This window comes from Nocardia suismassiliense (assembly GCF_900269665.1).
Lineage (GTDB): Bacteria > Actinomycetota > Actinomycetes > Mycobacteriales > Mycobacteriaceae > Nocardia > Nocardia suismassiliense.
Genome location: NZ_LT985361.1, coordinates 187,062 through 227,884 on the forward strand (window position 1 = coordinate 187,062; position 40,823 = coordinate 227,884).

The 40,823-nt window shown below is 68.0% G+C and carries 39 protein-coding genes; 18 read left to right on the forward strand and 21 right to left on the reverse strand.

The window, feature by feature from the left end:
* A partial coding sequence (locus DBO33_RS44390; RefSeq protein ID WP_199856504.1) for a TIGR04222 domain-containing membrane protein occupies positions 1-1,008 on the reverse strand: 1,008 nt, incomplete at its 3' end.
* A gap of 151 nt (positions 1,009-1,159) precedes the next feature.
* Here DBO33_RS44390 and DBO33_RS00885 point away from each other — a divergent pair.
* The gene (locus DBO33_RS00885; RefSeq protein WP_234390626.1) at positions 1,160-1,537 is read left to right on the forward strand and encodes a cupin domain-containing protein; all 378 of its coding nucleotides are present in this window, start codon (positions 1,160-1,162) and stop codon (positions 1,535-1,537) included.
* A 3-nt stretch (positions 1,538-1,540) separates the two neighbouring features.
* Here DBO33_RS00885 and DBO33_RS00890 read toward each other — a convergent pair whose 3' ends face one another.
* On the reverse strand, positions 1,541-1,948 hold the full coding sequence (locus tag DBO33_RS00890) for an SdpI family protein (RefSeq protein WP_107653345.1): 408 nt from the start codon (positions 1,946-1,948) through the stop codon (positions 1,541-1,543).
* 352 nt (positions 1,949-2,300) lie between these two features.
* On the opposite strand from DBO33_RS00890, the gene leuS reads away from it, so the two are divergent.
* Positions 2,301-5,147 carry a leucine--tRNA ligase gene (leuS, locus tag DBO33_RS00895; protein ID WP_107653346.1) on the forward strand — a complete coding sequence of 949 codons (2,847 nt, stop codon included), beginning with the start codon at positions 2,301-2,303 and terminating at the stop codon, positions 5,145-5,147.
* Positions 5,148-5,236: 89 nt separating this feature from the next.
* Here the strand turns inward: leuS and DBO33_RS00900 are convergent, their stop codons facing one another.
* A complete protein-coding gene (locus tag DBO33_RS00900; protein ID WP_107653347.1) occupies positions 5,237-5,938 on the reverse strand; it encodes an SDR family oxidoreductase in 702 nt (233 codons plus the stop codon).
* Between the two features lie 196 nt (positions 5,939-6,134).
* Between DBO33_RS00900 and ggh the strand changes: the two genes are divergently transcribed.
* Complete coding sequence (ggh, locus tag DBO33_RS00905) at positions 6,135-7,472, forward strand: glucosylglycerate hydrolase (RefSeq protein WP_107659842.1); 1,338 nt, start codon at positions 6,135-6,137, stop codon at positions 7,470-7,472.
* 113 nt (positions 7,473-7,585) lie between these two features.
* On the forward strand, positions 7,586-8,320 hold the full coding sequence (locus DBO33_RS00910; RefSeq protein ID WP_107653348.1) for a glycoside hydrolase family 25 protein: 735 nt from the start codon (positions 7,586-7,588) through the stop codon (positions 8,318-8,320).
* A gap of 72 nt (positions 8,321-8,392) precedes the next feature.
* On the opposite strand, the gene DBO33_RS00915 is transcribed toward DBO33_RS00910, so the two are convergent.
* The 3 genes from DBO33_RS00915 to DBO33_RS00925 all read right to left on the reverse strand — a co-directional run bounded on the left by DBO33_RS00915 (position 8,393) and on the right by DBO33_RS00925 (position 12,057).
* Complete coding sequence (locus DBO33_RS00915) at positions 8,393-10,459, reverse strand: PhoX family protein (protein ID WP_107653349.1); 2,067 nt, start codon at positions 10,457-10,459, stop codon at positions 8,393-8,395.
* A gap of 153 nt (positions 10,460-10,612) precedes the next feature.
* A complete protein-coding gene (locus tag DBO33_RS00920) occupies positions 10,613-11,413 on the reverse strand; it encodes a hypothetical protein (RefSeq protein WP_107653350.1) in 801 nt (266 codons plus the stop codon).
* A 113-nt stretch (positions 11,414-11,526) separates the two neighbouring features.
* Positions 11,527-12,057: a lipoprotein LpqH gene (locus tag DBO33_RS00925; protein ID WP_107653351.1), complete on the reverse strand. Its 531-nt coding sequence runs from the start codon at positions 12,055-12,057 to the stop codon at positions 11,527-11,529.
* A 145-nt stretch (positions 12,058-12,202) separates the two neighbouring features.
* On the opposite strand from DBO33_RS00925, the gene DBO33_RS00930 reads away from it, so the two are divergent.
* From DBO33_RS00930 to DBO33_RS00945, 4 genes are read left to right on the forward strand one after another with little or no spacing between them, the layout of a single operon-like run.
* Positions 12,203-13,558, forward strand: coding sequence for a hypothetical protein (locus DBO33_RS00930; protein WP_107653352.1), 1,356 nt, complete (start codon positions 12,203-12,205; stop codon positions 13,556-13,558).
* The gene (locus DBO33_RS00935; RefSeq protein WP_234390627.1) at positions 13,558-14,580 is read left to right on the forward strand and encodes a hypothetical protein; all 1,023 of its coding nucleotides are present in this window, start codon (positions 13,558-13,560) and stop codon (positions 14,578-14,580) included. Before DBO33_RS00930 ends, DBO33_RS00935 begins: the two co-directional genes overlap by 1 nt.
* A 1-nt stretch (position 14,581) precedes the next feature.
* Positions 14,582-16,102 (forward strand): tetratricopeptide repeat protein, encoded by a 1,521-nt coding sequence (locus tag DBO33_RS00940; RefSeq protein WP_107653353.1) that lies wholly within the window; start codon positions 14,582-14,584, stop codon positions 16,100-16,102.
* Positions 16,099-17,361, forward strand: a complete 1,263-nt coding sequence (locus DBO33_RS00945) for a CHAT domain-containing protein (protein WP_107653354.1) — start codon at positions 16,099-16,101, stop codon at positions 17,359-17,361. Before DBO33_RS00940 ends, DBO33_RS00945 begins: the two co-directional genes overlap by 4 nt.
* Positions 17,362-17,416: 55 nt before the next feature.
* On the opposite strand, the gene DBO33_RS00950 is transcribed toward DBO33_RS00945, so the two are convergent.
* The 7 genes from DBO33_RS00950 to DBO33_RS00980 form a co-directional block, all read right to left on the reverse strand.
* Entirely contained in the window at positions 17,417-17,704 is a 288-nt protein-coding gene (locus DBO33_RS00950) for a type II toxin-antitoxin system Phd/YefM family antitoxin (RefSeq protein WP_107653355.1), read from the reverse strand.
* A 40-nt stretch (positions 17,705-17,744) separates the two neighbouring features.
* A complete protein-coding gene (locus DBO33_RS00955; RefSeq protein ID WP_234390628.1) occupies positions 17,745-18,218 on the reverse strand; it encodes a nitroreductase family deazaflavin-dependent oxidoreductase in 474 nt (157 codons plus the stop codon).
* An 8-nt stretch (positions 18,219-18,226) separates the two neighbouring features.
* Positions 18,227-19,066: an alpha/beta fold hydrolase gene (locus DBO33_RS00960; protein ID WP_234390629.1), complete on the reverse strand. Its 840-nt coding sequence runs from the start codon at positions 19,064-19,066 to the stop codon at positions 18,227-18,229.
* Between the two features lie 203 nt (positions 19,067-19,269).
* Positions 19,270-19,566 carry a hypothetical protein gene (locus DBO33_RS00965; protein WP_107653357.1) on the reverse strand — a complete coding sequence of 99 codons (297 nt, stop codon included), beginning with the start codon at positions 19,564-19,566 and terminating at the stop codon, positions 19,270-19,272.
* Positions 19,567-19,656: 90 nt separating this feature from the next.
* Complete coding sequence (locus tag DBO33_RS00970) at positions 19,657-20,382, reverse strand: amino acid ABC transporter ATP-binding protein (protein ID WP_107653358.1); 726 nt, start codon at positions 20,380-20,382, stop codon at positions 19,657-19,659.
* Positions 20,383-22,179, reverse strand: coding sequence for an ABC transporter substrate-binding protein/permease (locus tag DBO33_RS00975; RefSeq protein ID WP_107653359.1), 1,797 nt, complete (start codon positions 22,177-22,179; stop codon positions 20,383-20,385).
* Between the two features lie 62 nt (positions 22,180-22,241).
* Complete coding sequence (locus DBO33_RS00980) at positions 22,242-23,036, reverse strand: LLM class F420-dependent oxidoreductase (protein WP_107653360.1); 795 nt, start codon at positions 23,034-23,036, stop codon at positions 22,242-22,244.
* A gap of 257 nt (positions 23,037-23,293) precedes the next feature.
* Between DBO33_RS00980 and DBO33_RS00985 the strand changes: the two genes are divergently transcribed.
* Positions 23,294-24,379 (forward strand): ABC transporter ATP-binding protein, encoded by a 1,086-nt coding sequence (locus tag DBO33_RS00985; protein WP_107653361.1) that lies wholly within the window; start codon positions 23,294-23,296, stop codon positions 24,377-24,379.
* 113 nt (positions 24,380-24,492) lie between these two features.
* Here DBO33_RS00985 and DBO33_RS00990 read toward each other — a convergent pair whose 3' ends face one another.
* Positions 24,493-25,290: an alpha/beta fold hydrolase gene (locus tag DBO33_RS00990; protein ID WP_107653362.1), complete on the reverse strand. Its 798-nt coding sequence runs from the start codon at positions 25,288-25,290 to the stop codon at positions 24,493-24,495.
* A gap of 250 nt (positions 25,291-25,540) precedes the next feature.
* Entirely contained in the window at positions 25,541-26,065 is a 525-nt protein-coding gene (locus DBO33_RS00995) for a winged helix-turn-helix transcriptional regulator (RefSeq protein ID WP_107653363.1), read from the reverse strand.
* Positions 26,066-26,164: 99 nt separating this feature from the next.
* On the opposite strand from DBO33_RS00995, the gene DBO33_RS01000 reads away from it, so the two are divergent.
* Positions 26,165-27,334, forward strand: a complete 1,170-nt coding sequence (locus tag DBO33_RS01000; protein ID WP_107653364.1) for a thiolase family protein — start codon at positions 26,165-26,167, stop codon at positions 27,332-27,334.
* Between the two features lie 62 nt (positions 27,335-27,396).
* Here DBO33_RS01000 and DBO33_RS01005 read toward each other — a convergent pair whose 3' ends face one another.
* A complete protein-coding gene (locus tag DBO33_RS01005; protein ID WP_159080091.1) occupies positions 27,397-27,735 on the reverse strand; it encodes a hypothetical protein in 339 nt (112 codons plus the stop codon).
* 299 nt (positions 27,736-28,034) lie between these two features.
* On the reverse strand, positions 28,035-28,415 hold the full coding sequence (locus tag DBO33_RS01010) for a hypothetical protein (RefSeq protein WP_107653366.1): 381 nt from the start codon (positions 28,413-28,415) through the stop codon (positions 28,035-28,037).
* A 141-nt stretch (positions 28,416-28,556) separates the two neighbouring features.
* Here DBO33_RS01010 and DBO33_RS01015 point away from each other — a divergent pair, with 141 nt between their 5' ends.
* On the forward strand, positions 28,557-29,543 hold the full coding sequence (locus DBO33_RS01015) for an o-succinylbenzoate synthase (RefSeq protein ID WP_107653367.1): 987 nt from the start codon (positions 28,557-28,559) through the stop codon (positions 29,541-29,543).
* A gap of 70 nt (positions 29,544-29,613) precedes the next feature.
* Here DBO33_RS01015 and DBO33_RS01020 read toward each other — a convergent pair whose 3' ends face one another.
* Positions 29,614-30,129: a TIGR04338 family metallohydrolase gene (locus DBO33_RS01020; RefSeq protein ID WP_107659845.1), complete on the reverse strand. Its 516-nt coding sequence runs from the start codon at positions 30,127-30,129 to the stop codon at positions 29,614-29,616.
* Positions 30,130-30,279: 150 nt separating this feature from the next.
* Positions 30,280-31,146 carry a DUF2786 domain-containing protein gene (locus tag DBO33_RS01025; RefSeq protein ID WP_234390631.1) on the reverse strand — a complete coding sequence of 289 codons (867 nt, stop codon included), beginning with the start codon at positions 31,144-31,146 and terminating at the stop codon, positions 30,280-30,282.
* 121 nt (positions 31,147-31,267) lie between these two features.
* On the opposite strand from DBO33_RS01025, the gene DBO33_RS01030 reads away from it, so the two are divergent.
* The 6 genes from DBO33_RS01030 (at position 31,268) to DBO33_RS01055 (ending at position 38,130) form a co-directional block, all read left to right on the forward strand.
* Positions 31,268-32,569: an ABC transporter substrate-binding protein gene (locus tag DBO33_RS01030; protein ID WP_107653369.1), complete on the forward strand. Its 1,302-nt coding sequence runs from the start codon at positions 31,268-31,270 to the stop codon at positions 32,567-32,569.
* 47 nt (positions 32,570-32,616) lie between these two features.
* On the forward strand, positions 32,617-33,639 hold the full coding sequence (locus tag DBO33_RS01035) for a carbohydrate ABC transporter permease (RefSeq protein WP_199856505.1): 1,023 nt from the start codon (positions 32,617-32,619) through the stop codon (positions 33,637-33,639).
* Entirely contained in the window at positions 33,639-34,517 is an 879-nt protein-coding gene (locus tag DBO33_RS01040; protein WP_107653370.1) for a carbohydrate ABC transporter permease, read from the forward strand. Before DBO33_RS01035 ends, DBO33_RS01040 begins: the two co-directional genes overlap by 1 nt.
* A 290-nt stretch (positions 34,518-34,807) precedes the next feature.
* On the forward strand, positions 34,808-37,048 hold the full coding sequence (locus tag DBO33_RS01045) for a transglycosylase domain-containing protein (RefSeq protein ID WP_234390632.1): 2,241 nt from the start codon (positions 34,808-34,810) through the stop codon (positions 37,046-37,048).
* A gap of 188 nt (positions 37,049-37,236) precedes the next feature.
* On the forward strand, positions 37,237-37,695 hold the full coding sequence (locus tag DBO33_RS01050; protein WP_107653371.1) for a GyrI-like domain-containing protein: 459 nt from the start codon (positions 37,237-37,239) through the stop codon (positions 37,693-37,695).
* A gap of 9 nt (positions 37,696-37,704) precedes the next feature.
* Positions 37,705-38,130 carry a GyrI-like domain-containing protein gene (locus DBO33_RS01055; RefSeq protein WP_107653372.1) on the forward strand — a complete coding sequence of 142 codons (426 nt, stop codon included), beginning with the start codon at positions 37,705-37,707 and terminating at the stop codon, positions 38,128-38,130.
* Between the two features lie 216 nt (positions 38,131-38,346).
* On the opposite strand, the gene DBO33_RS01060 is transcribed toward DBO33_RS01055, so the two are convergent.
* Both DBO33_RS01060 and DBO33_RS01065 read right to left on the reverse strand, forming a co-directional pair.
* Positions 38,347-39,444 (reverse strand): inositol-3-phosphate synthase, encoded by a 1,098-nt coding sequence (locus DBO33_RS01060; RefSeq protein WP_107653373.1) that lies wholly within the window; start codon positions 39,442-39,444, stop codon positions 38,347-38,349.
* Positions 39,437-39,994: a PadR family transcriptional regulator gene (locus DBO33_RS01065; protein WP_107653374.1), complete on the reverse strand. Its 558-nt coding sequence runs from the start codon at positions 39,992-39,994 to the stop codon at positions 39,437-39,439. Before DBO33_RS01065 ends, DBO33_RS01060 begins: the two co-directional genes overlap by 8 nt.
* A 170-nt stretch (positions 39,995-40,164) precedes the next feature.
* Here DBO33_RS01065 and DBO33_RS01070 point away from each other — a divergent pair, with 170 nt between their 5' ends.
* Positions 40,165-40,575: a DUF5318 domain-containing protein gene (locus DBO33_RS01070; RefSeq protein ID WP_159080092.1), complete on the forward strand. Its 411-nt coding sequence runs from the start codon at positions 40,165-40,167 to the stop codon at positions 40,573-40,575.
* Positions 40,576-40,823: the final 248 nt, after the last annotated feature.

Consider the following 40,823-nt stretch of genomic DNA (forward strand, 5'->3'; position numbering starts at 1 on the left):
CCCCCCCCCAGCCCCGCGCCCACCCCACAGCTCCCCGCCCCCCCCCCGCCCCCGCGCGCGCCGCCCGGCGGGGGCCCGCTCACCCGGGGGCGCCGCCCCGTCCGGTGGCCACCCGCCACAGCCGCCGCCACCACCCCCGCAGCCGCCACCTCCGCCACCGCCGTCACCACCACCGCTGCTACCACCATCGCCGCTGGACGAGCTCGGTGGCTCGACGGCGCTTGCGAGACCTGGGTCCAGCGACAGCAGTGCGGCGCCGCCGAAGATCGCCGCGGCGAGCGCGGCACTTTCGGCGCCATAGGTGGCGTAGGCCGGCGAATTGGACGGCCGCAGATGCGCGTTGCTGCTGGTCGCGTTCTTGCGGGCCAGCCTGCCGAGCGGTGTCAGCCGCGGTTTGGCCACCAAGAAGAAGTAGCAGAAAGCCTGCATGATCAGTGCGAGCACGAGGAACGCGACCGGGTTGTGGTTCAGCGTCCCTGCGACGAACCGCACCACGCCGACCGCTCCGACGATCAACACCGGCAGCCCGGCGTCGCGCAGGCTGCGCCGGAAGGCCGCGTCGGGAAAGTAGCCGCGCTTGATCATCGAGTCGCGCAGCGGACCGAGCGCCGCCGCCGAACCTGCGGTCAGCGCGGCGACCGTCGGCTTCGCCCCGGCGGCGATCCGTTCGTAGATCGACCGGGTGAACGGATCCAGTTGCCTGCGGTCCTCGGCGTTCAGCGGCCGCGCCGGCGCCGCGGCGGAGTCGATGAGGTCGTGGCTGCGCAGCCGGGCCAGCGCGGTCAGCACCGCCCGGCGGTCGTCGAACAGCATGGCGATCTCGGGCAGCGACAGCTCCGTGCCCGGTCGTTCGATACCGCGGGTGTCGACCGCGCCGCGGGTCACCCGCAGCCGCATCCACAACCCGAGCAGCACCGCGATGGCCACGCACGGCCAGTACAACGCCATGAAGTCCGGTCCGGAGATCCCCCAGGTATCGCCCGCGGCCATCAGGTCCAACACAGTCATCTCTACCCCGAAATCACGCCGGTACTGCAACGCCCCAAGTATGGGCCGCCGGTAACGATGCCGACAGTGTTGGACCCGAAACGTAACTCAGCCGATCTTTCACACCCGTCGCCACAGCCCTGTGGATGGCTGGGGATGATTCGATGGTGTGGTGACGCGACGCGAGTATCAGGTGAACGCCGCACCCGCACGGGGCACCGCGAGCCGCGTGTTGTTCCGCCGCACCCTCGGCGGGCGCGAGTTCGTGCTGCGCCAGACGATCATCGAGCCGGGCGGCAGCAGCGGCTGGCACTATCACGACGGCACCTTGTTCGTGCTGGTCACCAAGGGCGTGCTCGACCATCCCAGCGCGGATTGCGTGCCGGTGACCTATCGCCGCGGCCGAATTTTCCGCGAACCGAGCGGCCCTCGTTTTCCGCATGTCGCACGTAATCGAGGTTCGGTCGCCGTCCACCTCTGCGTGCTCTACCTCAACCCGGTCGGGAGTCCGCTGTCCCGCAGCGTGCCCGCACCGGACTGCGCCGAGTAGCGGTCAGGTCGCGGGCTGGCAGGCGTCGCGCAGCGAACACGCGCCGCAGGCACTGCCGCAGCCGCCGACTTCGGCGGGCGGGGCGATGGCGGCGGCGGTCGAGGCCGCGGCGTTGGCGCCCGCGCCGAGGGTGAACAGGGCGACGATGGCCGCACCCGCGCCGCCGAGCAGAGCGACGAGGCCGCTGGCGGCGAGCGCGACGAGACCACCGGCGAACAGCAGCGCCCCGGCCGCCAATGAGGTGGGGGCGGCGACCCGATTCGCGATGCGGAAGGTCTCGTCGTCGGACAGCGCGGCCTCGGTGTGCACCCCGACGAAGCGGTTGCGCGGCAGCTTGCCGATCAGCCCGAGTGCGCCGGTTGTGACGGCCACGAGGGCCAGCACGAACAAGACGAGAGCGACGACGAACACCCATGCAGGCTAGCGCATCGGTGCTATCGGCCCGCCGGGCGCTCCCCCGCAACCGACTAGCACTCGATAGTCCACCACCCCGGACGAGCGCTTTCCACACTGCGTCGCAGCAGGTTGCCGACGTAGCAACCAAACGCATTATTGGGTCCGCTCACATGGGAACGACAACTCGCGAGTAACGCGAAGGCGGTGCGGCGCAGTCGCATACCGACGGGCGGGTAACTTCGTTCCCGGCGCGGAAGCGGACGCGCCGAAGGAGTCCGCACAGCCCGATTTTCAGTACTGCGGTCCGCACGTTCTACCCTGATAGACGAAGTTTGTCGGGGATCGGCGATCACAAGAAGGCAGGACCGTGCAGGACACTCGTGCAACCGATAGCGATGTACCCGAGCATCGGTACAACGCCGAGCTTGCCGGCCGCATCGAACAGCGGTGGCAGCGGACTTGGGCGGAGCGTGGCACCTTCCACGCGCCGAACCCGGTCGGCCCACTCGCCGGTGACACCCCGGCCGACAAGCTGTTCATCCAGGACATGTTCCCGTACCCCTCGGGTGCGGGCCTGCACGTCGGGCATCCACTCGGCTACATCGCCACCGACGTCTTCGCGCGCTACCACCGGATGCACGGCCGCAATGTGCTGCACGCCCTCGGCTTCGACGCCTTTGGTCTGCCCGCGGAGCAGTACGCGGTGCAGACCGGCGCGCACCCGCGGGTGACCACCGAGTCGAACATCGCCAACATGCAGCGCCAGCTGGGCAGGCTCGGCCTGGGCCACGACAGCAGGCGCTCGTTCGCGACGACCGATCCGGAGTACTACCGCTGGACCCAGTGGATCTTCCTGCGCATCTACAACTCCTGGTACGACCAGGAGTTGAACCGGGCGCGCCCGATCGCGGAGCTGGCCGACCAGTTCGCCACTGGCGCACGGCCGGTCCCGGACGGGAAGTCCTGGGCCGAGCTGAGCACCGCCGAGCGCGGGGCGCTGCTGGACTCCTATCGCCTGGTGTACCTGACCGATTCGATGGTCAACTGGTGCCCCGGCCTGGGCACGGTGCTGTCCAACGAGGAGGTCACCGCCGACGGCCGCAGCGAGCGCGGCAACTTCCCGGTGTTCCGTAAGCGCCTGTGGCAGTGGATGATGCGGATCACCGCCTACGCCGACCGGCTGATCGACGACCTGGACCACCTGGACTGGTCGGATCAGGTGAAGACGATGCAGCGCAACTGGATCGGGCGGTCGCGCGGCGCGCAGGTGAAGTTCGACGTGGCGGGCGAACAGATCGAGGTCTTCACCACCCGCCCCGACACCCTCTTCGGCGCGACCTACGTCGTGCTGGCGCCGGAACACGAGCTGGTCGACAAGCTGACCGCGGCGGACTGGCCCGCGGGCACCGATCCGCGCTGGACCAACGGCAACGCCGCGAACCCCGCGGAAGCCGTTGCGGCCTACCGCAAGTCGATCATCGCCAAGTCGGATCTGGAACGGCAGGAGAACAAGGAGAAGACCGGCGTCTTCCTCGGCGTGCACGCCGTCAACCCGGCCAACGGCGCGGCCGTTCCGGTCTTCGTCGCCGACTACGTGCTGAGCGGCTACGGCACCGGCGCGATCATGGCCGTGCCCGGCCACGACCAGCGCGACTGGGAGTTCGCCACCGCGCTGGGCCTGCCGATCGTGCAGGTGATCACCGGCGGCGATATCACCGAGTCCGCCTACTCCGGCGACGGCGAGCTGGTGAACTCCGGCTATCTCGACGGCCTGTCCGTCGAAGACGCCAAGGCGACCATCATCGCCAGGCTGGAGACCGAGGGGCACGGCAACGGCACCATCCAGTACAAGCTGCGCGACTGGTTGTTCGCGCGGCAGCGCTACTGGGGCGAGCCGTTCCCGATCGTCTTCGACGAGGACGACCGGCCGCACGCGTTGCCGGAATCGATGCTGCCGGTACAGCTTCCGGAGCTGGACGATTTCGCGCCGGTCACCTTCGACCCGAACGACGCCGACTCCCAGCCGTCCCCGCCGCTGGCCAAGGCGACCGACTGGGTCCACGTCGAGCTGGACCTGGGCGACGGGCTCAAGAAGTACCGCCGCGACACCAACGTCATGCCGAACTGGGCGGGCAGCTCCTGGTATCAGCTGCGCTACGCCGACCCGACCAACTCGGAAGCGTTCTGCGCCAAGGAGAACGAGCAGTACTGGCTGGGCCCGCGCCCGGCCGAGCACGGCCCGGACGACCCCGGCGGCGTCGACCTGTACATCGGCGGCATGGAGCACGCGGTGCTGCATCTGCTGTATGCGCGGTTCTGGCAGAAGGTGCTGTTCGATCTGGGTGACGTCAGCGGCAGCGAGCCGTACCGGAAGCTGTTCAACCAGGGCTACATCCAGGCCTACGCCTACACCGACGAGCGCGGCGCGTACGTGCCCGCCGCCGAGATCGTCGAGCGGGACGGCAAGTTCTACTGGACCGATGCGACCGGCACCGAGATCGAGGTGTTCCAGGAGTACGGCAAGATCGGCAAGTCGCTGAAGAACGCGGTCTCGCCGGACGAGATGTACGACCTGTACGGCGCGGACACCTTCCGTTTCTACGAGATGTCGATGGGTCCGCTGGACAGCTCGCGGCCGTGGGCGACCAAGGATGTCGTCGGCGCGCACCGGTTCCTGCAGCGGGTGTGGCGGCTGGTGGTGGACGAGGAGACCGGCGGGGTGCGCGTCGCCGACACCGCACCGTCGGCGGAAACTCTGCGGCTGCTGCACAAGACGATCGCCGGGGTCGACGAGGACTATGCCGCGCTGCGCGACAACACCGCGGGCGCCAAGCTGATCGAGCTGACCAATCACCTCACCAAGACCTACCCCGAGGGCGCGCCGCGCACGGTGGTGGAGTCGCTGGTGCTGATGCTCGCGCCGCTGTCACCGCACATCGCCGAGGAACTGTGGGATCGCCTGGGCCACACCACATCCCTGGCGCACGGGCCGTTCCCGGTGGCCGATCCGGCGCTGCTCGTCGACGAGTCGGTCGAGTATCCGATTCAGGTGAACGGCAAGGTGCGCAGCCGGATTCAGGTGCCCGCGGACGCCGACAACGCCGCCATCGAAGCGGCCGCGCTGGCCGACGAGAAGATCGCCGCGCTGTTGAACGGTGCGGCGCCGCGCAAGTTGATCGTCGTCCCCGGCCGGCTGATCAACATCGTCGCGTAAGCAGCGGACGGGACCTCGTCATCCGGCGAGGTCCCGTCTACTGGCGAGGTTCCGTCCGTGGTTCCGCGCGGGCCGGGAGTGGCCGCCGCCTAGCTCGACGCGGGCCGCAGCACGATCTCCGTCGGGTGCCCGTCCCGCGAGGTCTCGACCGCATTGCGCACCGCACCCGCGACCGTCTCCGCTCGCAGGAACTGCTCCGGCCGGTACTCGCGGCCCTCGTGCGCGATGATCTCGCGCTGCATGTCGGTGTCGATGCGGCCGGGATGAATCGAGGTCACCCGCAGCGACGGCTCCTCCAGCCGCAGCGCGTCGGCGAAGGCGCGCAGCCCGAACTTGCTCGCGGCGTAGGAGGCCCAGCCCGCGTTCGCGCGCAGCCCGGCGCCCGAATTGATCAGCAGCACATGGCCGTCCGCGGCGCGCAGCGCGGGCAGCAGCACCCTGGTCAGCTCGACCACCGCGATCAGGTTGGCCTCCAACGTGTTTCGCCACTGCTCGACGGTGGAGTCGGCGATGGTGCCCAGATCTTGGATACCGGCGTTGTGCACGAGCACGTCCAGCCGCCGGATCGGCGCGGCCGCTGTCGCCACCGCCGCATAGTCGGTCAGCTCGACCGGCCAGCCGGTGGCGTCGGGTATCTCTTTCAGGATGTCGCGCAGCGCGTCGGCGGACCTGGCGCCGAGCAGCAGCTCGTGCGACGGCGCGAGCTCGCGGGCGATCGCGGCGCCGAGGCCACGGCTGGCGCCGGTGATCAGCGCGGTCGGCTTCGGAGAGCTGGTCACGGCATAGGTCATGCGCCCCACCGTAATAGCTCGGCAAAACGGAGCGATGCACGCATACAGCGACAGTCGAATCTCGAGCAGCGAATTACGGACGGGGCATTCGAGCGTGAGAACCGCCGAGCACGAGCCGCCCACCGACGGGTGGGACCAGGCCGAGTCGGACACCGCCGAACGGGCGTACTTACGGGTGGCACCGCAGAATAGGGGGATGGCACACCCGGGTTTCACCCCGACACAGCTCGCGGCCCGCGCCGCCTACCTGCTGCGCGGCAACGACCTGGGCACCATGACCAGTGCGGCGCCGCGGCTGTATCCGCACATGTGGAGCTGGGATGCCGCCTTCGTCGCGGTCGGGCTGGCGCCGCTGAGCGTGGAACGCGCGGTCATCGAGCTGGACACGCTGCTCTCGGCGCAGTGGAAGAACGGCATGATCCCGCACATCGTCTTCGCCAACGGCGTCGACGGCTACTTCCCCGGCCCGTCCCGGTGGGAGTGCCGCAAGCTGGCCGCGAACGCGCCCGACGGCCCGGACACCTCGGGCATCACCCAGCCACCCGTGCACGCCATCGCGGTGCAGCGCATCCTCGACCACTCCCGTAGACACGGCCGCAGCACCCGCGCGGTCGCCGAGGAGTTCCTGAACCGCCGCTGGCCGGACCTGGTGCGCTGGCACCGCTGGCTGGCGCACGCCCGCGACCCCAAGGACACCGGGCGCATCACGCTGTATCACGGCTGGGAATCCGGCATGGACAACTCGCCGCGCTGGGACCGGGCCTACGACAACGTGGTGCCCGGCGACCTGCCGCCGTACCACCGCGAGGACGTGCTGGTGGTCGCCGATCCGACGCAGCGGCCGAGCGACCGCGAATACGACCGCTACCTGTGGCTGGTCGAGCAGATGCGCCGGGCGGGTTACGACGATTACCAGCTGTCCTCGACGATGAGTTTCGCCGTCGAGGATGTGTTCGTCACCGGGATCTTCGCGCTGGCCTGCGAGGTGCTCGCCAATATCGGCGAGGAGTACAAGCAGCCGCACGCCGACGTGCGCGAGTTGTACGCGTGGGCCGACCGCTTCCGGGCCGGCGTGGTCGCGACCACCGATGCCCGCACCGGCGCGGCCAGGGACTTCGACGTGCGCTTGCAGCGCTGGATCGGCACCGAGACATTGTCGATGTTCGCGCCGCTGCTGTGCGGCGGGCTGCACCGCGACACCGAACGCGCCCTGCTGCGCACGTTCGAGGGGCCGCGCTTCTGCGGGCATCCGGATCTGCGCTACGCGCTGCCGCCGTCGACCTCGCCGGTGTCGCGCGACTTCCGCTCGCGCGAGTACTGGCGTGGTCCGGTGTGGCCGGTGATGAGCTGGCTGTTCTCCTGGGTGTTCGCCCGGCGCGGGTGGGCCGAGCGCTCGTTCATGCTGCGCGCAGAGGGTCTGCGCCAAGCCAGCGACGGCAGTTTTGCCGAGTACTACGAGCCGTTCACCGGCGAACCGCTCGGCAGCATGCAGCAGTCGTGGACGGCTGCTTCGGTGCTCGACTGGCTCGGTTGAGCCCGGAAACCAGGGGTTTGCGGGCGGTCAGCGCCGCATTCCGGTAAACGTTGCGCAACTGCCACTCTCGTAACACTGGTCACAAGTAGATCAAATAGCTATCGTCGAACGCCATGGACACCCCTCGTTGGAGCTCCACCATCCGTCGTCACGGCACGGCCCTGTCTCTCATCGCGCTATCCGGCATCCTCACGGCTACCTTGTCCGGGACCGCGGCGGCCGCGCCGACCGGTCCGGACGTCTCGTCGTGGCAGCACATCGACGGCAGGCTGATCGACTGGTTCGCGGTGAAGCGGGCCGGGCACGACTTCGCCATGGTCAAGGCCACCGAGGGCGTGAGCTACATCAACCCCTACTTCGTGCCGGACAGCCTGCTGATGCGGGCCGCGGGCGTCGCGCGCGGGACCTACCACTACGCCAGGCCGAACCTGCCGCCGGAACCGCAGGCCGCGCTCTACGCCACGGTGGTGCTGGGCCAGAACGGCGCACTGGACCTGCCGCCGGTCCTCGATCTGGAGACCACCGGCGGGCTGGCACCGGCCGCGCTGATCGACTGGACCCGCCGCTACCTGAACACGGTGCAGGCGCTGACCGGACGCACCCCGATCGTCTACACCTATCCGAACTTCTGGCGCACGGCGATGGCCGACACCACCGAGTTCACCCGGTACCCGCTGTGGATCGCCGACTACCGGGGCAACGAGGCACCCGAGGTGCCGGGCGGCTGGCCGACCTGGACGTTCTGGCAGACCACCGACAGCGGCGGCATCGACGGCATCACCGGCCGCACCGACTTGAACGTATACAGCGGCGCGCAAGGCGATTTCGCGCGCTTCGCCAATATGTAGCGACCGACGGAACCACGAAACCGCCACTCCTGCAGGTAGGTTCAGTGGCGGCTTCGTGGGAAGGGCCGGGCGTTACGCGCCGATCCGGCCGCCGTTCTTCTTCCAGACGACCGCGACCGAGGCGCGCGGCTGGGCGGTGCCGCCATCGGGCCAGTGCGACAACGGGGTCTCCGGCGTCGCGTCGTCGGCCTCACCGGGATGCTGCACGCACACCAGGACGCGCGACTCGGTGACCACCGGGCCACACGTCTCGGCGCCGCGCGGCACGGTCAGGAACTGTTTGGTCGCACCACGATTCGGGCCGTCGAGCACCACCGAGAACAGGCCGTCATTGGACTTGAGGGCATTGCCGTCGGTGGAGATCCACAGGTTGCCGTAGGGATCGAAGGCCAGGTTGTCCGGGCAGGAGATCGGGCTGACCTTGGACTTGTCGAAGCCGGCGAAGTAGGTGTCGGCGGCGTTCGGATCACCGCAGACCAGCAGCAGCGACCAGGTGAACTTGGTGCCGGTGTGGTCGTCGTCGATCTCGAGGATCTGGCCGTTCTTGTTCAGGTTGCGCGGGTTCGCCTCGTCCGGCCCCTGCTTGCCGTCCTTGCCGCGGTTGTCGTTGTTGGTCAGCGCCACATACACCTTGCCGGTGTACGGGTTGGCCTCGAAGTCTTCCGGGCGGTCCATCTTGGTGGCGCCGACCTTGTCCGCGGCCAGCCGGGTGAACACCGCGACCTCCTCCGCGCTCATGCCCTCGACCAGCGACTTGCCCTTGCCGTCCGCGCCGGTCTCCAGCAGCGGAAGCCATTGGCCGGTACCGGTGAAACCCTGGTCCGAGGGCTTGGCGCCGGTGCCGTCGATCTTGTCGGCGTGGTCGCCGGTCAGCTTCGCCACGTACAGCGTGCCCGCATCCAGGATGGTCAGGTTGTGCCGCATGCTCGACGCACCGCTGCCCGACTGCACCTTGCGCGTGGACACGAATTTGTACATGTAGTCGAACTTTTCGTCGTCGCCGGTGTAGGAGACGACGTCACCGCTCTCGGTGACGTAGATGCTGGCGCCCTCGTGCTTGAGCCTGCCCATCGCGGTGTGCTTGATCGGCGTCGAGGCAGGATCCCACGGGTCGATCTCGACGACATAACCGAATCGGTTGGCCTCGTTCGGTTCCTGCGCGACGTCGAAGCGCTTGTCGGTGCGCTCCCAGCCGTTGGGCGTCTTGCCCGCGGTGAAGCCGTACCGCTTGAGCCGGGCCGCGACGGTGGCTTCGGTGGCCTTGTCGCCGTTGGCGAAGTAGCCGTTGAAGTTCTCTTCACCGGAAAGCACGGTGCCCCAGGGCGTTACGCCGCCCGCGCAGTTGGCGATGGTGCCGAGCACCTTGGTGCCGGTGGGATCCGCGGCGGTCTTGACCAGGTCGCTGCCCGCGGCAGGCCCGGTGAGCTGGAACTCGGTGGTCGCGGTGATCCTGCGGTTGTACTTGCCGAAGGCCGGCACCAGCTTGCCCGTGCCCGGCTCGCCGCGCACCTCGACGACGCTCAGGCCGTGCGCCGCCTGGGTGATCGCGATCTGCTCGTCGGTCGGCGCTTCCTTGTCGTAGCCGCGGAACATGTGCGGGCCGGTGGTGTACTCGTGGTTGACCACGAGCAGGAAGGCGTTGGGCTGCCCCTCGATCGGGAGCAGCGCGGCGAAGTCGTTGTTGTAACCGAACTGCTTGGCCTGCGCGGCGGCCGACTGCTTGTCGAAGTCGAAGGCGGGCGCATCGGCGAAGATCGGGTCACCCCAGCGGATCACGACGGACTGGTCGTAGCCGTCCGGGATCACGATGGCGTCCTCTTTGTTCGGCGCGACCGCCGCGAACTCGGTACCGGTGCCGGGCGGACCACTCGGCGACGGAGAAGCGGAACCCGCCTTGTCGACATCATCTCCGCAAGCAGCGAGCACACTGCCCGCGCCAACCGCGAGCACGGCCGCCGCGCCGCCCTTGATCAGTCCGCGCCGATTCAGGGAACTGACGATATCGCCGAAGTACGCACCACCGGAGGTGTTGGGCACCTCGTGGAAACAGGCGTTCGCGCATTTGTATTCGCAGGTCACCGAAGCTCGTGCGGATTGCCCGTCGTGCTTCACGAAGAGGGCGAGGGGGATCAGGCTCACGGCCGAACCGTAAACGACCCGGACAATCCGGAAACGACGTAAAGGTGAACAGCTGACCAATTAGGGAACCCTCAGTTGTGCTGGCAACCACTCCGCACACACGAAGGCCGCGTCGTTCGAGAAGCTCGAAACAACGCGGCATTCGGTGCGGCGCTAGGCATTCACCGCAAGGGCGATGACGACCTCTTGCTCGTGCTCCGGCAGGTAGTGCACCCGCAGGATGCGTCCCACCTGCACCTGCCCGACAGTGCTCGGTGCGAGGAACTTTTCCACGCGGGTGCCGAAGGTCGATCCGTCCGGCCGGGTGACGACCAGCCCGAGCGCGATCTTCGAGTGCCCGTCCCGGATCTCGCCGGTGACCGACAGCGACTGCACCACCGCCTGGGTGGCGATGCCGCGCTCGGCGATGTCGAGCTTGTGCCGGGTGGTGATGCCCTTGCGGATCATCGACTCGTTCATCGCCTGCTGCGCCATGGATGCGTCGCCCGACATATCCACCTCGACCTTGTCGGTCCGGCCGGGCAGGTAGCGCACCGGCAGCACCACCCCCGGTTGCAGCAGCGCCAATTCCGTCAGCGGCACAATCATTTTCGCCGCGGCGGTGAAGGTCTTCCCGTCGATACCCTCGACGCTGAACTGGATGCGCACCTGCGGTTGGTCGTTGACGGTCACGCCGGTCTGCGCGAACGAGGTGATGGTGCCGAGCCCGACCAGGCCGTCGCGGAACTCGGCGCTGTTGCGACCGGTGAAGGCCGCCATGACGCCGTCGCCGGTGAAGGCGAAGACCATGGGGACGAGGGTGAGCGCGAGCATCGGCAGCACCAGCTGCCAGCCGAGCCAGCCCATCCCGGTCGGCTCGTAGGCCGACGAGCTGGTGTATGTAAGGCCGTGCAGGAGGTAGTAGCCGACGGCCAGGGCGGCGAGTGCGACGGTGATCCAGCGGATGTTTTTCATGATGTTCCTTGATGATTCGAGAAGTTCGGTGCCGATGTCGGCCCGCTCGAGCAGAACTCGAGCGGGCCGGGGACGGTTGCGGTCTGGGACCTGCGCGCTCACAAGCGCTGTGATCAGCCGCCGACGACGGTCGAGCAGGCGAAGGTGATGTCGAACTTCGACGTCTTCGGGCCGGCCAGCGGGTTGGCCAGGTCGGCGCTGACGCCTTCACCGGTCACCTTGTAGGTGTTGCCGTCCTTGGTGAGCTCGGCCGAGCCGCCCGGCATCCCGTTGCCGTAGCCGATCGCGTACGGCTGGCCCGCGTCGCCGCCCTTGCTGCCCGCGATACCCACCGCCTGCACGGTGTCGGTGCCGGTGATGGTGGCGCTGACCGAGAGGTTGCCGTAAGCGGCGTTGGCGGCGTCGGTCAGCGCGAGGGCCAGGGTGCCGCCCTGCTTGGCGCAGGTGGTGGTGAACGTCGCGTCGAACGCCTTGCCGTCGACCGAGGCGGCGGACTTGCCCGACGGCGCCGGCGCGGCCTGCGGGGCGGGGGCGGCCGAGGACTTGGCCGGGGCGCTGCTCGCGTTGTCGCTGCACCCGGTGACGAAGAGGGCGGCAGCGGCGGCGGAAGCGACGAGGGCTGCGGTGACAGACTTGGTGTTCATGGTTTCTCCTGAGTTCGTTCGGCCCTGGGTGTCTGGGCCGATACGAGAAAGGTAGGAACGGTTCGCGGCCTACCGATCCCAGGTTTTGCCGGGGTCGAATCGCATATAAGTCCGTTAACCTGGTCGAATGCGACGACCGCGCGCCATGGTGCTCGACGAGGTGTGGCGCAAGCTCGACGGCGTCGAACCGCTCAGCGGTCCGCACGGCGGGCCGTTGCGCCGCACGGTGAAACTGATCCTCGATCCGCTGGTGATCCGGCCGGTGCAGCATCCCGCGTGCGCCGGTCCCGTCGTGACGGCCGACGGCGCGGTGCTGCTCGCCGCCAGGGTGCACGCCGCGGCGGACGTGCTGCACGCGACGGCGGCCTGGTTCATGCTGCTCAAGCAGGTACGGCGGGCACTACGGATCACCGAGGGCAACCCGCAGGATGTGTACTTCCAGCGCTGTTTCGAGTTGGCGACGACCCGGGGCATGCCGGATACGGTGCGGGACCGGGCGGTAGCCGAAGCGACGCTGCGCGACGTGCACGAGTACGCGGCGGGCCGCACCACTCAGGCGTTGAAAGAGTATGTCGCCGAACGGGCTCCGGAGCTGGCCGGTCTGATCGAGGTCGCTTGGCGCCGACGGCCGGTGGCGGGTCCGGCGGGCGGTGACCACAGCGCGGCGTGCACCGCGTTGCTCGACGCCTGCGCCGCCGCGCGGCTCGGGCAGCAGCGGGACAACGGGCAGGCGGACTGGGATCGGCTGGTCGCCGGGCATGCGGGAACTCATGCCGGAATACGGCTGTGGCGCAACGAATCCGGCTACTCGGCAGCTGAATTGGGGCTGACCATGCATGTCGTGCCGCAGTCCCCCGCGGTCGGTGCGTCGGCCTCGACCTCGACCCTGGGGCTGCCGTTCGATCGCACTGTCTACGAACGAGTGTTCACGGCACTACAGGCTTCCAGCGAACGTGCTGAACTGCCGACTGTTCCGGAGTTGGTGGCCGCCGAGATCGCCCGGAGTTGTGCGCCATGGGCGCTGTTGGACGAGACGCTGCGGGTGGCCGCGACGGTCGGGGTCGCGCTGGCGAACGGGCTCGCGCCGATCGAACCCGCTGCTCGCGGCCGGCTTGCCGAGGCCGGCATCGCCCTTGTGGCAGTGCAGGATTCGACGGAGACCACGGCGCATCGGGTCATCAACAGCCGGTGGCAGCGTGAGGCTTACGTGTTACAGGCCCGACGACTGGTGGTGCGGGTCGGCACCGAGTCGCCGCCGACCGGTCCGCTCGCCGCGATCGCCACCGAATTGTGTACACCGTGGCGTCCGTACCTGCGGCGACTGTGGGTTCGCCTGCACGGGCGCGATGTGCGCGAGTTCGCGGTGTACGACCCGGACGAGCTGTGGGATCTGCTCGACGGCGTGGCGCGCTCGGTCATCCTCGATCATCGGACGCGGGTCAAGCAGGCGTTGAGCGCCATTGCGGCCGAATCGGATTCGACGGAATCGAGGGCGAGCTGATGACCGGCACGGTGCAGGTTCGGCAGGCGGCCGACGGGCTGTGGATCATCGGGCCCGAAGGAGCGCCGACCGTTCTCGACGCGGCGGCGGCCATCGACGTGCTGGTCCTGGAGGCGGCGGGCGGGCACCTCACCTGGAGTCTGCTTGCCGGTCAGTCGACTCCGGCAGCGGTGCTCGATGATGTGAAGCTCGCGCAAGAGTGGCTCTGGGCAGTCTTCGGTGAGCAGGTCGCGCTGGCGGTCGACGCGGGGGAAACCGGGGAACTGGTTGCCGCGCCGGGGATGCCGGAGCTGGTCAGCGATGCGTGGCGACTCGGGTACGCGCACTGGGCGGCACGGTGGTGGCCCGCATCGATCATCGACGGCATCGCCCCACTGGACGAGCGACTGCTGCGCGCGGAGATCGCGACGCTGTCGGAAGCGTGCGAGCTGATCGTGGACGGCGCGGACGAGTACATCGAAGTGGCTGACCAGCATGCCGACGAACTGGCTGATATACCCGGCCGGGCAGAGGATTACGCGCTCGCGGCAGGTCCGGCGACCAGTGTGCCGAGCGGAGCGCTGGTGCTGGCCAGAGGCTCCGGCGGGTGGGACTGGCACCGCTGCCCGCCCGGACTGCTCGACGCTTCGGAGCAGGCGGTGTCGTGGGAAGTGGTTCGTACGGCCGGAATTACGACGGTCCTGGTGCGGGTGGTTGCCGCAGCGCGTGGCGACGTGCCACCGCATCTGCATCCGTACGCGCTGGTGCGCACGTCCTCGGCCACCGCCGTGGCGCCACTGACCCTCGCCGGGGACATGTGGGTCGCAGAGGTGCCCGCACCGGAAGGCGCGGAATCCACTGTGACAGTGGATGTATATGTGCCGGGTGTCGGCGTCACCGAGCCGGGCAGCCCGGAAATGCGCCGCCGTGTGCGCGATCTCGCCCTGTCGCGGCTGCGTCGCGCGACGGACCCGCCCGACAATCCCACTGATACTCCCCTGTTGGCGGAAATTGCTGCCGCCGAATCGGATTCGGATTTCTGACATGATCGAAGAAGCGCCCGCCGACGGTCGCGAGCTCCTGGTCGCGGGCGGTGAGGCGTACAGCCGCGGCGACACAGCCGGGGCCCTGAAAATATTCGAGGACGCCGCCCGGACCACCACCGGCGACGTCCGCCTCGGCGCCATCGTCAACGCGGCGAGCATGGCGGACGAGCTCGGTGACCACGCCAGATCGCTGAGCCTGTACCGCGAAGCGCTCGCCGCGATGCCGGTGGACGCGCCACGGTTGCGACCCACCGCGTTGGTCAACATGTCGCAGGCATTGCAGCACCTCGGCGAACTCGACGAAGCGCAAGCGGCATTGGAGCAGGCGCGCACATTGCTCGCCGACACCACCGATCAGGGCGTACTACGCGTCTCCTGCCTGCTGTCGCTGACCGCCGTGGCCCTGCATCGGCAGCACTGGGCCGACGCCGCCGAACTGGCCACCGAATCTCTGGATGCGGCATGGCGTTTCGCGCCGCACCTGGCCGGGCATCCGCTGATGAACCTTGCCGCAACGTATTTCGAGACCGGACGCCGTGACCTCGCCGTCGACTTCGCCGGACAGGCGCTCGCCGCGTTCGAGGCGGCGGGTGACCGCAATGCCGTCGCCGAGACCCAGCAGAACCTCGCCACCATGCTGGTCCGCGTCGAACGTTACGACGAGGCGGAAGCGCCGCTGCGCGCCAGCCAGCAGTATTTCGAGCAGGCCGGGCTCGGTTACCGCGCCGGAATCGGGCTCAAGACCTTGGCTTTCCTCGCCGAAGGCCGCGAGGATCTCGACCAGGCGCAGCAGCTGTACCGCCGCAGTCTGGCCTACTTCGTCGAGTCCGGCGCGGTGCTCGACGCCGCCGACCTGCGCATGCGCCTGTCCACCGTGGCTTTCAAAACCGGCCGGTTCGCCGAGTGCGAGGTCTTGCTGGCCGAGGCGTTCGGCGCGTATGCCGAACGTGGCCTCGGCCTGCACTGCGCCCAGCTGGACTTCTGGCATGCGACGCTGCTCGACGGTGCCGTCGCCGCCTCGGACGAGCCCGCACCCGAGCTGCTCGCCCAGGCGGTCGACCTCGCCGTTCCGGCCGCGCTGGCCATCGATGCCGTGCGCTACACCCTGCCCAACGGCAACCAGCGCGACCAGTGGAACCGCCAGATCGCCGACCCGGCCATGCGATTGGCCTTCCGCTTCGCCTACCTCTCGGGCAACGGGCTGCTCCTCGCCGACCTGATCGAGACACAATGCGCGGGTACCACTGTGAACATCGATAGATCCGACGGCGGCCGCGCCGTCCGGCTGCCGCTCGAACTGCTCGATCCCCCTGCCGATCCCGCCGGACGAGCCGGTACGACCGCGCTCCAGCTGGGTGCCGCGCTGGCCGAAGTCGCGGCGAGCGCGGGCCTTCCGGTGTCGCCGCCGCCACGACTGGCGCTGGCCGCGGAGGGCCGGATCGCCTTGGACCCCTACATCGCCGCCGCCGAACAACGCTACGGCCGGGTGATCCGCGACAGCCGGGTGCTGACGGTATGACGCCGGACCAGCCGACCGTCGTGGTGCGCATGGCGGATGCGGGCGATGTGTACATGTCCTGGCGCTGGGCCGGGGATACCGCGCCGCGCGGGGCCGCCATGCTGCCGGGTGAGCCGGTGCTGGCGGCGGTGCGACGACTGGCCGATGCCTTGCCGCACCCCGCCGAGCCGGGCGGTCTCGAACGCTCGCTGACCACCGGGGCGTTCGCCGCCCACGACACCGAGTACCTTGTCGCCCAGGCGCTTTCCCGCGCGTTGCTGCCGCAGGGCCTGGCCGCCCAGCTGTACGAGCTGTACCAGCGCGGGGTCCGTCCGCACATTCGCCTGCAACCGTCGCCGCGGGTGGCTCAGGTGCCGTGGGAGCTCATCGCCCCCGGCCCGGAGGTCCGGCTGATCGACATCGCCGACGTGAGCCTGCTGGCACCGGCCAGCATCGTGCACGCGCCGGAACGCCTGTCGCGCAGGTGGACCGAGACGCAGCACGTACCCGTCGTCGCCCTCCTCGACCCACGCATCCCCGGTTTCCGGGCCGATTCGACGCTCGGCTCGGTGCTCGGTCGCATGACCGCGGATGCCCCACTGACCCAACGGATTGCCGCGTACGCCGCGCAGCACCGCTTGCAGCCCGCGGTAGTCGACCCGACGGAGGTTTTCCGCCGGACCGATATCGACCGCAGCTGGCTGAGCAAGGCCCTACTCGACGGCGCGAGCCGTCTGATCTACGTCGGCCACGTCACCGCCGCACCACCGGAATCCGGCCAGAGCGAAGACGCCGAACTCCATCTACCGTGCACCGCCGATACTCTCGGCTTCGCCGTGCCGAACCGCACCCATCGACCGTTGTCCGCCAAGGACTTCCTGCTCGGCACCCACACCCTCGCCGCGGAACCCACTGACGGCCGCGACCTTTGGCCCAGCCCCAGCCGGGTGGCGCTGATCGCCTGCGAGAGCGGCGGGGACCTGCGCTTCACCGAGGCGCTCGGGCTGACCGCCGCCATGATCAACAACGGTGCCGAGCTGGTGACGGCCAGTCGCTGGCCGCTGCCCACCGATCTCGCCTTCCACCGCATCGCGGGCGCGCCCGCGCACGCCCACCCGCTGCAAGACGCCATCTGCGCCATCGACGCGGCGCACGAACAACCGGACCCGGTGACCGCGCTCGCGCACTGGCAGCGCGAGCGACTGCAGGCCTGGCGCACCGAACGCAGCATCGAGCACTCGCCGCTGCTGTGGTCGGCGTTCGCGACGCTGTGCACGTGAATGACGCTGTGCACGTGAGCGACGCTGTGCGCCCGAGTGAAGCTGTGCGCCTGAGTCAGCCACGGAGTCCGCGGTCCACCGTCGGATGCACGCCGAGGACGTCGAGCATCTCGGAGATGGACATGGCCCGGAACTCGGTCGCGCCCGCGTAACCGGGCCGGGCCGCGTCCGCCAGTTCGGCGTACAGGTGCAGTCGGTCGTAGTCGGCCATCGACATGATGACCGCCACTTCGGTTCCGTCGTCGGTGATTACCGCGTCCTCGCCGGTGGCCACCACATCCCGGACGACGGCGGCGATGTCCGCGGACAACTCGTGCAGATTGCGTGTGTTCGTGTTGGGCATGCTCCGCATTCGGAGCCGCGCGCCCTTTTGGATCGGGGCGTCACCGTCTTGTTAGCGCGATGACCGGAATGGTGCGGTCGGTTTTGGTTTCGTGCTCGGCGAAAAACGGATAGGCCTGCTTCAGCATGGTCCACACGCGGTCATATTCTTCGCCCGCGAACGGGGCGGCGAGCGCGGTGTAGGTTTCGTCGCCGATTTCGACCGTCACCTCCGGGTCGGCCACCAGGTTCCGGTACCAGTCCGGGTGTTCGGGGGCGCCCAGGTTCGAGGCGATGACGAGCAGGCGGTCGCCATCGTCGTGAAACATCATCGGGGTGGTGTGGGCCCGGCCCGTGGCACGGCCGGTAGTGGTGAGCAGCACAAGTTTGTCGCGCTGCATGCCCTCGATCTCACCGCCCGCCCGGAATTGGGCAATGGTGGCGCGGTTGATTTCCTTGAAGTCCATGGGTTCGCCTCCGGTGGTTTGTAGTACACAGATCACCCGAACGAATGGCGTGTCCGGAAAATGCGACACCCCTGGCGTCAGGTGCGGTGTGCGAGGAGGTGCTGCATGATCAGGCGGGTCAATTCCTCGGGCGCCTGTTCAGGGATCCAGTGCGACACTTCCTCGAGCATTTCGAATCGATACGGGCCGGTCACGTACTTCTCGGTGGCCATGGCCGCGGTGGAGCCGACGGTGCTGTCGTCGGTGCTCCAGACGTAGAGCGTCGGCACCGATACCGGGCCGGTCGGTCCGGACAGATGCATTGCGCGATACCAATTCAGGGCCGCCGTCAGCGCTTCCGGCTGCGCGAGCCGGTGTACGTAGTCGTCGATCCGTTCCTCGGCGATCTTCCATTCGAAGATCTTCCGGAGTCCCGCCCCGTCGTCCATGAGTAGCGCCCGCTCCGCCACCCGCGGTTTCCGGAGTAGCGAAAAGTATTGCGACCGTTGTGCTTGATCCTCGTCCTCGGTCATTGCCCGCAGGAAGGCGGCGGGATGCGGCAGCGACACCGCGGTGAAACTGCGGATTCGTTCCGGGATATCCGCCGCTGCCGCCCACCCGACATAAGCCCCCCAGTCGTGCCCGACCAGATCGAACCGCTGCCAACCCAATTGGTCGGCGATCGCGATGACATCGCCGACCAATTCCTCGAGTCGATAGTCGGCCACTTTGTCCGGCCGCACCCCCGGCGAGTATCCCCGCTGATCAGGCGCCACCACATGGCACCCACCGCCACCGAGCGCATGGAGCTGGAATTCCCATTCGATCGCCGCCTCCGGAAACCCGTGCAGCAGCATCACTTCCCGCCCACCGGCTTCCCCACTCGACAGCGCATCGAACGTCCCCGCAGCGGTCGGAATCTCAATCGCCTCGATCACGCGTCGACTCTAGAGCCCCTCGGTTTTTCCGGTGATCGGCTATCCGGTCACCGGGCAGGCCGACTGATCTCGCAAGCACATGGGTAACTCCCCGGGTACAGGCTGACCAGCCCACTTACTCCCCGCCAGCCGCCAACGCCCCGGTCCTCGCGCCTGAGTCTGGCCTGAATACGCGGAGAGGCGGGCAAGCGAGGCGGACAAGCTCAGTGTTCGTCGTAGTGTCCGTCGTGTGCGGCGTGGCGGTGGCCGTCGTGGATGTAGTCGACGTGGTCGCCGTGCTGCACGGTGTCGTGGCCGCAGCCGTCGCCGTGCTGGTGTGTGTGGTTGGCGTGTTCCGTGTGGCCCTGCGGCTCGCACTCGTCGTAGTGACCGTCGTGTTCGCGGTGCAGGTGGCCGTCGTGCGCGTAGTCGACGTGGTCGCCGTGCTCGATCACCGTGTGCCCGCAGTCGGGGCCGTGGGCGTGGTCGTGCGCAGTGTGCTGCATGTGTGCCGTTGTCATCAGATCTCCCTCTTTCCGAACATGGACAGATGGATATGTGAGCGAAGACACATTAGCAGATGCGCATCAATGCAGTTAGCCAGGGGTGCGCTACAGCACCTGAGAAAGGAACCTTTGCAGGCGTGGAGTCTCGGCGTTGTCGAACAGCGCGTCGGGCGTGCCGGTCTCCACCACCTGCCCCTCGTCCATGAAGACGACGCTGTCGGACACCGTGCGAGCGAAGCCCATTTCATGGGTGACCACGATCATCGACATGCCGCCCGAGGCGAGATCGGCCATGAGCGCGAGCACGCCCTTGACCAGCTCCGGGTCCAGCGCCGAGGTGGCCTCGTCGAAGAACATCACCTCCGGCTTCATGGCCAGCGCGCGGGCGATGGCGACCCGCTGCTGCTGTCCGCCGGACAGGTTCGCGGGCCGGGTGTCGAGCTTGTCGGACAGCCCGACGATCTCCAGTTGCTCCACCGCGACCGCGCGCGCCTCGTCCTTGGACAGTCCGCGCAGCTTGCGCGGGCCGAGCGAGACATTGTCGGCCACGCTCTTGTGCGGAAACAGGTTGAAATGCTGGAACACCATGCCGATGCGCTGGCGCAGCTTGTCCGGGTCCTCGGTGAGCACGGACTTGCCGTCGAGCAGCACGTCACCCTTATCCGGCTCGTACAGCCGGTTCAGCACGCGCAGCAGCGTCGACTTGCCGGAGCCGGACGGGCCGATGACCGTGGTGGTCTTGCCCGCGTCGACGTGGATGTCGATACCGCGCAGCACATGGTTGTGCCCGAGGGTGAGGTGCAGTCCGGTGCCGGTGAGGGAAGCACTCATTTACCCGCGCCCTTCCGTGATCGTGGCGGCCTGGACCGGGTCGATCGGCCGGTCCGGCCGTCCGGTGCGCATGCGGCGGTCGATGTAGTTCACCAGGTGGGTGAGCGGGATGGTCAGCAGCAGGTAGACCAGGCCGGCGGCCACCAGCGGGGACAGGTTGCCGGTCTGCGCGTTGAGGTCTCGCCCGACCGCGAACAGTTCGCGCTGGGTGGCGAGCAGGCCGAGGAAGTAGATCAGCGACGAGTCCTTGACCAACGCGATGAACTGGTTCATCAGCGCGGGCAGCACCCGTCGCACGCCCTGCGGGATGACCACCAGCGTCATTGCCTGCCGGTAGCCGAAACCGATGGCACGGGCCGCTTCCAGCTGACCGGCTTCCACCGACTGGATACCCGACCGGAAGATCTCGCCGATATAGGCCGAGGCCAGCAATGCCAGCGCAACCGCGCCGAGCCAATACGGATTGTTGCCGGTCAGATTGCGCGCCACCGGGCCGATGCCGAGGCCGATCAGCAGAATGATCACCACCGCGGGCAGGCCGCGGAAGATGTCGGTGTAGATCCGGGCGGGCCAGCGCAGCCAGCGGGTCCGGGCGATGCCGGCCACCGCGAGCAGCATGCCGAGCACGGTGCCGAGCACACCCGAAACCACGGCGAGGATCAGGGTATTCGGCAGACCGGTCTTGAACAGATCGGGGAAGGCCTGGCGGTACAACGACCAATCGAAGAACGTGTCCTTCAACTGCTGCAGCGTGGATTTCGGCGCGTTCTGCGCGGCCGCATCGGGTGCGCGTTCCGCGGCAAGGGCGGCGAAGTCCGGCAGTTGCGGCAGCGGCGCCGCCTTGGAGCCCGGCTTCCAGCCCGGCGGCAGCTGCCTGGGCACCCAGTCCTGGTAGAGCTTGGCGTAGGTGCCGTCCGCGATGACGGCGTCGAGGCCGCTGTTGAGCGCGTCGGTCAGCGGCTGGTTGGTCTTGGCGACCGCGTAGCCGACGAAGTTGTCGAGGCTGAAGGTGTTCTGCGACACCGTCGTTCCGTCGCCCGGCCGGATCGCACCCTCGGCCTGCGCCGACGGCGCCACCCAGGCGTCGATCTGGCCGGACTTCAGGTTGGCGTAGGCGGTGTTGTAGTCCGGGAACTTCACCGGGTCCAGGCCGAGCTGGTTCACCACGAACTCGTCCTGCACCGTGCCCTGCACCACCGCGATCCGGGTGCCGCGGTTCAGGTCCGAGAAGCCTTTGACGGCACTGCCGACCGGGGTGACGAGGGAGAAGTAGCCGAAGTCGTAGCCGTTGGTGAAGCCGACCAGCTGGCGACGGGCGTCGGTGGTGGTGATGTTCGACGAGGCGACGTCGAAGCGGCCGCCCGCGACCTGGGCGAGCAGGCCGGAGAAGTCGGTGCCCGAGAACTCCACCTGCAGACCGAGTTTCGCGCCGATCGCCTTCAGCAGTTCATTGTCGAAGCCGGTGAACGAGCCCTGGCCGTTCACACAGATGCTCGGCGGCGCGTCCGAGAGCGTGCCGACGCTGAGCTTGCCCGGTGCGATCAAACCCAGCTTCGAGGTGTCGATCGAGGTCAGCGGCGCGGTGGTCGCGGTGGTGTATTTGTCCGCGCCCGCGGCCTGCGCGGAGGCCAGGTTCGTCGGCGCGGCCGCGGCCGCACTCAGCCCCGGCGGTGAACACAGATTGCGTGCGGTGGGCGCGTCGTCGGAGCCGGAACCGCACGCCGTGGCCGCGAGACCGACGGAAAGCAATATCACGGCGATCAACGCACGAGACCGCACAGCGGGCAGACCAGCCATGATGAAGAACCCTAGCGGCGTCCGAGTGCTAACCCGCAGCTACCCCATCGTGGACGAGGGGCTCAGGCGAGTCCGCTGACCTGCTCGGGGTTCACTTCGTCGCGCCAGCGGATCGCCAGCTCGACCTCGCTGAGGTCGTACTTCGGACCGCTGACCCCGATGGTGAACAGCGAAACGCCCGCGTCTACGAAGGCCTGCGCCTCCTCCGCACCCGGCCACTGCACCGAGCGCTCGATCTTCGACTGGTCGGTGCCGACGGCCGCGCAGTGGTCGGCGAGCACCTTGTTCTTGTGCGCGAGCGAGTCGAGGTCGGCGAAGCTGTGCCACACGTCGGCGTACTCGGCGACCAGGCGCAGGGTCTTCTTCTCGCCACCGCCGCCGATCAGGATCGGGATCTCGCGAGTCGGCTGCGGGTTCAACTTCTTCAGGCGGGCGCTGATCCGGGCCATGTTCTCTTTGAGCAGGGCGAGCCGGGTGCCCGCCGTGCCGAACTCGTAGCCGTATTCGTCGTAGTCCTTCTCGAACCACCCCGCGCCGATGCCGAGGATGAGGCGGCCGTCGCTGATGTGGTCCACCGTGCGCGCCATGTCGGCGAGCAGGTCCGGGTTGCGGTAGCCGCCGCCGGTGACCAGGGCGCCGAGCTCAACCCGCTCGGTCTGCTCGGCCCACGCGCCGAGCATGGTCCAGCATTCGAAGTGCGCGCCCTCGGGGTCGCCGCTGAGTGGGTAGAAGTGGTCCCAGTTGAAGACGATGTCGACGCCCGCGTCCTCGGCACGCAGGACCGCGTCGCGGATCAGCCCGTAGTCCGGTGCGTGCTGGGGCTGGATCTGGACGCCGATACGCACCGCGCGGGTCATGCCGCCACCTCGCTACGCTCGCTCATGAAAGCCTCCTCGTCGCTTCGGGGTCGGTCCCCTGTCGAGGCTACCGGCGCCGACGGTAAGCGGCCTGGACACTTGGCAATCCGGTCCGCGGCCGACTGGCGCGCCGTACGCGTGTCGCGCGCGAACTCGAGCATTTCGAGCGGGAATCGAGCAGACATAGTAATGTCGCCGGTCAACCCTTACTCGGATCGTCCGGCACGTTCCTGCCGGTGATGGGATGTGATTTTGTCATGGCCACGGTGACCTTCGACCGCGCTACCCGGCTCTACCCGGGATCAACCAAACCCGCTGTCGACCAGTTGAATCTGGAGATCGAAGACGGCGAATTCCTTGTCCTGGTCGGCCCTTCGGGCTGCGGCAAGTCGACCTCGCTGCGCATGCTCGCCGGCCTGGAGGACGTCAGCGACGGGCGCATCCTGATCGGCGCCAACGACGTGACGCACGCCGAGCCCAAGGAACGCGACATCGCGATGGTGTTCCAGAACTACGCGCTCTACCCGCACATGACCGTCGCCGAGAACATGGGCTTCGCACTGAAACTCGCCAAGGTCGCCAAGGCGGAGACGCAGAAGCGGGTGCAGGAGGCGGCCAAGCTGCTCGACCTGGAGCCGTACCTGGACCGCAAGCCGAAGGCCCTGTCGGGCGGTCAGCGTCAGCGCGTCGCGATGGGCCGCGCGATCGTGCGCCAGCCGCAGGTGTTCCTGATGGACGAGCCGCTGTCCAACCTGGACGCCAAACTGCGGGTGCAGACCCGCACCCAGATCGCGCAGTTGCAGCGCAGGCTCGGCACCACCACGGTGTACGTCACGCACGACCAGGTCGAGGCGATGACCATGGGCGATCGCGTCGCGGTGCTCAAAGACGGTCTGCTGCAACAGTGTGCGACGCCGCGCGACCTGTACCAGGACCCGGTCAACGTATTCGTGGCCGGCTTCATGGGCTCGCCCGCGATGAACCTGTTCACCCTGCCGGTGTCCGACGGACGGGTGTCGCTCGGCGGCCACGTGCTGCCGCTGCCCCGCTCGGTGATCGACGCGGCCGAGGGCTCGGTGTCGGTCGGCATCCGCCCCGAGCACTTCGAGCTCGGCAACGGCGCCGGTTCCGGCATCGAGATGGAGGTCGACGTGGTCGAGGAACTCGGCTCCGACGCCTACATCTACGGCCGCACCACCTCCGAGGGCAATGCCAGCGGCGAAACTATTGTGGCGCGGGCGGATTGGCGCAACCCGCCCGCCAAGGGCACCCGCGTTCGCCTGTCCACCGACCCGCAGCACACCTACTTCTTCTCCGCCGAGGACGGTCGCCGCCTCAACTGACCAACGGTCAGTGGGGCGATGTCGGAAGCGGCTTCCTGAGCGGAGCCGCTTCCGACCCGGTCGACCTCGGATGACGAGCACGTACGCCACAACCCGGCCGCGAACTCCACCACCTAGCTTGCTGCCGTCTCGCGGACAGCTGCGGCAACTGCGCGGAAGTCCTTGCGCAGGATGTGCGAATGGTTGCTGGCGACCTTCGCGCTCACCGTGACGTTCGGGTTTGCGGCGAGCACCGGGTCCAGGGCGGTCCGCACCTTCTCCATCTCCCCTTTCTCGCTGCCGAGGCTGTCACCGGTCGCCAGGACGAACCGCACGGGGTGGGTCAGCCGGCTGAGGATCGGGACGCTGGCGGCGGCGTACTCGTTGGCATCGATGCCGACCTCGGCGTGCTGGGCCGCGGTCATTCGGGCGGCCATACCGAAGGGGCGAGCCAGCGGAAGCAGAAAACGCATCCGGTGGAACAACTTTCGGATCCGCTCCCGGCCCGCCTCGCCGGTCAAGCCGTACGGTGCGGAATCCACGATCACCGCGCCGACGACGCGATCGGGATTGCGGTCGGCCCAGTGCCACGCGAGGATCCCGCCGTAGGACCAGCCCACGAGAATCGCCCAGTGCACGCCTCGGGCCGCGAGGACGGCATCGATATCGCGCAACGAGGCCTCGAAGGAGTAGTCGGCCGATCGTTTCGATTTGCCGCGGGCGCGCTCGTCGAAGGTGATGTGCCGGAAGCCGGGGCCGAGTTCGGCGATCACCCGCCGCCAGTGCTTCTGGTCGGCGTAGGCGCCGTTCAGGTAGATGACCGGCTGGCCGGTCCCGCCGGTATCGGTGACGGCCAGCGCGGTGTCGTCGACCGGAACCATGCCGGTCCAGGTCGAATCGGTCGAGGTGGTGGTAGCTGCTGTGCTGTTCATGAGAACTACTGTCGCCGACCCGGCTGACACCGCCCTGACGCCGACCTGACACGCAGGCTGACATAGCGTTCAGTCTGGTCACCGTGCATAAATCGACAGTGGCACGCCCTGACTGTGGTCCCACCGCGGGCCGACCGGCGCGATCGACAGGTCGGCGTGCCCCGAGCGGATTGCCCAGCAGCGCCGTGCACTTGGCTTACTTGTGGCGAGGCGCGAGCGAATGGCGATGTGGCGCAGCGGGACTGCGCGGTCAGCGCTTGGCGCGTTTGCGGGGACGGATGGTGTCCAGGTAGTCCGGGTTGAGGCGGACGGCCAGTTCGTCGAGGGTTATTTCGCGGCCGGTGTCGCTGCGGACTTGCACGCGGACGGGGGCGCCGGTGGCTTCTTCGACCAGCAGCAGTGGGGGCGGGCCGGGTTGGAGGTAGGTGTCGCCCCACTGCATGAGGGCGAGGACAGCCGGGAGCAAGTCGCGGCCCTTGGGGGTCAGCACGTATTCGTGGCGGGTGCGTTTGCCCTCTTCCTGGTAGGGCTGCTTGGCCAGTAGGCCTGCTTCGGTGAGTTTGCGGAGTTGGGTGGCGGCCGCGGCGTCGGTGATGCCGACGCGCTGGGCGAAGCCGTCGAATCGGGTGGTGCCGTAGTAGGCCTCGCGCAGGATGAGGATGGCCGAGCGGGTGCCGACCAGCTCGATCGCCTTGGCGATCGAGCACTCCGTGGGCTGCCACGAGCTCAGATCGGCCAGGGGCCCTTCCATCACTGCTGCCATGACGGACATCATAGCTCAGCTGACTTGTCTCAGCTATTGCCAGGTGTAATCTGACTATGTGTTGATAGAGCCAGGCAAGGCCGCCGGGCTCTCGGTCCGAGAGGAAACACGATGAGAGACGCGGTAATTGTCGAAGCGGTCCGTACCCCCATCGGCAAGGGCAAGCCGAACGGCGCACTGCACGACGTCAACGCGGTGGACCTGCTCGCACACAGCCTGCGCGAGGTGGTGACGCGCAGCGGCATCGATCCGGCGCTCATCGACGACGTGATCGCTGGCATCGTCACCCAGGTCGGCGAGCAGGGCGCGAACATGACCCGGCGTGCGGCGCTGGCCGCCGGGTATCCCGAATCCGTCCCCGCGACAACGGTGGACCGGCAATGCGGCAGCAGCCAGCAGGCGATCCACTTCGCCGCACAGGGCGTGATCTCGGGGGCCTACGACATCGTCGTGGCCGCCGGTGTCGAATCGATGGGGCGGATTCCCATGGGCGCCAATATGGTCGGCTCCGAGGACTTCTCCGGTGTCGGCTTCGCCGGGCGTTATCCGGAAGGCTTGGTGCCGCAAGGGATCAGCGCGGAGCTGATCGCCGCCAAGTGGGGCCTGACCCGCAGCCAGCTCGACGAGTTCGCGCTCGGCAGCCACGAAAAGGCCGCGCTGGCAACGAAAAACGGCCTGTTCGCCGGCGAACTCGCACCGATCAACGGACTGACCACGGATGAGGGCATCCGAGTGGGCAGCACCCTGGACACGCTCGCCAAGTTGCGCCCCGCCTACTACGACGAGGCGATGGCCGCTCGGTTCCCGCAGATCGGCTGGGAGATCACCGCGGCCAGCGCCAGCCAGGTCAGCGATGGCAGCGCCGCGGTGCTGATCATGACGAGCGAACGCGCGAAGGAACTCGGAGTGCAGCCGCTGGCCAGGCTGCACAGCTTCGCCGTCGTCGGCGACGACCCGCTGCTGATGCTCACCGCGGTGATCCCCGCGACCCGAAAGGTGTTGCAGCGCGCCGGACTCCAGCTCGCCGACATCGATCTGTTCGAGGTCAACGAGGCCTTCTCCCCGGTGGTGCTCGCCTGGGCTCAGGAGACCGGTGCCGACCTCGGCAAGGTGAACGTCAACGGCGGTGCCATCGCCATCGGTCACCCACTCGGCGCCTCGGGCTCCCGGCTGGCCACCACCCTGGTGCACGCCATGCAGGACCGCGGCGCCCGTTACGGCCTGCAAACCATGTGCGAGGCAGGCGGTTTGTCGAACGCGATGATTCTCGAACGCCTCTGACCCGAGCCGACGCGGCGCCCATCGTGCGGTGGGCGCCGCGTCAGATCGAGACGAGCACCAGCTCAAATCGAGACAAGCACCAGCGCGATCAGGAATCCGGCCACCCAGGATTCGAGGATCAACGGCACCGCGATCAGCGGCGTCCAGCCGATCGGCCTGCGGTCACGCACCTTCCGCACCATGAGCACGACCGCCCACAGCAACGACGCCACAATGCCGCCCCACCCGACCACCTGCGCCACCGCGAGATATCGCCACGCCCGCCCATCCTGGTCATCGCCGGCAACCACCTCGTACAGCGACACGAAAGACGCCACCACCCAGGCACACCCGACGGCGACCAGCGAACCGGCCACCGCGCGCACGAGGTCCGGCACCCCGCCTCGAGGTTCCCTCGCCATACTCCCAGGATGACCCGCGCAGACGAGTGCCGCATCATGACGCTTGCAATGTTCCGGCCCCGAATTCGCTGACGATCCGGTGCGCAGCAGCACAATCGCTGTGCAACAGGATCGGTCCGGCACCCACTCCCGAACTCGTCCGCCACGTGAACTGCCCGGAGATACACGCGCAGCGCCACAACTCGTGCGCAGCAGCCTGCGACGCCCGCGCGCGAATTCGCTCGCCACGTGCGCCGTCGTCGGCGATTCCCTGCGCAGTCGTGCGCGGCGCAGGACTCGCATTCACATCCGACGGACGCTCAGCGGCCGGTCACCTGGGAGGCCAGCGCGACCCCGCCGAGAAACGAGGCGACGATCATCAGCGCGGCGAGCACCGGCCAGTACCACATGTACCAGCGCTTGACCGCGGCCACGATGATCATGATCAGTGCGCCGAGCAGGGCGAGCGCGGTGCCGCCCCAGGAGACGAGGAAGGCGGCGCCCAAGTAGTCCTCGCGGCACTTGTCCGGGCCGCACGAGTCGGTAGCGAACGCGAAGAAGACGGTGCAGTAGGCGGCGACGAGACCCAGCGCTGCTGCACCGGCATACAAGGTGAGCGCCAGCGCCAGATCCCAGGCCCGCGTCTGCGGCCGGGTGTGCGGCTGAGCCGGCCCGTAGGGAGTGGTGCCGTAGTAGGTCATGCATTGAGAATCGCGGTCGGCCGGTGCGTGGAGTACCGCAAAACTACTCAGTCCGCCTGGGGGAAATCCGGGGCGAACAGCGGAAACGGCCCGGCAGGCGAGCCCGGTCCTGCCGCGACGGTGCCCGTTAAGCTGGCAACGATGAGCGACTACGCCGCCGACAGCATCGTCTACGCGATCCCGATGCGCACCCGTTTCCGTGGCATCACCGTGCGCGAGGGCATGCTGATCCGGGGTCCACTCGGCTGGGGCGACTTCTGCCCGTTCACCGAGTACAACGACCGGGAAGCGGCCGGGTGGCTGGCCACCGCGCTCGAGCAGGTGACGGTCGGCTGGCCGGAACCGGTGCGCGACCGGATACCGATCAACTGCACGGTCCCCGCGGTCGATCCGGAACGCGCGCACGCGATCGTCGCCGGGTCGGGCTGTGGCACGGCGAAGGTGAAGGTCGCGGACCATCCCGCTTCGCTCGCCGAAGACCTGGCCAGGGTCGAGGCGGTGCGCGACGCGCTCGGTCCGGACGGTGCCATCCGGGTAGACGCGAACGCCGTCTGGGACGTCGATACCGCAGTCGCGCACATCGCCCGAATCGACAAGGCGGCAGGCGGTTTGCAGTATGTCGAACAGCCTTGCCGGACCATCGAGGAACTGGCCGCGGTCCGCCGCCGGGTGGACGTGCGCATCGCCGCCGACGAATCCATCCGCCGCGCCGAGGACCCGCTGAAAGTCGCCGTCGCGGGTGCCGCCGACATCGCGGTCCTGAAATGCACTCCGCTGGGCGGGGTTCGCCGCGCACTGCGGGTGGCCGAAGCGGCTGGTCTGCCCTGTGTGGTCTCCTCCGCACTGGAAACCAGCGTCGGCCTCGCCGCTCAACTCGCCCTCGCCGGTGCCCTCCCCGAACTCGAATTCGCCTGCGGGCTGGGCACATTGTCGCTGCTCAATGGCGATGTGGTCAGCGATTCGCTGCGTCAGCTCGACGGCTATCTGCCGGTGCCCAGGACACCACCCCAGCCCGATCCCGCCCTCGTCGAGCAGTACCGGCAGCAGGACCCGGACCGCACCGCATGGTGGCAACAGCGGCTCGAGCGGGTGCTGCGACTGGTCGACTCACCGCCGGAAGCGGTCTGAGCGGACACTTTTCGCGTCTGCCGCACCGAAAACCACCTCGGCCGCCCGAAAGTGTCCGCGCAAGCCGGGACTACCCGAGCCGCACACCGCAACCCAGCATGGTCGCGCGCAGCACCAGTGCCGCTTCCGGCCCGATGATGCCGTCGACCAATTCGAGGTAGCGGGCGCAGAATTCGGGGCCGTGCGGGGCCACCGAGCCGGGCGCGGATTCGAGATGGTGCGCTAATTCGTGCAGCACCACCAACTCTCGCAACGCCCACGCCCGCCCGCCGCTGTGCAGCGGTACGGCGAGCACGCCCTCAGCGGCCTCATAGTGCGCGGCGGTCGCACCGGCACGAGACCGGACCCGCACCGCCGTGCCCGCCCGATCCCACTGCGCCCGAACCCAATTCAGGGCGAGAACCTTGTCCGCGTAGCTCTGCACGGAGGCCACCGAGGCGAAGCGCCGCTCGATCGGCAACGTGAGATGCGACCCGTACAACTCGACGGTCCGGCTGCCGTGCTCGTCGGCCCGATCGAACATGCCGCGCACCAACTGCTCGGCGTCGTACACCTTGGCGCGCTGAGTATCTCGCACGCTCACCAGCATCGTCCCCCGCACGCGCCGATGCGACCCGAGTCACCGAACCATTGCGAGGCCACCTGAAGACACGCGCCGAGCCGAAGGTGGGCGGAGCTCACGCCGCCCCCTGCGCGACCACGCCAGGAAGCACGCGCAGCCCGAACTGCCTGAAACTCATGCCGATCCATTGGTCGAACCGCGCGACCGGCGCGTCGTCAACTGCCCGCGCGCCGCCCCGAGCTCCGGTGAGGTACCGATCCGAGCCGCCTTACCCGCGCGGTCACCCGCCCGCCGGGCCGCCGCCGAATGCCCGGCCGAGGCCTGCGGACCCCGCCAGGTCCCGCGCGCCTCGGAGGTGCTGGCATAGAAATCGGTGAGCTCGATCTCCTTGTTGCGCAACGCGAGCGCCGTGCCCGCCGCCGTATTGTCCGCGGGCACCGCCTCGGCCTCGACCTCCGCCTTGACCGCGGCCAGCCGCTGCCCGATCCGCGCGGCGAACGCCATCTGGAAGTTCAGCCGCGCCGTCACCCCCGCGACCGGCGCCTGCACTGTGCGTTGCACCTTGCGCCCCCAGCGCTTTTCGGTGACCACCTTCTCCACCGTGGCCGAGCGGTACTGCCCGGACTTGATGTATTGGTCGGACGCACGCACCATCTGCACGAGCAGACTCGCGTACAACGCCTCGCAGGTATCGATGTCGGAGTCGAAACCGTAGGCGTACACCTGAGTCGAGGTGCGAGCGACATCGCAGCGCACATCGTTGGCGTGCGCGATGGCGACGAACAATTGCACGTAGGTGCGCAGCCCGCGCTTGCCTGGTTCGCCGATCGCGATGATGCGCTGGATCGGCGTCGCGCGGCGCTCACGCCCCGCGACGTGCGCACGAGCGACCGTCAGATCGATCGACGACCGGGTCGCCAGTCGTTGCGCGGCGGCCAGAAACGCCTCCGCCTCGTGCTCGTTGTCGGTGGATTCGGCCTGGCGCAGCAGCCCACCGATGCGTGTCAGCATCCGCTCGGGAACCGGGTTCGGCGATGTCATCACACGCCAGAGTAGCGAGCACTTCCCGCCACAATCCCGCGAGTCACTGCCACACCATGTATCTTGCGTTGTGCAACCGGCAGGGTGTGCTAATGCTCACGATCGATCTGGAGTGTCCACGATGGCTGTGAAAAAGGTGTCGTCCCTACGTACGTCGCTCGTACCGAAGGCCGCGCTCGCGGCTGTCTCGGTCGCGCTGCTGACGGCGACGTTCACCAGCGCCTGCTCCAGTGACAGCGGGGGCAGTCCGACGAGCCAGAACCTCACCGGGCGCGGGCCGATCACCTACGTCGAGGGCAAGGACACCACCGAGACCGGTGCGGTCAAGCAGCTCATCGAGCGCTGGAACGCCTCGCACCCGGACGAGCAGGTGACGTTCAAGGAGCAGTCGAACGACGCCTCGCAGCAGTTCGACGATCTGGTCGAGCACATGCGCTCCAAGCAGTCCGACTACGACGTGGTCGCGCTCGACGTGCCGTGGACCGCCCAGTTCGCCGCGAAGGGCTGGATCCAGCCGCTGAAGGATTCCTTCGCCATCGACACCTCCGCGCTGCTCTCCCCGCCGGTCGCCAGCGCCACCTACAACAACACGCTGTACGCGGCGCCCCGGAACACCAACGGCGGCCTGCTGTTCTACCGCAAGGATCTGGTGCCCAACCCGCCCAAGACGTGGAAAGAGCTGCTGGACCAGTGCCCGCTCGCCAAGGAGCAGAACATCGGCTGCTACGCCGGTCAGTTCGCGCCGTACGAGGGCCTGACGGTGAACACCGCCGAGGTGATCAACGCCTACGGCGGTAGCCTCGTCGGCGCCGACGGCAAGACCCCGACGGGGAACAGCGCGCAGTCCCGGGCCGGGCTGAAGGTCCTGGTCGACGCCTACAAGAACGGCGACATCCCGCCGGAGGCGATCACCTTCAAGGAGCCGGAGAGCAGCAACGCCTTCGCCCAGGGCAACCTCATGTTCCTGCGTTCGTGGCCGTCCACCTACGGTGACGTCGGCGGCGACGCCTCCTCGGTGAAGGACAAGTTCGGCGTCGCCCCGCTGCCCGGCGAGAACGGTGTCGGCGCGTCCACCCTCGGTGGTTACAACGCGGCGATCAGCGCGTACTCCAAGAACAAGGCCACGGCGCTGGACTTCCTGCGCTTCCTGATCAGCGAGGACGCCCAGCACATCGTCGCCTCGGGCGCGCTGCCCTCGGTGCGCGCCTCGATGTACGACGACCCGGCGCTGATCGCGAAGATGCCGTACCTGCCCGCGCTCAAGGATTCCATCTCCAGCGCGGTGCCGCGGCCGGTCACCCCCTTCTACCCGGCGGTGTCGAAAGCCATCCAGGACAACGCTTATGCTGCGCTGAAGCAGACCAAGACCATCGATGACGCGATCATCGGGATGCAGAAGGGCATCGAGACCGCGGGATCGTAGAGCGGATAGCGCAGCGGACCCGACGAGACCCGTAGGAGAGAGAAACGGTGTCGGATCCTTCGGGAGCGGCCAGCACTGTGCCGAGTGAGGAATTCCTGCCACGCAAGCGTGGCCTCGGCGAGACCCTGGCATTGGAAATGCGGCGCTCCGGCAAAGCCTGGATGTTCGTCGCGCCGGTGATGGTGGCGCTGGCCGTGGTCATCGGCTACCCGGTCATCCGGGCGTTGTGGATGTCGTTCCAGAAGGATTCGGGTCTCGACCCGGCGACGGGCATGTTCGTCGAGGGCGGCAGCGCGGGCTTCTCGAACTACACGCACTGGCTGCTGCAGCAATGCCAGGCGGGCGGCGAGATGGTCAGCTGCCCGACCGGCAACCTCGGTTCGCAGTTCTGGGCGGCCATCCTGATCACGCTGTTCTTCACCGTGGTCACGGTGACGCTGGAGGCCACGCTCGGGCTCGGCTTCGCCATGGTGATGGGCAAGACGTTCAAGGGGCGGGCACTGCTGCGCGCCGCGGTGCTGATTCCGTGGGCGATCCCCACGGCGGTCACCGCGCGGCTGTGGGAGTTCATGTTCCAGTACGACGGGGTGGTGAACCGGGTACTCGGCACGAACATCCTGTGGACCTCCGATGCGTGGCCCGCGCGGTTCGCGGTGATCGCCGCCGACGTGTGGAAGACGACGCCGTTCATGGCGTTGCTGCTGCTGGCCGGCCTGCAGGTGATCCCGGCCGACGTCTACGAGGCGGCCAAGGTCGACGGCGCCACCGCCTGGCAGCGGTTCACCCAGATCACGCTGCCGCTGCTCAAGCCGGCGCTGCTGGTCGCGGTGCTGTTCCGGACGATGGACGCGCTGCGCATGTACGACCTGCCCGCGATCATGACCCTCGGTAACCCGTCCACCCAGGTGGTGTCGATCCTGGTGGTCGATCAGGTCCGGCAGGGTCCCAACAGCGCGGCCGCGCTGTCGACGATCACCTTCCTGATGATCTTCGCGGTGGCCTTCGTGCTGGTGAAGGTCCTCGGCGCCAACGCCGTCCGGACCCAGGAAGAACAGCGGGAGGCGCACTGATGTCGGTTCGGACTGCGGAAAAGCCTGCCGCGCCCTCGGTTCCGTGGACGCAGCGGCTCAAGTCGGTGCGGCTGTACGCGGGCGTGGCGATCGTGCTGATCTGGGGACTCGGGCCGTTCTACTGGATGACCGTCACCGCGTTCCGCGATCCCGCCTACACCTTCGACAGCACGCCGTGGCCGACGCATCTCACGCTGGAGAACTTCCGCAACGCGTTCGACACCAGCCGTGGCAACAACTTCGGCAGGGCGCTGGGCAACAGCGTCATCATCGGTTCCATCACCACGGTGATCGCGCTGGTGCTCGGCGTGCTCGCCGCCTATGCGCTGGCGCGCCTGACGTTCCGCGGCAAGTACGTGGTGTCCGGGCTGATCCTGAGCGCCTCGATGTTCCCGGTGGTCGTGCTGGTCACCCCGCTGTTCCAGCTGTTCACCAACCTCGGCTGGATCGGCAAGTACCAGGCGATGATCATCCCGAACATCTCGTTCGTGCTGCCGATGACCGTCTACATCCTGGCCTCGTTCTTCGCCGAACTGCCGTGGGAGCTCGAAGAGGCCGCGCGGATCGACGGCGCCACCAAACTGCAAGCGTTCCGGCTGGTGATGTTGCCGCTGGCGGCGCCCGCGGTATTCACCACCGCGATCCTGGCCTTCATCGCCGCGGTGAACGAATACCTGCTGGCCCGACTGCTTTCCAGCGGCAGCACCGAGCCGGTCACCGTCGCGGTCGCCCGCTTCTCCGGCAACAACCCGCTGGTCGAGCCGTACGCCGCGATCATGGCCGCGGGCGTCATGGTGTCGATCCCGTTGGTCATCATGGTGCTGCTGTTCCAGCGCCGCATCATCTCCGGCCTCACCGCGGGTGGCGTCAAGAGCTAGAACACCCGCTCACAGCACGTTTTTCGAGCTATCACCGGAATCCGGCCGTACCCCGGCGGGCCGGTGATAGCATCGCGGGTCACCCACGGCGCGAGTAAAGTCGGGCTCGTGGGGGCCATTTCCGATCGTTGTTCGTGCAGGTGAGTTTCGGCCGACGCTCCGGGAGGAGATGATCGTGAACGAGCGCCAGCGAGTGAGCCAGGGACACCGCGCGTCCGCGGGCGCGACGGGGCCGAGCACCGGCGAGGCAGCGTCGTGAGCCGGCACCGGGGAGCCGGCGAGGCAGCGTCGTGAATTCTTTTCGCAAACGGCGAAAGGATGCACCGGAGTCCCCGCCCTATGCGTCGATCGCCGGCTTCAACGAGCTGGGCGGCAGCACCGAGCGCGGTAAGCGTCCCGCCGCGAAGCCCAAGACGCCCCGACCGACACCCACGCCCGACCCGGACCACCCCCCGCGCACCCGAGCCGAACGTTTCCGTCGGCTGGTGCTCGCCCTGTTCATCATCTTCGGCGCGGTACCGACGCTGCTGTTCGTGCTCGTCTACTGGAGCGCCGAAATCCCCGAACCCGGCTCGGTGCAGACCAATCAGATCGCCACCGTGCTCGCCGCCGACGGCAGCACGGTGATCGCCAAGGTGGTGCCGCCCAACGGCAATCGCACGCCGGTCCCGCTGGCCGAGGTGCCCGAGCCGGTCCGCAACGCGATGCTCTCCGCTGAGGACCGCAACTTCTACAGCAACCCCGGCTACTCGACCTCCGGCTTCCTGCGCGCCGCCCGCGACAACATGCTCGGCCGGGACAACGCCGGCGGCGGCTCCACCATCACCCAGCAGTACGTGAAGAACGCCTTCCTCGGTTCCGAGCGCACGCTCACCCGGAAGATGCGCGAGCTGGTCATCGCGGCCAAGATGGCGCGGCAGTGGAGCAAGGACGACATCCTCGCCGCCTACCTCAACACCATCTACTACGGCCGCGGTTCCTACGGCATCGCGGCGGCGACCAAGGCGTACTTCAACAAACCGGTGAACCAGCTGACCCTGGCCGAGGGCGCGGTGCTCGCCGCGCTGGTCCGCACGCCGTCCATCCTCGACCCCGAAACGCACCTGCCGGATCTGACGGCGCGATGGAAGTACGTGCTGGACGGCATGGTCGAGATGGGCGTGCTGGCGCCGGGCGACCGGGACGCGACCACCTTCCCGGCGATCATCCCGCTCAGCGAGATCCCCGACGACAACGTGGCCCGCGGCCCCGAGGGCCTGATCCGCACCCAGGTGGTGCGCGAACTACGCTCCTCCGGCATCAGCGAGCACGAACTGAACACCGGCGCGCTGCAGATCACCACGACCATCGACATGAAAGCCCAGCAGGCCGTGCTGGACGCGGTGCACAACCGGCTCAGCGGCCAGCCGCCGGAACTGCGCGCCGCGGTCGTCTCGATCGATCCGCGCTCCGGCGCGGTGCGCGCCTACTACGGCGGCGACGACGGCATCGGCTACGACTACGCCCAGGCGCCGTTGCAGACCGGATCGGCGTTCAAGCCGTTCGCGGTGATCGCCGCCCAGCAGCAGAGCATTCCGCTGAACCGCATGCTGGACAGTTCACCGGTCACCGACCGGGGCACCAAGATCACCAACGTGGATGGTGAGACCTGCGGCCGCTGCACCATGGCCGAGGCGCTGAAGCGCTCGCTCAACACCAGCTTCTACCGGATGACCATGTCGATGTTCGACGGACCCAAGGCCATCGCCGACGCGGCACACGCGGCGGGCATTCCGGAACAGATCCCCGGTGTGGCGGGCAAGACCCTCACCGAGGACGGCGGGCGGCCGCTGAACGGAATCGTGCTGGGGCAGTACCTCGTTCGCCCGATCGACATGGCCTCCGCGTACGGCACGATCGGCGCGTCCGGCGTGTATCACCAGCCGTATTTCGTGCAGCGAGTGGTGACCGGCGACGGGCGCGTGCTGCTCGACCGCGGCGCGCCCGAACAACAGGTCGGCAAGCAGTTGCCCGAGGGTCAGCAACGCATCCCGCGCACCATCGCCGACAACACCGCCCAGGCGATGACGCCGATCGCCGCCTACTCCAACGGCCACGCCCTGGCCGGCGGCCGTCCGTCCGCGGCGAAGACCGGCACCACCCAGCTCGGCGAGTCCAAGCTGAACAAGGACGCCTGGATGATCGGCTTCACCCCGTCGCTGTCCACGGCGGTCTGGATCGGCACCGAACAGTCGCAACCGATCCACACCGCGCGCGGCACCGACATCTACGGCTCCGGCCTGCCCGCCGACATCTGGAAGCAGGTGATGGACGGCGCGCTCGCCGGCACCCCGATCGAACAGTTCCCGGCCACCAACGGTGCGGCGACGGCCGCGCCGCCGGGCGCGAACAAACCGTCGGGCGGCAACTACGACATCCTGAATCCGCCGCAGGGTCCGCCGCGGGAACCGATCGTGATCATCCCGCCCGCACCGGAGGGACCCAAGGAAGTGGAGATATTTCCCGGCCTGACCATTCCGGTACCGCGATAGCGATGATGCTGTGACCTTCTTGCACCCAGGGGAACGCATGACATGGCAGCATCGTTTGCCAGAGTGAGAGCGAACAGCGAGTGTGTCGGACAAGGCCGACGCCGATGCCGCGGGATCGATGCGGAAGGATATGCGCTCGAGCGACGACGCCGCCAATTGGAGACAGACGAGACATAGGGGCTACGCCGGTGGATTTCAATGTCGTTGACCAACCCGAGACGCTGGTGGCGGGAACAGTACTTCGCAGCCCGGCGCTCGCGGTCGAAGGACCGCGCCGCGCGAAAGTCGAAGAGGCGTGGAAACGCAACCTGGCTCGCCAGCTGCCCGGGCCGCCGACGACCGCGTACGTGGACCACGCGCCGGAAATCAATTCCTATCTGACGCACATCGTCGGCTACCGCTGCCGCAGCCTCGACGACTTATTGCCCGGTGACGTGCTGGCCAGGGTGCCCGCGGGCCGATTCGCCCGATTCATCGCCAGCGGGGACAACCTCGGCGACACCATCGTGCACATCTGGCGTTCGGTGTGGGACGCCGAGGCGGCGGGCCGTTTCGTGCGCGCCTACACCGGCGATTGGGAGCACTATCCCGACGCGCGCACGGCCGAAGTATTCGTAGCGCTGGCAGACGATCAAGTCGACGGGTAGGAACAGACTGTGGACTTCGAGATTGTCACGTTGGACGAGAGCCTGGTCTCCGGACTGACCGTTCCGCTGGCCGGGCGCGAGGTGACCGCGCGCGACCTCGACCTGGTGAACTTCACCTGGGACCGCTACCTGGCGCGCGAGAAGAGCGTGCCCAGGGTGGCCGCCTACATCGGCCAGAACGACCACGCCGTCGCCGTGCTCGGCTACGAGGTGGCCTCGATGGACGAGATGGACGCGGGCGACGTACTCACCCGTGTCCCGCACGGCCGCTACGCCAAGTTCGTCGTCTCCGACAAGCCCTACGACCTCCTGCGCACCGCCTGGGCCCAGGTCCGCAAGGCCGAAAGCGCGGGAACCATCACCCGCTCGCACACCGCCGAGATCGAGCGCTACACCGGCCCGACCTCGGTAGAGGTCTACGTCTCCCTGGACTGAGCACACCAACAAAAGCCGCCCGGAGGTAAACCTCCGGGCGGCTTTTATGGACCTACGGCACCACCACAGCGCGAGTCTTACGAGCGCCGTTCGTGGCCCGTCTCGCGTCCGAGTGGACGAAGCGCATGCGCCGAAGGCGCGAGTCTCGTCCGCTCGGACGCGAGACTAAGGGGGCCACGAACACGCCGCGGCCACGCGGCCAAAAACACAGCTAACTCACGCTTCGATGATGAAGGCTTCCAGCTGCTCGCGGGCGACGTCGTCGGCCAGCTGCTTCGGCGGGGACTTCATCAGGTACGCGGACGCCGGGATGACCGGTCCGCCGATGCCGCGGTCCTTGGCGATCTTCGCCGCGCGCACCGCGTCGATGATGATGCCCGCCGAGTTCGGCGAGTCCCACACCTCGAGCTTGTACTCCAGGCTCAGCGGCACGTCGCCGAAGGCGCGACCCTCGAGCCGGACGTAGGCCCACTTGCGGTCGTCGAGCCAGCCGACGTGGTCGGACGGGCCGATGTGCACGTCCTTGGCGCCCATTTCCTTCTTCAGGTTGCTGGTGACGGCCTGGGTCTTGGAGATCTTCTTCGACTCCAGCCGCTCCCGCTCCAGCATGTTCTTGAAGTCCATGTTGCCGCCGACGTTGAGCTGCATGGTGCGGTCCAGCTGCACGCCGCGGTCCTCGAACAGCTTGGCCATCACGCGGTGGGTGATGGTCGCGCCGACCTGGCTCTTGATGTCGTCACCGACGATGGGCACGCCCGCCTTGGTGAACTTCTCAGCCCACACCGGGTCGGAGGCGATGAACACCGGCAGCGCGTTGACGAAGGCGACGTTCGCGTCGATGGCGCACTGGGCGTAGAACTTGTCGGCCTCTTCCGAACCCACCGGCAGGTAGGAGACGAGGACGTCGACCTTGTTGTCCTTCAGCACCTTCACCACGTCGACCGGCTCGGCCTCGGAGAGGTCGATCGTCTCGGCGTAGTACTTGCCGATGCCGTCGAGGGTCGGACCGCGTTGCACGACAACGTCGCTCGGCGGCACGTCGGAGATCTTGATGGTGTTGTTCTCGCTGGCGAAGATCGCCTCGGCGAGGTCGAAACCGACCTTCTTGGCGTCGACGTCGAACGCGGCGACGAACTTCACGTCGCGGACGTGGTACTTGCCGAATTTGACGTGCATGAGGCCGGGCACGGTCGCGGTCTCGTCCGCGTCCTTGTAGTACTGCACACCCTGGACCAGCGAGGAAGCGCAGTTGCCCACACCTACGATGGCGACGCGAACTTCTGTGGCGTTGTCAGCCTTCTTGTCATCACTCATGGCCGATATTTCCCTCTTTCTGTGGTGCCGCCTTCGTCGATTGCTCCGCCGCAATCAACTCGTTGAGCCAGCGCACTTCGCGCTCGCTTGATTCGAGTCCGAGCTGGTGGAGCTGCCGGGTGTAACGATCGAGCGACCCGCTGGCCTTCTTGATCGCCTCCCGGAGTCCTTCTCGGCGCTCCTCGACCTGACGCCGCCTGCCCTCCAGAATCCGCATCCGCGCTGTCGCGGGGGTGCGGCTGAAGAAGGCGAGGTGGACGCCGAAGCCGTCGTCGGTGTAGTTCTGCGGTCCGGTGTCGGCGAGCAGTTCGCTGAACCGCTCGCGGCCCGCCGGAGTCAGTTGGTAGACGCGGCGGGCACGGCGCGTGACCACACCCGCTGGGATCTCCTCGGCGATCAGTCCGTCCGACTGCATACGGCGCAGCGTGGGATAGAGCGACCCGTAGGAGAAGGCCCGAAACGCGCCGAGCAGGCCGGTGAGCCGCTTGCGCAGCTCGTAACCGTGCATGGGCGATTCGAGGAGCAGCCCGAGGATTGCCAGCTCGAGCACCGGGCTTCACCTCCCTGACTATGTACAGACCTAACCGATGGATGCGACTCCAAACTATATCGGAGCGATATAACGCTGCACAGTCGTGGGCGATATAAAGCACGATCTACCGGGTTTCTCATACCCCTGAGCCGGGGCGGCCCCTCGGCAACACCGCTACTCTGGTTCTCGTGCGAATCCAGCGGCAAGTGGTCGACTACGCCCTCCGGCGTCGGTCGTTGCTGGCTGACGTGTATGCGGGCCGCGTCGATGTCGCCGAGGTATGTGATGCGAATCCCTACCTGCTGCGTGCGGCGAAGTTCCACGGCCGGGGGAGCGAGGTCACATGCCCGATCTGCCGGAAAGAACAGCTCACGCTTGTATCTTGGGTCTACGGCGACGGTCTCGGACCGGTGGCGGGATCGGCTCGGACCCCGGAGGAGCTGACTCGCCTGGCCGAGACTCGTGAGGAGTTCTCGGTCCATGTCGTCGAGGTATGCCGCAGCTGCAGCTGGAATCATCTGGTGCAGTCCTACGTCCTCGGGACCACGCCGGCGCCAACGCGGCGTCGCACCGGGACCCGGCGCACCGCAGCCGAATGAAATGCCTGGTCATCTGCCCGTCGGGTGACTCGCGGAGCCACCACGTGTCCGCCGCGGTCGACGTGACCGCCCCGAGCCACCCGCACCGTTACGAGTTATGGAGATCTTGTCAGTGAATTCGCCCTACGAGACTTCCCCCTACGGCGATGAACCGCACGGCGGCCGTCCTCCACGGAGTTCACACCCAGGTCCCAATCCGTATCAGAACCCACGCCCCGGCCCGCCGCCGCCGGGCGCCCGGCCCGGCC

Excerpts from the sequence above, each read along its gene's own strand:
- DBO33_RS01030 (WP_107653369.1), top strand. The coding sequence starts at position 31,268 with ATGGCTGTGAAAAAGGTGTCGTCCCTACGTACGTCGCTCGTACCGAAG.
- DBO33_RS00910 (WP_107653348.1), top strand. The coding sequence starts at position 7,586 with ATGGACACCCCTCGTTGGAGCTCCACCATCCGTCGTCACGGCACGGCC.
- DBO33_RS00965 (WP_107653357.1), bottom strand. The coding sequence starts at position 19,566 with ATGACAACGGCACACATGCAGCACACTGCGCACGACCACGCCCACGGC.
- DBO33_RS00970 (WP_107653358.1), bottom strand. The coding sequence starts at position 20,382 with ATGAGTGCTTCCCTCACCGGCACCGGACTGCACCTCACCCTCGGGCAC.
- DBO33_RS00985 (WP_107653361.1), top strand. The coding sequence starts at position 23,294 with ATGGCCACGGTGACCTTCGACCGCGCTACCCGGCTCTACCCGGGATCA.
- DBO33_RS00925 (WP_107653351.1), bottom strand. The coding sequence starts at position 12,057 with ATGAACACCAAGTCTGTCACCGCAGCCCTCGTCGCTTCCGCCGCCGCT.
- DBO33_RS00950 (WP_107653355.1), bottom strand. The coding sequence starts at position 17,704 with ATGCCCAACACGAACACACGCAATCTGCACGAGTTGTCCGCGGACATC.
- DBO33_RS00980 (WP_107653360.1), bottom strand. The coding sequence starts at position 23,036 with ATGACCCGCGCGGTGCGTATCGGCGTCCAGATCCAGCCCCAGCACGCA.
- DBO33_RS01015 (WP_107653367.1), top strand. The coding sequence starts at position 28,557 with ATGAGCGACTACGCCGCCGACAGCATCGTCTACGCGATCCCGATGCGC.
- ggh (WP_107659842.1), top strand. The coding sequence starts at position 6,135 with ATGGCACACCCGGGTTTCACCCCGACACAGCTCGCGGCCCGCGCCGCC.
- DBO33_RS01060 (WP_107653373.1), bottom strand. The coding sequence starts at position 39,444 with ATGAGTGATGACAAGAAGGCTGACAACGCCACAGAAGTTCGCGTCGCC.
- DBO33_RS00995 (WP_107653363.1), bottom strand. The coding sequence starts at position 26,065 with ATGATGTCCGTCATGGCAGCAGTGATGGAAGGGCCCCTGGCCGATCTG.
- DBO33_RS01025 (WP_234390631.1), bottom strand. The coding sequence starts at position 31,146 with ATGACATCGCCGAACCCGGTTCCCGAGCGGATGCTGACACGCATCGGT.
- DBO33_RS00930 (WP_107653352.1), top strand. The coding sequence starts at position 12,203 with ATGGTGCTCGACGAGGTGTGGCGCAAGCTCGACGGCGTCGAACCGCTC.
- DBO33_RS01010 (WP_107653366.1), bottom strand. The coding sequence starts at position 28,415 with ATGACCTACTACGGCACCACTCCCTACGGGCCGGCTCAGCCGCACACC.
- DBO33_RS00940 (WP_107653353.1), top strand. The coding sequence starts at position 14,582 with ATGATCGAAGAAGCGCCCGCCGACGGTCGCGAGCTCCTGGTCGCGGGC.
- DBO33_RS00945 (WP_107653354.1), top strand. The coding sequence starts at position 16,099 with ATGACGCCGGACCAGCCGACCGTCGTGGTGCGCATGGCGGATGCGGGC.
- DBO33_RS00920 (WP_107653350.1), bottom strand. The coding sequence starts at position 11,413 with ATGAAAAACATCCGCTGGATCACCGTCGCACTCGCCGCCCTGGCCGTC.
- DBO33_RS01005 (WP_159080091.1), bottom strand. The coding sequence starts at position 27,735 with ATGGCGAGGGAACCTCGAGGCGGGGTGCCGGACCTCGTGCGCGCGGTG.
- DBO33_RS00990 (WP_107653362.1), bottom strand. The coding sequence starts at position 25,290 with ATGAACAGCACAGCAGCTACCACCACCTCGACCGATTCGACCTGGACC.
- DBO33_RS00935 (WP_234390627.1), top strand. The coding sequence starts at position 13,558 with ATGACCGGCACGGTGCAGGTTCGGCAGGCGGCCGACGGGCTGTGGATC.
- DBO33_RS01000 (WP_107653364.1), top strand. The coding sequence starts at position 26,165 with ATGAGAGACGCGGTAATTGTCGAAGCGGTCCGTACCCCCATCGGCAAG.
- DBO33_RS00900 (WP_107653347.1), bottom strand. The coding sequence starts at position 5,938 with ATGACCTATGCCGTGACCAGCTCTCCGAAGCCGACCGCGCTGATCACC.
- DBO33_RS00975 (WP_107653359.1), bottom strand. The coding sequence starts at position 22,179 with ATGGCTGGTCTGCCCGCTGTGCGGTCTCGTGCGTTGATCGCCGTGATA.
- DBO33_RS01040 (WP_107653370.1), top strand. The coding sequence starts at position 33,639 with ATGTCGGTTCGGACTGCGGAAAAGCCTGCCGCGCCCTCGGTTCCGTGG.